Origin of the sequence: Robiginitalea aestuariiviva (assembly GCF_029537735.1) — a bacterium.
GTDB classification, from domain to species: Bacteria; Bacteroidota; Bacteroidia; order Flavobacteriales; family Flavobacteriaceae; genus Robiginitalea; species Robiginitalea aestuariiviva.
The window spans coordinates 658,046-715,716 of record NZ_JARPUQ010000002.1; the positions used below are offsets into that span (position 1 = coordinate 658,046).

Sequence of the window (57,671 nt, forward strand, 5' to 3'; positions counted from 1 at the left end):
GAAACCCTGATCGATACCGTGAACAATATCCTCTCCATGAAGGTGGACATGGTGGTGATGCGCCATCCCAACCCCGGGGCCGGAATCTTCTTGTCCAGGCATGTGCAGGCCGCCATCGTAAATGCCGGCGACGGGGCCCACGAACACCCCACGCAGGCCCTGTTGGACTCGTATTCCATCCGAGAACGCCTGGGCGGGGTAGGGGGCAAAAAGGTGGTTATTGTGGGCGATATCCTGCATTCGCGTGTAGCGCTCTCCAATATCTTCGCCCTGCAGATGCAGGGGGCTGAGGTCCGGGTTTGCGGGCCCAAGACCCTGATCCCGAAACATGTGGAAAGCCTGGGGGTAAAGGTGGAAAGCAACCTGCGCGATGCCCTGCAGTGGTGCGACGTGGCCAACATGCTGCGGGTGCAGAACGAGCGGATGGACATGAGTTATTTCCCATCCACCCGGGAGTACGCCCGGCAGTTCGGGCTGAACAAGGCCCTGCTGGACAGCCTGGACAAGGAAATCGTGATTATGCACCCGGGCCCGATTAACCGCGGGGTGGAGATCACCAGCGACGTGGCGGATTCGGACCATTCCATCATCCTCAACCAGGTGGAAAACGGGGTGGCCATTCGGATGGCAGTGATTTATTTGTTAGCTTCCAAGATAAAACAGTAAGCCATGATTTTCGATACGGAAGGCCATACCACGGTTGTCTTCCAGGAAAAGGTATCCCTGGCGGTATTCCTGAAAAACCTGGAGGAAGCGTATCCGCGGTTTAAACACAACAACCTGATCCTGAACCTGTTTTCCTTCGATGCGCTCCGCCCGGCGGACCTGCTGGAGTTCCTGGACATTTCCAACCGCCACAGGGGCGCGGGTAAGTCCCTGGTCCTGGTCTATGACGGGGTTTCCTATGAAGACGTGCCGGACGAGCTCTGCCTGGTACCCACCTTGCAGGAAGCCCGGGATGTGATCGAGATGGAGGATATCGAAAGGGACCTGGACCTTTGAGCGCTGCCCATCCGTCCATGCGGTTACAGATCATCGGCTGCCATGCTGCCACCCCCCGCCACCTGACTCATCCCAGCGCCCAGATCCTGGAAGCCGGCGGGCATATGGTGTTGATTGACTGTGGGGAAGGCACCCAGATGGAACTGCGCCGTTACCGCATCAAGTTTTCCCGCATCGGGCATATTTTTATATCCCACCTCCATGGGGACCACTTCTTTGGCCTGCCCGGGCTGATCTCCACCTTCCGGCTGCTGGGGCGGGAAAAACCCCTGCACATCTACGGCCCCAAGGGCATTAAGGAGGCGGTTACCCTCCTGTTAAAGCTCGGGGATTCCTGGACCCAGTACCCCCTGCATTTCCATGAACTGACCGCAACGGAACCGGAAGTAATCCTGGAAGATACCACCCTGCAGGTTTCTACCCTGCCGCTGGCCCACCGCGTCTATACCAACGGTTACCTGTTTCGTCAGCAGCCCGGGTTGCGCAAACTCGACCTGGAAAAGGCTACGGCCCTGGGGATTGACCGCGCCTATTTCCGGCGGATACAATTAGGGGAGGACGTACCCGGCCCGGACGGGAAACCGGTGCCTAACCGGGAGGTGTCCCTGCCGCCTCCGCCTCCCGCCAGCTATGCGTATTGCAGCGACACCGCCTACAAACCGGAACTCACTTCCTGGATAAACGGGGTTGACAGGCTCTACCACGAAGCGACCTTTCTGGAAACCGAAGCCCACCTGGCTTCCAAAACGGGGCATTCCACGGCCCGGCAGGCCGCCCGGATTGCCGCCGATGCCGGGGTGGGGCAGCTGATCCTGGGCCATTTCTCTACGCGGTACAAGGATTTATCCGCCTTCCGGACCGAAGCTGCCGCCATTTTCACCAACACGGAGCTGGCCGAGGACGGCAAGCAGTTCCAGTGGTAAGCAACCTCCCGCCTCCGGGCCTTTAACGATATTTTAAAGGCAATCCTATCCCCGGGTTTTAGGCAACTTTGATTATCTTGGGGCTCCAGTTTAAACGCATGCAGGAGGATTTAGGAGACTACCGGAAATCGTATCAGAAAGGGCAGTTGCTCGAGGGGGAAGTCCCCGCCAATCCCATGGAGCTGTTTCAGCAATGGTTCCGGATGGCCGAAGCGCACCCGGGCATGGATGAGCCCAATACCATGATGCTCACCACCATAGGGCAGGATGGCTTTCCCAAGGGACGGATTGTGCTGCTCAAGAGGTTTACCCACGAGGGGTTTATCTTCTACACCAATTACGAAAGTGAAAAGGGCCGGGCCATTGCGGCCAACAACCGGGTTTGCCTGTCGTTTTTCTGGCCGGTGCTGGAGCGGCAGGTGATTGTGAAGGGCCGGGCCGAAAAACTGGCGCCCAACCTTTCCGACGGGTATTTTGAGTCCCGGCCGGACGGGAGCAAGTTGGGGGCCATCGCTTCGCCCCAAAGCCAGGTAATCCCTTCCCGGGCCGTTTTGGAAGAAGCTGTCCGGGATCTGGAACAACGCTACCAGGGGCAGGAAATCCCCCGGCCCGATTTCTGGGGCGGCTTCCTGGTGCGGCCACAGAGCGTGGAATTCTGGCAGGGGAGGCCCAATCGCCTCCACGACCGGCTGCGCTACCTGCTGCAGGAAGACTGGGACTGGAAGCTGGAGCGCCTGGCGCCCTGAGGCTCCGAAAAAACAACCAATACCGACCTGTTAATAACATGAAAGAACTGATTCTGATCCGTCATGGCAAGTCTTCCTGGGAATACGACGTCTCGGATAAGGACCGCCCGTTAAGCGAACGGGGCGTGCAGGACGGCCACCTGGTGGCGGCTGCCCTCAAGCCGGAGTTGGCGGTCCCCGATGCCGTCTTTTCCAGCCCGGCCAACCGGGCTTTGCACACCTGTACCATCCTGATGCGCGAGCTGGGCATTCCCTACGATCGCCTGGAGCTTGCCGCAGCGCTCTATGATTTCAGCGGGGGTTCGGTCAAGGCATTTGTTCGCGGCCTGGACGATGCCCTGAAGCGGGTGCTGATCTTCGGCCACAACCACGCCTTTACCCTGGTGGCTAACGCCTGGGGCAGCCGGCACACGGACAACGTACCCACTACGGGATGCGTCCGCCTGCAATTTGATACGGCGCATTGGAAGGATATTACCCACGGCAGGACCCTTGGCATGGTCTTCCCGAAACACCTTAAATAATACATGGACAAAACCCAATACATCAACCGGGAAATCAGCTGGCTCCGCTTCAATGAACGCGTGTTGCAGGAGAGCCAGGACACCCGCGTACCCCTGATCGAACGCCTGCGTTTCCTGGGCATATTCTCGAACAACCTGGATGAATTCTTCAAGGTGCGCTATGCCACGGTCAAACGGATTGTGCAGGCCGGGAAATCCGGCAAGAGCGTATTGGGGGGCGAAAAGGCCAAGGACCTGCTGGAGGAGATCACGGCCATCGTGATCCGGCAGCAGGAAAAAAGCATTGAGATCCTCAGGGAGATCGAGGAAGAGCTGGAACGGGAGCATATCCACATCATCAACGAAACGGAAATACAGGAACACCAGGAGGAGTTTCTGCGCAATTACTTCATCCAGAAGGTCAATCCCATGCTGATGACCATCATTCTGGACGGGCTTACCGAATTCCCGGTCCTGAAGGACACCGCCGCCTACCTGGCCGTAAAGCTGGTGCTGCTGGATACGGAGGCCACAGACGGGGCCGAAAACGAGACCCGCTATGCCCTGATTGAGATCCCCAAGGACATCGACCGGTTTATCGTATTGCCCCCGGAAGGAGAGGACCACTATATCATTATCCTGGACGACCTGATCCGGTATTCCCTGAGGAGCATCTTCAACATGTTCAACCTCTCGGAGATCTCGGCCCATATGATCAAGATTACCCGCGATGCCGAGCTGGATATCGACAACGACCTGAGCAAAAGCTTTATCGAAAAAATCTCCACTTCGGTGGAGCACCGGAAAATCAGCGACCCGGTGCGTTTTGTCTACGACCGGGCCATTGAGGCGGACACCCTCAACTACCTGAAGGAAAAAATGAACATCCAGGATACGGACAGTGTCATTCCCGGGGGGCGTTACCACAACCGCCGGGATTATATGGGCTTTCCGAGCCTGGGCCGGGAAGACCTCATGTACGAAAAGATCCGGCCCCTCCCGGTGAAGGACCTCACCATGGAAGGGAGCATGCTGGTGGACATAGCCCGTCGGGATTACCTGATGTACGCCCCCTACCACACCTTTACCTATGTGATTAAATTCCTGAGGGAAGCGGCCCTGGACCCCAGGGTGCGGAGCATCAAGATTACCGTCTACCGCCTGGCGAACAATTCCCAGGTAGCGGCTGCCCTGATCAACGCGGTCAAGAACGGAAAGCAGGTTACGGTACAGATTGAGCTGCAGGCCCGCTTTGACGAGCGTGCCAATATTGAATACGCGGAACAACTGCAGGCGGAAGGGGTTAAGCTCATTTTCGGGGTCCCCGGCCTGAAGGTACACAGCAAGATCTGCGTCATAGAACGGGAGGAGGCCGAGGGCGTGAGGCGCTACGGCTTTATCAGCACGGGGAACTTCAACGAATCCACGGCCCGGGTCTATACGGATTATACCCTGTTTACCGCAGACGATTCCCTGCTGAAGGAATTGGCCAAGGTCTTCGATTTCTTTGAGACCACCTATAAAGTCAAGAAATACAAGCACCTGATTGTTTCCCCCCACTATACCCGGGAGCGCTTTGAGCGCCTGATCCGCAAGGAAATGGCCAATGCTGCAGCCGGTAAGGAGGCTTACATCAAGATCAAGATGAACAGCTTTACCTCCTACGATATGGTGGACCTGCTGTACGAGGCCAGCAATGCCGGAGTTAAGATCCAGCTCATCATCCGTGGGATTTGCTGCCTGGTGCCGGGCATCCCCGGGATGAGCGAAAACATCGAAGCCATAAGTATTGTGGACAAATTCCTGGAGCACCCCCGGGTCTTTATTTTTGCCAATAACGGCGACCCCAAGGTGTTCATCTCTTCGGCGGACTGGATGACCCGCAACCTGGATTACCGGGTGGAGGTGGGTTGCCCCATCTACCAGGAAGACATCAAACAGGAACTGATCGACACCTTCGAGATTTCATGGAGGGATAATGTGAAGGCAAGGGTCTTTGACGTAGAACAGCAGAACAACTACCGGGTTAATACCGAGGCGCCTTTCCGGTCGCAGTTCGAGATGTACGACTATTACCGTCGCAAGCTGGGGTTGAAGCCCTAGGCGGGGTTACCCGTGCACGGTTTCCTTTGTCCCGAGGCCTTTCATGATTTCTGCCTCGTACTCCAGCAGGGCCTGCCATTTGGCATCTACTTCGGCCTTATCCCCGAATTTGCGGGCGAATTTTAAAAACAGGGTGTAGTGCCCCGCTTCGCTCACCATGAGTTTGCGGTAAAACTCGGCCAGGTCGGCATCCCGGAGTTCCTCGGAGAGCAGGCGGAAGCGTTCGCAGCTGCGGGCTTCGATCAGGGCGGCGTAAAGCAGGCGATGCACCAGTTGCTCGCTTCTCGCCCCGCCTTTGGGGAAGAATTTCATCAGGGCAATCACGTATTCGTCCTTCCGGTAACGCCCCAGGGTTTTGCCGCGCGCGAGAATGCGCTCGTGCACCATCTTGAAGTGCCCCATCTCCTCCCGGGCCAGGGCCACCATTTCGTTAACCAGGTCCGGGTATTCCGGGAAGTTCACAATCAGGGAAATCGCCGTACTCGCCGCTTTCTGTTCGCAGAAGGCGTGGTCGGTCAGGATTTCGTCGATATTCTTTTCCACAATATTCACCCACCGGGGATCTGTAGGGAGCTTGAGTCCGAGCATGGCGTCCGTTTTTTGCGAAGGTAAAAAGTTTTGACGGGATCGCCCGATACGGTCTGGTTTCCCGTTTTTTCAGGCGGGAATCTGAATATTAATGGCTAGCTTTGTAAGGCTCCGGGGGTCCCGTTCCCCCGAACCTTCAACCCGGAAATCTATGCATTCTAACATCGCACCGGATGCCCTAGGGCAATGGCTGGTAGCGGAAGGAGGTGCCGAGGCTGCCGCCTGGCTGAAAAGTCAGCTTGCAGGCATTCTGGACCCGCCTTCGGGCCACAAGCTATTTATGGCCTACAGCCTGTGCGGGCGTAAGTTTCCGGATACTCCTATAGCGCCCCCACCCGCAGCGCTTATGGATCAGATGACGTATCTGCGGGAACATCAGATCCGAAGCCGGGAACTGGCCCGGGTATACCTGCTGGCCCGTGTGCTGGACGCCAACCCGGAATATTTTGTTCCCAAGGTTCGCCAACTGGCACAGGTGGCCGATACAGGGGAATTGGTGACCCTGCTCCGCTATCTTTCCACCTTGCCATCGGCCGCACAATTGTCAGACCTGGCGGTGGATGCCCTGCGCACGAACATTGCGGATGTCTTCGATGCCATCGCCCTCCGAAATCCCTATCCGGCCCGATATTTCAATACCGACCAGTGGAATCAGATGTATCTGAAGGCGGCCTTTATGCAGCGGGATCTGCTGGCCATCCCCGGGGTGGAAGCCCGGGCCAATGCCGATCTGGCCCGCATCATTTCGGATTATGCCCATGAACGCTGGGCAGCTTCCCGGGATATCGATCCTATTTTTTGGCGGCCGGTGGCAGCCTACCTGGATCAGGATGGTTTGCTGGCGGATATGCGCCGCCTGCTGAAAAGCCCTGACCCCAGGGAGCAAAAAGCGGGCTACCTGGTGTGCCGGGCTTCCGGGCTTGCCCGGGTTCAGGACCTGATTTGGGTCCACCCCCTGCATGCCGAATTCCAGAACCATCCCTTTCGCTGGGAAGACCTTAAAGCCAAATAGTTATGGAGAAACCCTTGCGTTTCATTGACCCCCATGTACACATGACCTCCCGTACCACGGACGATTACGAGGCCATGGCTGCCGCCGGCGTGGTGGCCCTTATCGAACCCGCCTTCTGGCTGGGCCAACCCAGGACCCAGGTGGGCTCCTTTCAGGATTACTACAGCAGCCTGGTGGGGTGGGAGCCTTTCCGGGCCAGCCAGTTTGGGATTAAGCACTACTGCACCATTGGCCTGAATTCCAAGGAGGCCAACAACGAACCTCTGGCCGAGGCCGTTATGGAACTGCTCCCCCTGTACCTCCATAAGGAGAATGTGGTAGGGGTAGGGGAAATCGGGTACGACGACCAAACTCCCACAGAGGATAAATTTTTCAGGGCGCAGTTGGAACTGGCCAGGGAAATGGGGATGAGCGTGCAGGTCCATACCCCTCACCGGGACAAAAAGGCCGGGACCATACGGAGTATGGAGGTATGCCTGGAGCACGGCCTGGCCCCGGCAGACGTGATTATAGATCACAACAATGAGGAGACCGTGCAGGAGGTGCTGGACCGTGGCTTCTGGGCGGCATTTACCATCTATCCCAAAACCAAAATGGGGAATGAGCGGATGGTGGAAGTCGTGCGCCGGTACGGCAGCGAACGTATCCTGGTGAACAGCTCTGCAGATTGGGGGGTGAGCGATCCGCTGGCCGTGCCTAAAACCGCTTCCCTTATGCTGCGCAGGGGGATTTCCCGGGAGGATGTGGAGCGTACCTGTTATCAGAATGCCCTGGATGCCTTTGGGCGGAACAGCGGCATGTCCGAACAGGACTGGCAGGAGGCCGGCGGCATTGACCAGCGCCAGCTCTTTAACGACAATAGCGTACTTCGCGGGCAGCAACCCCGGGTGGATTCCGACGAAATCCGATAAGGTGGTGGGGCAGACCGTATCGGGACTCATCCGGCTCACGCGCCCGGCCAACCTGCCGACGGCAGCCGCTGATATCCTTGCCGGGATGGCCATAGCCCTTGGGTTGGCGGGGATGTCTCCAGCTACCCTGGGTTCAGAACTCTTGCCTTCCGCCCTTTTGCTGGTAGCTGCTTCAAAAGCCCTGTATGCAGGCGGGGTGGTCCTTAACGATGTATTTGATGCAGGACTGGATGCCGTGGAACGGCCGGAACGGCCCATTCCCAGCGGCATGGTTCGCCGGGGTGCTGCAGGGGGCTTTGGGGCGCTGTTGCTCCTGGCCGGGATGGCCCTGGCCTATGCGCAAAGCCTGCAGAGTGCCGGGGTGGCCCTGATCCTGGCCATTAGTATACTCTGGTACGATGCCCTGGCCAAGAAGAACGGTTTTTTTGGGCCGCTGGCCATGGGGATATGCCGGGGCCTTAACCTGGCTCTGGGGATGAGCCTCCTCCCGCTTGGGGAAATATGGGTGTTTCTAGGGGTACCTCTGGTCTATATCTTTGCCATAACCACGGTTAGCCGCGGGGAGGTACACGGCTCGGGGAAAAAGCCCCTGATCCTGGCGGTGGTTTTCTACGCGATCGTTATTTTTACGCTGGGCTACCTGGTGTGGTACCATCAGGGAAACCTGCCTTATGCCGTGGCCTTCCTGGCGCTTTTTGCGATCCTGGTCTTCCGGCCCCTTTTGGCGGCGCTCAGAGAACCCCTTCCCTCCCGGATCCGGAAGGCCGTAAAATGGGGGGTGATCGGGATTATTGCCATGGACGCTGCCTGGGCGGCGGGTTTTGGCGATTGGTGGCTGGGCCTGATGGTGCTGCTGTTGTTACCCCTGGCCCGCTGGCTGGCTGGGCGTTTTGCTGTGACATAGACCTTATGAAACGTATAGAAAAGACATTTTCCGTCCCCTTCAGGCACCGCCTGCTGTTTACGCGGGGGCTTTTTGAACCTGATAATGCCCTGCTGGCCGAAGTGGTGCGGGGCTACCGTCCGGACTCGGCTGTCCGCCTCCTCTTTGTGGCAGACTCGGGGGTGCTGGATGCCCATCCGGGCCTGGAGCAGCGCATCCGGGCCTATTGCCGGAAATGGGAGGCCCACCTGGACTTTACAGCCCTGTTATCCGTGCCCGGGGGCGAAGCCGCCAAGAATTCCGAAACCTGGTCCCAGCAGGTGCTGCAGGCCATTGACCGGGAGCGGATTTGCCGCCACTCCATTGTAGTGGCCATTGGCGGGGGCGCGGTGATCGACATGGTCGGGTATGCCGCGGCCATTGCGCACCGGGGGGTACAGCTGCTCAGGATCCCAACTACGGTTTTGGCTCAGAACGATGCGGCCGTGGGGGTTAAGAATGGACTCAATGCCTTTGGCAAAAAGAATTTTGTGGGCACGTTTGCCGTGCCCCTGGCCATCCTGAACGACGCAGACTTCCTCCGCACCCTGGAAGACCGGGATTGGATTGCCGGGATGGCTGAGGCCGTGAAGGTGGCCCTGATTAAGGATGCCGGTTTTTTTGAGGCGCTGGAAGAACGGGCACGGGCCCTGCGCCAGCGCGATATGGAGGCCATGGACCACCTGATCTACCGCTGTGCGGAACTGCATATAGATCATATAGCCGGTGGAGGGGACCCTTTTGAAAGCGGGTCTTCCCGCCCCCTGGATTTCGGCCACTGGGCCGGCCACAAACTGGAGCACCTGACCCATTACGAAATGCGCCACGGCGAAGCTGTTGCCCTGGGGATGGCCATAGACGTGGTGTACAGCCACCTTACGGGTTGGCTGACCCGGGAAGACCGGGACCGGGTTCTTGCCCTGCTAGAGGCCCTGGGCTTTACCCTGGAATTGCCGGTGCTGGAAACGGATGGGGTAGAGGCCCTGCTGCAGGGGATTGAAGAATTCCGGGAGCACCTGGGCGGACGCCTGACCATTACGCTATTGGAAGGGCTTGGCCGCAAGCGGGATGTCCACCAGATCGATTTGCCAACCATGCGCCAGGCCATCGGCTCCTTTTTGCCGGGCCGGGGGATTGAAAAAGCCTCCTGATGCGCCTGGAAGGCCCGCTGCATATCAGTTATTGCACCAACATCCACCCCGGATCCGATTGGGCAACCACCTTTAAGGCCCTGGAGGCCTACCTGCCTGGGATCAAGGCGCAGGTAGCCCCAAACCAGCCCATGGGCCTGGGCCTCCGGTTATCGGATAAGGCCAGCCGCGAACTGGGTGAGGGTCCGGCCCTGGAGGCCTTTCGCACCTGGCTGGATGCCCGGCAGATCTATGTCTTTACCATGAACGGGTTTCCCTACGGGGATTTCCACGGCAGCCCGGTGAAGGACCAGGTGCACCACCCGGACTGGACACGGCCCGAACGCCTGGAGTACACCCTAAGGCTGTTCCGCCAGCTGGAACAGCTCATGCCGGCAGGGGAGGAGGCAGGGATATCTACCTCCCCCGTAAGCTACAAGTACTGGCACAAGGACAAGGCCGCCACAGCTTCGGCCCTGGGGGAAGGCGCCCGGCAGATGGCCCGGGTGGCCGCTTACCTGGCCGGTCGGGAAGCCGCCACCGGCAACTACCTCCACCTGGATGTAGAACCCGAACCCGATGGTCTTTTGGAAAATACGGCAGACGTCCTGAGGTTTTACCAGGATTACCTCCTGCCCCTGGGCGGCCCCATTTTGGAAGAAACCCTTGGCATAGGCCCGGAGGAAGCAAGGGAGGCCCTGTTGCGTCACATTACCCTCTGTTATGATATTTGCCACTTTGCACTGGCCTTTGAAGGGCCGGAAAAGGTGCTGCCTGCCCTGCAGGCCGCCGGGATTCGGGTAGGCAAGATCCAGGTAAGCGCCGCCCTGAAAATTCCGGCCGGGAAGGATCCCATGGCCGCCCTGCAAGCCCTACAGGCTTTTAACGAACCCATATACCTGCACCAGGTGACCCGGCAGACCCCTTCCGGGGTACAGACTTATCCGGATTTGCCCGAACTGTTTCGGGAGGCCCCCGAATTTCAGGAATTGCGGGCCCATTTCCACGTGCCGGTATTTACGCAGACCTTCGGCTTGCTGGAAGCCACCCAGCCGGAAATCCTGGAGGTCCTTCAGACGCTTAAGGCAAGTCCCTTTACGCGTCACCTGGAGGTGGAGACCTATACCTGGGAGGTACTGCCCCCGGGCCTGAAGGAGGACCTCGGGGCTTCTATTGCCCGGGAGTTACAATGGTTAAAAACGGCATTGGAATCGTGAAAAAGACGGTGGTCATTAACGTGGTGGGCCTGACCCGCAGGCTTCTGGGTCCTCACATGCCCCGGATCACCGCTTTTGCCGAAAGGGGCGGGATGCAGGACATCCACCCGGTGCTGCCGGCCGTGACCTGTACCGCCCAGTCTACCTATCTGACGGGTACCTGGCCCGAAGACCATGGCATTGTGGGTAATGGATGGTACTTTAACGAGGAGCTGGAGGTGAAGTTCTGGAGGCAATCCAACCGCCTGGTGCAGGGAGATAAAATCTGGGATGCCCTCCGTAGGGAAAACCCCGGTTTTACCTGTGCCAATATGTTCTGGTGGTACAATATGTATTCCAGCGTGGATTTTAGCGTGACCCCGCGACCCAATTACCTGGCAGACGGTCGTAAAATCCCGGATGTCTACAGCCACCCCGCCGGTCTCAGGGACCGCTTGCAGGAGGAGTTGGGAACCTTTCCCCTCTTCCATTTCTGGGGCCCTAAAACCAGTATCCGTTCCACAGAGTGGATTGCCAACGCCAGTATGCTGACGGACCGCTGGCATAACCCCACCCTGACCCTGATTTACCTGCCCCACCTGGATTACAACCTGCAGCGCCACGGTTTGGACATGGATCGCATTGCCACGGATTTGCAGGAGGTAGACCGGGTGACGGGCAACCTGATTGATTATTATTCCGGGCAGGGGGCCCGGGTAGTACTCCTTTCGGAATATGGCATCACGAACGTACACCGACCGGTTCACCTGAACCGTGTGCTGCGGGCCGCAGAACTGCTTGCCGTGCGGGTAGAGCGTGGGCTGGAACTCCTGGACGCCGGGGCCAGTGAGGCCTTTGCCGTAGCAGATCACCAGGTGGCCCATATCTATGTAAAGGATCCTGCTCGGATTCCCGAAGTGCAGGCGCTGCTGGCATCCCTTCCCGGGGTGGAACGCCTGCTGGTCGGGGAGGAGCGCAGCGCAGCTCACCTGGGGCATGCCCGTTGCGGGGACCTGGTAGCCGTAGCCGACGCAGATTCCTGGTTTACTTACTACTATTGGGAGGATGATGCCCGGGCTCCGGATTTTGCCCGGACGGTCGATATTCATCGCAAACCGGGGTACGACCCGGTGGAATTGTTTACGGACCCGGACGATGCCTGGGTGATGCCCCGGGTAGTCGGAAAACTGTTGCGGAAGAAATTGGGCTTCCGTACCTTAATGAACATCATTCCACTGAAACCGGAGCTGGTGAAGGGCTCCCATGGACGCATCCCGGACGATCCGCTGGATTATCCTATCTTTATTTCAGACAACCCCGTTTTTCAGAACCCCGACCCCATGCAGGCTACCGAGGTGTATTCCTGCCTTAAAAGGCTTCTGGAGGCGGAATAAGACCAACCGATGAAACCTTTTTTCAAAGCTTTTGCCGCGCTGATGGCCCTTTTGTTTGCCTGGGCTGCCTATGTTCAACTCAATGACCCGGATGCCGCCGTCTGGATTGGGATCTATTTGGTAGCCGCCCTGGGGTGCCTGGGGTTTGCCCTGGGAAAACTCCCCTATTGGCTGGCACTGGTGTTGGGCATAGCCTATCTGGCTGGCACCTTTCTTTTCTGGCCGGAAAGTTTTGAAGGGGTTCGCTTTGGGGAGCGCGGAATGGCCAATATGAATATTGAACGCGGGCGGGAATCCCTGGGGCTGGCTATAACTGCCCTGGTATTCCTGCTACTCAGCTGGCGCATCCGCAGGGACCGGTCATAATTCCAGGTCGAAGGTTTTTCGCAGCAGATCCAGGGCCGGGTTTTGTTCCCGTAACTTCTCGTATTTCTCCTGGGGGGTAAAGGCGTACTGGCGTTCGGTTTCCTCGTTCACCGTGATCTTGAGGTGCAGGTGGTGGTTGTTCAGCTCCTGTTTCAGGTAGCGCATCAGCTCGTACTGATCCCGTTCCACCTCCTTTTTCATGGTACTGTTGGGTAGTTCTATCCAGATGGTGTGCGGCCCCTGCAGTTTGGGCGTATCCGTGCTCAGGCTGGCAGCCAGGATTTTCTTGCCAGAGGCTTCCAGGGTGCCCACAAATGCCTTCCAGTGTGTTTGCATGGCCTCCTCCGAAACCGGATCGTCCGGCAATTCCTCCGGCACCTCTTCGGCTTCGCGTTTGCGCTGTTCATGGGCTTTTTTGGCCCGGATGCTGGAAAGGGACAGGCCGGAGACGCCCTGCCGCTGCTGGGGGGTGGGCAGTGCTGGTCTGGCGGGTTGCTCCTCCGGGATCCCGGATACATCCGTAGGGGTTTCGGGTGCCCTGGCGGCCGTAGCATTTCCAGAAATTTCCGGGTTTTTGGCGGGTTCCGAGGCCTGGACTTCAGGGGTCGGTGGTTCCGACTTCATTTCCGACTCCGGATGTTCTGTAATGGCTTGGGGTTGCACGGGCTCTTCTGCCGGGGTTTCGGGCACTACATGGGTGGGGGCGTCTTCCGGGTCTGGCACCTGGGTTTCAGGTGCAGCAGGTGTAGCCAGGGAGGGGGTAGTTTCGGGAACCACGGTAAACCGCGATGCCGGGATCAGGGGGGCGTCTCCCCTAGTCTTTTTTTTTTGGCCCTGTTCTACAGAGGCCAATTTCATCAGGCAGAGTTCTACCAGCAGGCGGTGGTTCTTGCTGCTTTTGTAATCCAGGTCGCATTGGTTGGCCAGGTCCAGGACTTCCAGCAGGAAGGGGCCGCTGCAGCGCTGGGATTGCTCCAGGTACCGCTGGCGCGTGGCTTCGCTGGTTTCCAGCAGGGCTACGGTATCCTGGTGGCGGCACACCATGAGATCCCGGAAGTGGGAGGCCAGCCCGCTGATGAAGTGGTGGCCGTCAAACCCCTGGGCCAGTACCTGATTGAAATAGAGTAACAGGGCGGGGATATCCCCTTCCAGAATCAGGTCTGTGCTGTGGAAGTACACGTCTACATCCAGCACGTTCAGGTTTTCGGCCACGGCCTTCCGGGTAAGCTGGTTCCCGGCAAAGCTCACCACCCGGTCAAAAATAGAGAGGGCGTCGCGCATGGCGCCGTCCGCCTTTTGGGCAATCATGTGCAGGGCTTCTTCCTCGGCTTCCACGCCTTGCTGCCCGGCGATGTACTTCAGGTAATCCACCCCGTCCTGTACCGTAATACGCCGAAAGTCAAAAATCTGGCAACGGGAGAGGATGGTGGGGATAATTTTGTGTTTTTCGGTGGTAGCCAGGATAAAAATGGCATGGGCCGGCGGCTCTTCCAGGGTTTTCAGAAAGGCGTTAAAGGCCGCCTGGGAAAGCATGTGCACCTCGTCGATGATGTACACCTTATATTTTCCTACCTGAGGGGGGATGCGCACCTGGTCAATCAGGTTGCGGATGTCGTCTACCGAATTGTTCGAAGCGGCATCGAGTTCAAAGATGTTGAATGCAAAGTCCTCCCCATCGCGCTGGTTGCCATCCTCATTGATCTTTTTCGCCAAAATCCGGGCGCAGGTGGTCTTTCCAACCCCCCGGGGTCCGCAAAACAAAAGGGCCTGGGCCAGGTGGTTGCTGGCAATCGCATTTTCGAGGGTGCGCGTAATGGCCTGCTGGCCAATGACGTCCTCGAATTGCTGGGGGCGGTATTTCCGTGCCGATACGATAAAGGGTTCCATCCGAAAGACCTTATGCAGCGCGCCAACGCTGGCGCCCCTGCAGTCTTACAAATATAACCATCGAAGTGGTTTTCCTGCACCTGCAGGCCCCTGCGCCCCCTTGAACTTATTAACAATAGCCGTATCTTTGCAAACAGAGCAGGCCGGCCTGTCGCTCCGGGGAAACCCCCGGTGAGGAAAGTCCGGACACCATAGTGCGGCATAGCGGGTAACGCCCGTCACCGTGTAGTAGAAGCAGGCTTCACTATACGGGAGGACCAGTGCAACAGAAAGCAAGTACAGTTCGGCTGTAGTGAAATCAGGTAAACTCTATGCGGTGAAACGCCACATAGGCCAGCGTTTAAGGGTGGCACGCCCAAGCTGGCGGGTAGGCGGATCGAACCCGTGGGTAACTGCGGGTCCAGATAAATGACAGGTACCCCGGATCCGTCCGGGTACAGAATCCGGCTTATGGCCTGCTTTTTTCTTTGAACCCGAATGCCGCACTCAGGCGCCGCTGCGCCCGGGTCTTTCATCCCCTTAGATTGGCTTTTTCTCGCGACGTAGCGCTGCTATGCCACTCCAAAAACCCTGCCTAAGGGAAATAAAATCCCTCGGGCTCGCCTGCCGCCTTCCTGCGTCCTTCGGGTTCTTCTTTTTCGGGATTAACCCTTTTTCCAGACCCAGAATTCATAGGCCTCGCCTGGCTCCTTCAAACCCAAACCGGGTTCTTTTCTTTTTCAGTTAAGAAACCAGAACTTCCACTGCGACCTGAGGGAAGCAAAACCTCTCGGGCTCGCCTGCCGCCTTCCTGCGTCCTTCGGGTTCTTCTTTTTCGGGATTACCCCTTTTTCCAGACCCAGAATTCATAGGCCTCGCCTGGCTCCTTCAAATTCAGGCGAGGTACTTTCCTTTTTCAGTCTGGTTGATTGATAACCCCACGCTCCGTGTTAGTGTACCGGCTTGCGGGTGTATTTCGAAAAAGGGTAAAGTTCCTTATTAAAGGGGTTGGCCTAAGGCTGGGCAACCCGCTCAAAAAAGCTAAAGGCCGAGCTGCCGTAGACACGCTGCTCGGTAAAGCCAGGCCAGTCGCTGGGGTCGGTTTGCCGGCCGTGTTCCAGGATAAAAATGCCGTCCTCGGCCAGGAGCTCCGGGGAAGTACAGCGGGCTGCCAGCTGTTTCATGGCAACAGGATCCAGGTCGTAGGGGGGGTCCGCAAAGATCAGGTCAAAGCTGCGACCCACGCGATCTACATATTTCAGGGCGTCCTGCCGCATCGGGTGCACCGGTAGTTCCAGGGCCTTGGCGGTTTTCCGGATAAAAGAAACACACCCGGGGTGGGCATCTACGGCGGTTACCGAAGCGCAGCCGCGGGAGGCGCATTCCAGGGCAATATTGCCCGTGCCTGAAAACAAATCCAAAACTTCCGTGTCCGGCCAGTATACCCGGTGGGCCAGGATATTGAACAGGCCTTCCTTGGCCCGGTCAGTGGTTGGGCGGACCGGGAGGTTTTTAGGGGCTTGAAGCCGCCTGCCTTTATGGGTACCGGAGATGATGCGCATTACAGAGCGCCAATCAGGGTGAAATCCGGGGAGGCTTCGGCATCCGTCACGGGATAGCCCGGGCCCCCGGGAATAAAGATGGCTACGTTTTCGAGGTACTCCGAGGCCTGTTCAAAGATGGGGTCGCCTTCGGTCACCTCGCCCAGTAACCGGAGTTTTACGCGCAAGGGGTCCAGGCCCAGCTGTTCCAGGGTAAAGAGGAGGTAATACAGGAAATCCAGGTCGCCATGGAGGGAAAAACTGTTGAAGAACCGTAATTTCTTATGGGCAAAAACGGCGATATCCAATTGGGATTCCCCCAGGTGGGCATAACAGACCGTCCCCTGCCCGCTGCTGGGCAATTTCACCAGGGTTTCCAGCAATACGGTACCCGAGTGTTTGAATTCGAAGGGGCCAAAAAGGTCGTACAGGTAATTGTTGATGTTGGTGAAGGGCACATAGACGTTCATCAGGTCCAGGCCGGCTACCGGGTCGTGGTCCAGGCGGTCCGTGGGCAGCATCTTGGCGTTGAATTTCAGGTAGTCTGCCAGGTCTTCCTCCCGGAAGAAGGCCTGGGGCACCAGGCTGAAAAGCGTATTGCGGTGGATGGCCACTACCTCGGTGAAAGCGTAGTCCCAGACCCCCTGTTCCCGCAGGTGCTCCTTGAGTTCATGTTGCAGTCGGTAGGGGGTCACCGGCGCCTCAAAGCGGTGTGCATACCGCAGGGATAGGTTCTTTTCAACCGTATCGAGCACACAAAAAGAAAGTCCATTCAGGCTTACCTGAATGGACAGTTTATGATAAGGAGTGTCGGAGGCGCTCAGCGCCTTATTGTTGTTCTCCTTTTTTGTCATAGATCGGGGGCCAGTTACCGCTGGTACTCACCTTGGTGAGGGAACCTACGGTGATTTCGGAACCGTTAACTTCTTCCACGCTAACCTGAGCGTTCTCACGGGCCACCAGGTCTTCCGGCTGATCGAAAAGGATAATTTTCTTGGCTACCTTGGCCTCAAAGACGGGGGCGCGGTATCCGCTTTGCTCAATAAAATCCGCTTTCATGGTGAAGGTCTCATTGCCCTGGGCATGCGGGACATTCATCATGGAGTTGTAACGGGTGTCCGCTTTAAAGAGGGAGTCTTTCACGGATACATATCCCAGGGTATCGATAATCTTCACTTCCTTAAGCATGTCGATGCCGTAGGTGGGGTCGAATTCCATATAGGAGGAATCCCGCTGCTGGGTGATAACGTACTGGCCGGTATCCACGAATTTGATCAGGCTCTGGAAATCCTTGGCGTAGTTCCCGTTTACCGTTTTATAGGCTTCCTGGGCGTTGCGGATATCTTTCAGGCGGTCGATTACATCGGCAAATCGTTCCTTTTTAATTTTGTCGAATTCTATGGGGCCGGTTACGGATTGGTATATCATGTACCCCAGAACGATACATACAATCCAGAGAACAATCTGCAGTACGGTTTTCATTTTATCTCGCGTTATTTTGGATTTATTGGTTATTCACAAATCTACGATTTTTTTTTAATCGCAAAAGGGCTGTCCCCAAAATCGTCCCTATCTTTACGGGCCTATGGATGCCCATTCGCCCGCCTCTTTTTACCGACTCCTTCGCGAAAAATTCCCCCACCAGCCCACCGCCCTGCAAGACATCGCCCTGCAAAAGCTGGCGGACTTCATCGTTGCGGGCCGTAAGGATGCGGTTTTCCTCCTGAAAGGGTATGCCGGTACGGGGAAGACCACCTTGCTGGGCACCCTGATTACCAACCTCTGGCATTGTAAGAAAAAGGCGGTGCTGATGGCGCCCACCGGGCGGGCGGCAAAGGTGATGTCTGCCTATACCGGCACACAGGCCTTCACCATTCATAAACAAATCTACTTCCCCAAGAAGGAACGCTCCGGGGGGGTGCGCTTTACCCTGGCCCCCAACCGCCACCGCAACACCCTTTTTATCGTGGACGAGGCCTCCATGATCCCGGATGCGCCCACAGAAACTTCCAAAGGCCCCCAGGCCTCCCTGCTGGATGATCTCATGACCTATGTCTATTCCGGCTTTAAATGCCAGTTGATGCTGGTAGGGGATACGGCCCAGCTACCCCCCGTTAAATTGTCCCTGAGCCCGGCCCTGCAGGCCGAGACCCTGGAACTGCAATATGGGAAATCCGTGGAACAGCTGGAACTGGATGAGGTAATGCGGCAGGCCGAGGATTCGGGTATCCTGATGAATGCCACCAGCCTCAGGGAGGCGCTGGTGACGGATCCGGTGCGGCCGTTCCGGTTCGAGACGGCAGACTTCCCGGACATTACGCGCCTCACGGATGGGTACGATATCCAGGATGCCATTAACCGGGCCTTCGACGAGGATGGCAAGGAGGAAATCGCCGTTATCGTGCGCTCCAACAAGCGGGCCAACCTCTACAATGAAAACATCCGCAGCCGGCTGCTGTTCCTGGAAAATGAACTGGCCGTGGGCGATTATATGATGGTGGTCAAGAACAACTACTTCTGGCTCAAGAGTACCTCCGAGGCCGGGTTTATCGCAAACGGAGACATTATCGAGGTTCTGGAGCTCTTTGCCATCAAGGAACTCTACGGCTTCCGCTTTGCCGAGGTGCGGGTGCGCATGGTGGATTACCCCAAGCAAAAACCTTTCGAAACCGTATTGTTGCTGGATACCATCAAGGCTGAAAGCCCGGCGCTTTCCTATGAGGAGGGCAATCGCCTGTACCAGGAGGTCATGGCAGATTATGCCCACGAGACTTCTTCCTACCGCAAATTCCTGAGCGTAAAGAACAATCCCTTTTTCAACGCCCTACAGGTGAAGTTTTCGTATGCCATTACCTGCCACAAATCCCAGGGGGGGCAATGGGAAACCGTGTTTGTAGAGCAACCATACCTGACCGGGGAACCGGACCGGGAGTACCTGCGGTGGCTCTATACGGCGGTTACCCGGGCCCGGAAACGCCTCTACCTGATCGGCTTCCGAGGCGATTTTTTTGTGAGTGACGAATAGCGTATTTTAGGGTCTAATCCTATAGTCATGGTAAACGCAGAAACGGTACTGAGCATTTTCCTGGGGGTTGGCCTGGCGGCTTCCGCAGGATTCCGGGTTTTTTTGCCCCTGTTCGCGCTCAGCCTGGCTGCATATAACGGCATATGGGACCTGAATGAGAGCTGGGCATGGATTGGGAGCCTCACGGCGGTGATCACCTTTGGGGTGGCCACCCTGGTAGAGTTGTTTGCCTATTTTATCCCCTGGGTGGATAACCTGCTGGATTCCATCTCCCTGCCTCTGGCGGCCATTGCGGGTACTGCTGTGATGGTATCTACCGTTACCGGCCTGGACCCGGTGGTAACCTGGTCCCTGGCCATTATAGCGGGAGGCGGTACTGCCACGGCCATCAAAGGCGCCGCTGCCGGCGGCCGTATGGCTTCGAGCCTGGGTACCGGGGGGCTGGCCAACCCAGCTATTGCGACGGTGGAGACGGGTACGGCTACCGTGATGAGCCTGGCTTCCGTCCTGGCACCGGTTTTTGCTGCCGTACTGGTGATTATCGTCCTGGCCCTGGTCTTCCGGGTATACCGGAAACTGCGCCCCAGGCGGGGCCCGGAATCCTGAATTAACCGTACCTTAGCCTATCCAAACCGACCCCCAAAGCCTATGAAAGCATTTGCGATGATTCCGGCCCGGTATGCGGCCTCGCGCTTCCCCGGGAAACTCATGCAGGACCTGGCCGGGAAACCGGTCATTGTCCGCACCTACCAGGCGGCCCTGGGCACAGGGTTGTTTGACCGGGTGATCGTGGTGACCGACAGCGAGGAGATTGCCTTGGCCATTAAAGGCTGTGGGGGCGAAGTGATCATGAGTCGGGAACCCCATGAAACGGGTTCCGACCGGCTGGCCGAAGCCGTGGAGGACCTGGAGGTGGACATAGTGGTCAATGTGCAGGGGGATGAACCCTTTACCGAACGGGAAAGCCTGGCCAAGTTGCTGCAGGTATTCCGCGAAGACCCGGAGGCCCGGGTAGACCTGGCCTCTTTGATGACGGAGCTCACGGATCCGGAAGACATTGCCAACCCCAATACGGTCAAGGTCATTACCGACCGGGAGGGTTTTGCCCTTTATTTTTCAAGGGCGGTCATTCCCTACCAGCGGGCCGAGGAGCCCCGGGCGGTTTATTACAAGCACAAAGGGGTGTATGCCTTCCGCAAACAGGCCCTGCTGGATTTCCGGCGCCTGCCCATGCAGCCCCTGGAAGCGGTGGAAAAGATCGAGGCCATCCGCTACCTGGAATATGGAAAGAAAATAAAAATGGTCCGCACCTCGGTGAGCGGGATTGAGATCGACACCCCGGAGGACCTGGAACGCGCCAAGGCAGCATGGATTTAGACTTCAGCAACATTACCGCCATCGGCTTCGATGCAGACGACACCCTCTGGGTGAACGAGACCTATTTCCGGCAGGCAGAAGATGAATTTGCGGGCCTGCTGGAAGATTTCGAAACCCGGAATAAGGTAGACCAGGAGCTTTTCAAAAAGGAGATGGATAACCTGGAGCTTTACGGATACGGCATCAAAGGGTTTATGCTCTCCATGATCGAGTCTGCCCTGGAACTGTCCGACCACCGCGTATCTACGCGGACCATTGGTCGTATCCTGGAGATCGGCAAGGAGATGATTAGCCACCGCCTGGAACTCCTGGACGGGGTAGAGGAGGTGCTGCGCGGCCTGAACGGGAAGTATCGTTTGCTGGTGCTTACCAAAGGCGACCTGCTGGACCAGGAGCGGAAACTGGAAAAATCCGGGCTTATGGACTACTTCCACCATGTGGAGGTGTTGTCCGATAAAAAGGAAATCAATTACAGCCGGTTGCTGGAACACCTGGAGATCCCCGTATCCGAATTCCTGATGGTGGGCAATTCCCTGAAATCGGATGTGCTGCCCCTCCTGAACATAGGAGCCCGGGCGGTGCACGTGCCCTTCCACACCACCTGGGCCCACGAGGAGGTAGACCCCGCCCAGCACAACAATAGCCACCTGACCCTGAACCGCCTGAGCGATTTATTGAATTATCTCCACTGATTTGAAGGCTTCCAGAGAACATCACCCCACATCCGCAAAACCTGAACAGCGAACCCAGTTCCGGAATTTTCCTATGGTACCGCGCGTGATCTATGGCACAGGAAGCTTTAGCCAGCTGGCTGATATCCTGATGCCCAGGAGGCGGCATGCGGATGCCCCGGTGATCTATCTGGTGGACGATGTGTTTGAGGGAAAACCCCTGATGGGTCGCATCCCGGCCATTTTTGAGGATCAGATTATTTTGGTTAGCGCTGCGGAGGAGCCCAAAACCACGCAGGTAGATGCCCTGGTTTCACGCATTCGGCAGACTTTCGGAACCAATCCTACCGGGATTGTCGGGATCGGCGGCGGGTCCGTGCTGGACCTGGCCAAGGCCCTGGCCGTTATGCTCAACAACGAGGGGGGCAGCGCGGATTACCAGGGGTGGGATCTGGTGCGCCACCCGGCCGTGTATCATGTGGGGGTACCCACCCTGAGTGGCACCGGGTCCGAAGTTTCCCGCACCGCGGTGCTTACGGGGCCCGAACGCAAACTGGGTATCAATTCCGATTATTCCGTCTTTGACCAGGTGGTCCTGGATCCCGACCTTACCAAAGGGGTACCCAGGGAGCAGTGGTTCTATACGGGCATGGATTGCTTTATCCATTGCGTGGAATCCCTGAATGGCACCTTCCTGAATGCTTTCAGCAAGAGTTATGGGGAAATGGCCCTGACCCTTTGTGAAGAAGTGTTTTTGGGGGAACTGCCACTGCAGGAACAACGGGAAAAACTTATGATGGCCTCCTGGCATGGCGGGATGAGTATTGCCTATTCCCAGGTAGGGGTGGCCCATGCGCTTAGTTACGGCCTTTCCTATGTACTGGGCACGCCCCATGGCCTGGGGAACTGCCTGGTGTTCCGCCACCTTTCGGAGTTTTATCCCGAGGGGGTGGAAACCTTCCTCAGCATGCAGGAAAAGCATGGCATTTCCCTGCCCGAGGGGGTTTGCGCCGGGCTGTCGGACGAACAGCTGGAAACTATGGTTTCCGTGGCTATGGGCATGGAACCCCTTTGGGAAAATGCCCTGGGCCCCGAATGGAAATCCACCATAACCCCGGAACGGCTGGCCGGGTATTACCAACGGATTTAACCTTAAACCCATGAAAGCACTCGCTTCCCTGATTTATTATAAACTGATGGGCTGGAAACTGGTGGGCCGGTTCCCGGACCTGGACCAGTGCGTGGTAGCCGTGGTACCCCATACCAGCTGGATGGATTTTGCCCTGGGGCTGATTGTGCGCAAACTGATCGGCAAGGACATCCATTACATCGGGAAGGCAGCCCTTTTTCGACCCCCTTATGGGTGGTTCTTCCGATGGACCGGGGGCGCCCCTGTAGACCGCAGCGGCGGCAAGGACAACGTGAAGGCGGCAGCGGCCGTGTTCCGTCAGCATAAGGTATTCCGCCTGGCCCTGGCCCCGGAAGGCACCCGCAAAAAGGTAGATCGCTGGCGCACCGGGTTTTATTACATCGCCCTGGAAGCGGGGGTGCCTATTGTGCTGGTGGCCTTCGATTTCGGGCGGAAGCAGGTAAAAATCTCTGAGCCGATGGTACCCACGGGCAACTTCGAGGCAGACTATGCCACCTACCTCGATTTTTTCAAGGGCGTTAAGGGATATATCCCGGAAAAGGGGTCTTACTAAAGGCGGTTACCCTATTCCTGCATATTGTGGTAAACGTTCTGTACGTCGTCGTCCTCCTCGATCATCTCCAGGAGTTTTTCCACGTCTTCAGCCTGTTCCGCGCTTAATTCCTTGTTCACCTGAGGGATGCGGTCAAAGCCCGAGGAGCGGATTTCGATCCCCCGGGATTCCAGTTCCTTCTGTATGCCGCCAAAGGCCTCAAAGGGGGCGTAGATGTGGATGCCGTCTTCGTCCATAAACACCTCTTCGGCCCCGAAATCGATCAGGTCCAGCTCCAGTTCTTCCGGGTCCTGCCCTTCGGGGTCAATACAGAAATTGCAGGTGTGGTCGAACATGAATTCCACAGAGCCCGAGGTGCCCAGGCTGCCATTGCATTTATTGAAGTAGGACCGGATGTTGGCAACCGTACGGGTGTTGTTGTCCGTGGCCGTTTCCACCAGGATGGCAATCCCGTGGGGTGCATACCCTTCGTAGAGGACCTCCTTGTAATCGCCCTGGCTTTTGTCCGAGGCCCGTTTGATGGCCCGCTCGATATTGTCCTTGGGCATGTTCACGGACTTGGCGTTCTGGATCACGGCACGCAGGCGGGCGTTGGCATCGGGGTCCGGGCCACCTTCCTTCACGGCCATTACAATATCTTTTCCAATACGCGTGAACGCCTTGGACATCGCTGCCCAGCGCTTCATTTTCCGGGCTTTGCGGAATTCAAAAGCTCTTCCCATCTCGGTCTTAGGTTTAACGGGTCACAAAGGTAAGAAATAGGGCATTGCTGTCAAGCAGTGGCCTGCCCTTATTCGCCGGGCAGGATCAGGGCCTCTATGGTGCGGGCCATCCGGAAATCTTTTTCGGTAACCCCGCCGGCGTCATGGGTGCTCAGGCGAATTTCCAGCTGGTTGTAAACATTGGTCCAGTCCGGGTGGTGGCCCTGGGCTTCGCATTCAAAAGCAATGCGCGACATGGCTGTGAAGGCCTCTTTGAAGTCCTGGAATTCGAAGGTGGTGGTAAGGGCCTCCCCGTTGTATTCCCAGCCTTCCAGGTTGGCCAGCCCTTCCGCTATTTGTTTTTCGTTTAAGGCGTCCATAGTGGTGTTTTACGGAAAGGTACGGCAAATGGCGGAGGCGGCCAATTATTGGCTGATGTGCATGTCGATGACTTCCTGGTAGGAATACTGCAGGTTTTTGGGCAGTTTGCTGTGTTTGGGCAGCACGGCCAGGTAGCGTTCGTCGTTGGTGGTGTATACCCGTTTGAAGATAGGCCGGTTTTCGCTCAGATGGGAGCAGATCTCCCCGATAAAGTCCTCGTGGTGCACCAGGTCCCGGGACCCCAGGTGGAAGATCCCGTGTTTGTCCCGGTTAATCATGTAGTGCAGCTGCTGGCAGAGCTTGTCGTCCGAAGTCACGTTCATGATCAGGTTGGGGAAGACCTCAATGGGGTTGACCTCCTTCAGGGCGGTGAGCAATTCCCGGGTACGGGGGGAGGCGTTGCCGAATACCATCGGCAGGCGGATGATCCCCATGCGCTCCTGCGGCAGGCGCAACAGCATATTTTCGATTCGGATTTTCAGCCGGCCGTACACGCTTTCGGACAGGGTTTTGTCGAGCTCGTAGGAAGGGTATTTGCTATAGGCGTCAAACACGTTGGCCGAGGAGAGGAAATACATCCGGGCCTGGTGTCCGGCCAGGTATTCTACAAGGTGGGCATGGGCCTGGATCTGGGCCCCGAAATCCCCGCGAACGGCAGAGATGATCACCTGTGGCTTCACCTCCTCCAGCAGGGGGAAGATGTCGTCTTCCTGCATGTCGTACCGCAGGAATTTGGCATTGTCTTCAAACCGCCGGCGGGCAGAACAATAAGTGGCATAGGTGTCAAAATAGGGGCAGAGTTCCTTGTACAGGGCATGACCCAAAAATCCGCTTCCCCCAAGTATGAGTATTCGTTTGCCTGTATCCGCCACGCCTTCTTCCTCCAGTTTTCCCGCTTACCCTTTGTAGAACGGGGGTTTTACGATCTGGGCCGGCACCCGGTTCTTGCGGATCTGTACGTAAACAGTCTGCCCCGGCTGGGCCCAGGCCAGGTCTGCGTACCCCAACCCGATGCCTTTCCCCAGGCTGGGGGACATGGTGCCCGAGGTCACTTTACCGATGAGGTTGCCTTCGGCATCCACCAGCTCGTAACCCTGACGGGGGATCCCGCGTTCGAGTAATTCAAATCCGATCAGTTTGCGCGTAACCCCGGTTTCCTTCTGGGCGGCCAGGCCGTCGCGGTTCACGAAGTCGGTCCCCAGTTTGGTAATCCATCCCAGGCCGGCTTCCAGGGGGGAGGTAGTGTCGTCAATATCGTTCCCGTACAGGCAGTATCCCATTTCCAGGCGCAGGGTGTCCCGGGCGGCCAGGCCAATGGGCTTGATGCCGTAGGGTTCCCCGGCAGCCATCACTTTTTCCCAGACCTGTTCCACTTCGCTGTTCTTGCAGTAGATTTCAAATCCCCCGGAGCCTGTGTATCCCGTGGCCGAGATAATCACGTGGGGGCAGCCGGCAAAATCCGCCACCTCAAAATGGTAAAACGGGATGGCTTCCAGGTCTACGGAGGTCAGGGACTGCATGGCCTCCGAGGCCTTGGGCCCCTGTATGGCCAGCAGGGAATAGGCGTCGGAAAGGTTCCGCATCTCCGCCCCGATGCCGGCGTTATGGGCGCTGATGTGTTCCCAGTCCTTTTCGATATTGGAGGCATTAACCACCAGCAGGTAGGTTTCCTCCTTCACCCGGTACACGATCAGGTCGTCCACGATCCCGCCTTCGGCATTGGGCAGGCAACTGTACTGGGCCCGCCCTACCTCCAGTTTGGAGGCGTCGTTGGAGGTTACCCACTGGACCAGTTCCAGGGCTTTGGGCCCCTCAATCAGGAACTCCCCCATATGGGATACGTCAAATACCCCTACGCCTTCGCGAACGGTTTGGTGTTCCGCATTAACGCCCTCGTAGGAGACGGGCATATCGTAACCGGCGAAAGGCACCATTTTGGCGCCCAGGGCCGTGTGCACGTGGTGCAGCGCAGTCTGTTTCATATCGGCTTTGTGAATTCCCGGCAAAGGTATTGAAATTCCTCCGTTCCTGCCCCTTCAAGCGGCCTGGTTTCTGGCCGGGGCAAGCCTAGATGGAATTCAGGAGGAAGTCCCTGACCTCCTGGTACTGGGAAACCGGGGTGGATACCTTTTCCCGGCCCATGACCCCTGCAATCTGGGGCGGGATATCCAGGTGCAGCCCCAGGCTGGCTTCCACTTCGGGCCTGAATTTGATGGGGTGCGCCGTTTCCAGGAAGATGCCCGGGTGGCCCGGGTCGGATTCCAGATAGGCTTTCAGCCCCAGGTAGCCAACGGCCCCATGGGGGTCGGCTACATAACCGTACTCCCGATACAGCTTTTTCATGGCTTCGCGGGTTTGTGAATCGGTGTAGGCATACGCGCTAAAATGGGATTTCAGGGCGGGGAGGGAATCCCCGAATAATTCCCGTATCCGCACAAAATTACTCGGGTCCGCCACATCCATGGCATTCGAGATGGTGGGAACGGCCGGTTCCGGTTGGTATGATCCGGATGCCAGGAAACGGGGTACCGTGTCGTTCCGGTTGGTGGCCGCGACAAAGCGGGCGCAGGGCATCCCCATGCGGTGGGCCAGCATCCCGGCGCAAATGTTGCCAAAATTCCCGCTGGGTACGGAAAACACCGGGGGCGGGGAGTCCGGTCCCAATTGTCTAATCGCGAGTACATAATAGAGCATCTGGGGCATCCACCGGGCCACATTGATGCTGTTGGCGGAGGTTAGGCGCATGGCCGAGGTAAGTGCGGAATCCAGGAAAGCCGTTTTAACCATGTCCTGGCAGTCGTCAAAACTGCCCTTTACGCGAAGGGCGCTGATGTTTTCCCCCAGGGTGGTGAGTTGGCGTTCCTGAATGTCGCTCACCTTACCCTCCGGGTACAGGATCACCACCTTCACCCCCTGCACCCCCAGGAAGCCCCGGGCCACTGCGCCCCCGGTATCCCCGCTGGTTGCCACCAGCACGGTTACTTCGGCATCGGAGGAATCGGAAAAATAGCCCAGGCAACGCGCCATAAAGCGCGCGCCCACGTCCTTAAAGGCCATGGTAGGGCCATGGTAGAGCTCCAGGGCCTGCACCCCGGGTTCCACATCCACCAGGGGGAAAGGGAAGCCCAGGGTTTCCTCCAGGATGTCCCGCAGGTCCGTATCGGGTATCTCGCTGCCCGCATAGGGCCGCATCAGTTCCAGGGCCAGATCCGGGATTTCCCGGGTCCCGAGGTCATTCCAGAAGGTATCGGGCAGCCTTGGGACTTCCTTTGGGAAATACAGGCCGCGGTCCGGGGCTATGCCGCGTACGACGGCTTCGCTAAAGGGGACTTCAGGGGCTTTTCCATTCAGGCTGTAGTAGTGCATGTCAGGTGTCGGATTGAGGTGAGGGATAGGTCTCCACCTGCCGGACCCCACGGGGGGATACCGGGCTCAGGTGCAGGTCGAAGGGGATGCCCATGGGGGTATAGGTGGCTTCCAGGGCTTTGCCCACTGCAGCTGCTTTATCCGTACCCCGGCAAAGGGCGTATACGGAGGGTCCGGAACCCGAAATGCCAAAGCCCAGGGCGCCCGCATCCAGGGCAGCCTGGCGCAGGGCGTCAAAACCGGGGATCAGCAGGGAGCGGACCGGTTCAATGATCACATCTTCCAGGGAACGACTGATCAGCCCGTAGTCTTCAGTAAAAAGGCCCGTGATCAGCCCCCCAACATTACCCCACTGCCGGATACCCTGAGACAGGGGGATATGCGTTTTCAATACCTTCCGGGCGTCGGAGGTCTTGAGTTCTACCTGGGGGTGGAGTACGCAGGCCTGCAATTCGGGCGGGCAATGCACCCGGGCAACATCCAAAGGGTTGGCGCTGCGCACCAGGGTAATCCCGCCCATCAGGGCCGGGGCTACATTGTCTGCATGGGCGGCCCCGCTGGCCAGTTGTTCCCCGGCCATGGCAAAGCCCACCAGTTCGGTTTCCGAGAAGGGTTCCCCAAGCAGGGCATTCAGGCCCCACACAGCACCGGCGGCACTGGCGGCACTGCTGCCGATCCCGCTGCCGGCCTTGATACCTTTGTGGAGTTCCAGGGTTACCCCTACCGGCCTGCCGTAGGCTTCCAGCAGGGCCAGGGCGGCTACCCCGGCCACATTCCGGCTGGCCTCCAAAGGCAGGTCCATGCCGGTAATCCGGCGAATAAGGACGCCCGGGGTATCATTGCGTTCCAGCTTCAGGTAGTCGCCCACCCCGTCCAGGGCCAGGCCCAGCACGTCAAACCCGCAGGAGAGGTTGGCTATGGTAGCCGGGGCAAATACAGTAATGGAATCTTTCATATGCGCCTTGCTAATAATTCCCGATCCGGATAATGTCTGCAAAAATCCCGGAGGCGGTCACCTCGGCCCCCGCGCCGGCCCCTTTAACGATCAGGGGTTGTTCCCGGTAACGATCCGTGTAAAAAAGCACAATGTTGTCGCTCCCGCTCAGGTGGTAAAAATCATGCCCCTGGGGGATGGCTTCCAGCCCTACAGAGGCTTTGCCCTGATCCAGTGTGGCTACGTACTTCAGGCGACATCCCTTTTCGCTTGCGTCCCGGTACAAAGCCTCAAAGTGCGCGGGGTTTGCTTCCAGGGCTGTGAAAAATGCCTCCACGCTGTCTGCTTCTGTGGCAGCCTGGGGCAGGAAGGACCGGTTTTCCAGGTCTTCCATCTCTAACTGCAACCCGCTTTCCCGGGCCAGGATCAGGATTTTACGCATCACGTCCACCCCGCTCAGGTCAATGCGGGGATCCGGCTCAGTATAGCCCTGGGCCCCGGCTTCCCGGACCACTTCGGCAAAGGATTGCTCCCCGTTATAGGTGTTGAAGATAAAGTTAAGGCTTCCGGATAGAACAGCCTGTATTTTCCGGATTCGGTCGCCTGAGATGACCAGGTTCTTCAGGGTGTCGATTACCGGTAATCCTGCGCCTACGTTGGTTTCGTACAGGAAGGAGGCGGAGTATTCCCGCGCCAGTTGCTTTAGCCCTGCATAGTGTTCATAGGCCGAAGAACAGGCAATCTTGTTGCAGGTCACCACGCTGATGCTGGACTTCAGGTACTTCCCGTAATAGCCGGATACCACCTCGCTGGCCGTATTGTCCACAAAGATGGAATTCCTCAGGTTCAGGCTGCGGACCCGCTCCAGGAAGCCCTCCAGGTGGGCGGGCTCGCCTTGTTCCAGGGCTACCGCCCAGTGGTCCAGGTCAATTTCGGTCCCCTCAACCACCATGTTGCGGGAATTGGACAGGCCCATAACGCGCAGGTTGATACGGTGTTCCCGTTTCAGGGTCTTCTGCTGGGCCCGGATTTGCTCCAGCAGGCGGGCGCCTACGTTGCCCACCCCGGTTATAAAGAGGTTTACCTGCCTTACCTGGGCTTCAAAGAAGGCCTCGTGCAGGGTGTTCAGGGCCTTTTTAACATCGGGGGTGCGGATTACTGCCGAAATGTTGCGTTCCGAAGCCCCCTGGGCAATGGCCCGGATATTCACGTTGTTTTTCCCCAGGGCGCTGAACATTTTTCCGCTTAGCCCCTGGTGCTGTTTCATCTGGTCGCCTACCAGGGCGATAATGGAGAGGTTGGCCTCGGTTTCCACCGGCTGGATCTGTTGCTTGGAAATCTCCAGTTCGAAGGCGGTGTTCACGGCCCGGGCCGCCTCCTGCAGGCGGTTGGCTGCGATCCCCACGCAAATGGAATGCTCTGAGGAGGCCTGGGTAATAAAGACGATGCTGATCTGCGCCTCGGACAGGGTTTCGAAAAAACGCTTGCTGATTCCGGGAATACCTACCATCCCCGGGCCTTCCAGCGAAAGCAGCCCGATATCCGGCACGTGGCTTATGCCCCGTACCGTGCGCCCTTCGGTATTGCCTTCGGCATGGATCAGGGTGCCTTCATGCCCGGGTTCAAAGGTGTTTTTGATGCGGATGGGGATGCCTGCTTCCAGGGCGGGCTGTATAGTTGGGGGGTAGAGTACCTTGGCCCCGAAGTGGGAAAGCTCCATGGCTTCCTGGTAGGAAATCACCGGGATGGGCCGGGCCTGTTTGACCAGGCGCGGATTAGCCGTGAACATCCCGCTTACGTCCGTCCAGATCTGTAATTCTTCTGCGCCAACCGCCGCGGCGTATAAAGCCGCGCTAAAATCGGAGCCGCCCCGCCCCAGGGTAGTGGTGTCGCCTTCGGCGTTGGCTGCAATAAACCCGGGCAGGACTTTGATCTCCGCCCCGCTGCTCAGCCGTGCTGCAGCCAGGGTTGCAGTAGTTTCCCGGTTTACCGTAGCCTGCCCGAAGCGGGAATCCGTACGGATCAATTCCCGGCTGTCCACAAATTCTGCCGGCAGGCCTTGCTGCCGGTAGAAGGAAGCGATAATAAATGATGAGAGTAATTCCCCGTAGCTCACGATTTTATCGAGCAGCTTGGGGGTGGTTTCCCCAATCAGGAAGGCGCCTTCCAAAAGGGTCTCCAGGGTGTTCAGGTCGGTTTTTACCCGTCCGATCACACTGCCCTGGGCTGCAGGGGGGAGGAGCTCCCGGATGGTTTGCAGGTGCCGGTCTTCAATGGCCTGCAGGCCCTGCCGGAACTGCTCGTCCTGGGCTGCGGCCTCCGAGGCGGTGCGCAGCAACAGGTCGGTGATGCCGCCCAGGGCGGAAACCACCACGGCCAGCGGGGGTTCGGTTTGGGATACGATACTATGGGTCTGGCGTATGGCCTGGGCGTCCGCAACGGAACTGCCCCCGAATTTCAGGATTTTCATGGGTGGATGGAGGTTTGGATGTTGTTAACGAGGATAGGGACTCGGGTCGGAGGGAATATCATGCACTTACCCCCAAGGGGTGAAGCCCCGGGTAGCGGGGGTGGTAATAATGGCTTTTCCGGCCTGGGCCGTGATCAGGTTTCGTGCAGGCAACATCCTGTTGATCCGTTGGTGTTGGGGCAAAAGTAGCATTTTTGAAATTTCAGCCAAGGATTGGGGGCATTTTTGAAAACTCTGCACCTTTTGCGGTTTTTTCTTCCATTTACCTGTTACTTTTGGGAGGATCTTCTCAATTATTCAAAATGCCCGGGCATTCCCCAATTCTTGGGGGCGGCTGCGGGCCCCCAAGAGCCGGATATCCATGAAAATCCTTACCCGAGAACAAGTGTATCAGGCCGACCGTGAAACCCAGGCGCGGCAGGGCATTTCCAGTACCGAACTCATGGAGCGGGCCGCCCGGGCGGCCTTTGAGTGGCTCCACCAGCGGCTTCAGGGCGCCCCGGTGCCCATCCAGCTGTTTTGCGGGATGGGCAACAACGGGGGCGATGGCCTGGCCCTGGCCCGCCACCTGGCGGAGCACGGCTACCATATACACGTCTACCAGGTGCACTACAGCGAAAAGCGCTCCCCGGATTTCCTGATTAACCTGGAGGCGCTGCGGGACCGAAAAATCTGGCCCCAATCCCTGGGCCCGGAAAGCGAACTGCCGCCCATCGGCCCACAGGATATTATTGTGGATGCCCTGTTCGGCATTGGCCTGACCCGACCCCCAACCCCCTGGGTGGCTGCCCTGATGGCGCACCTGAATGCCAGCGGGGCCACCCGCGTGGCCCTGGATATGCCTTCAGGTCTGTACATGGACCGGGTGCCGGAATCTCCTGAGGCAGTGGTCCGGGCAGATTACGTCCTAACCTTCGGGGCACCCAAACTACCGTTCTTCCTCCCCCAAACCGGAGTGTATGCCCGCTACTGGGAGGTGTTGGACATTGGCCTGGATCCCGCATTTATGGCCAGCCTGCAACCGGATTTCATCCGGATCGGGCGGGGGGAGGCGCGTGCCCTTTACCGCGGGCGGGAGCGCTTTACCCACAAAGGTACATACGGGCATGCCTTACTCGCAGGGGGGAGTTACGGCAAGGTGGGGGCGGTGGCCCTGGCAGCCCGGGCGGCCCTGAAAGCCGGGGCCGGTTTGGTAACCGCCTGGGTACCCCGGTGCGGGTATGTGCCCTTGCAGGCAGGCCTGCCCGAAGCCATGGTACAAACCCCGGAGTCCGATGCCCACCTGGATGCCTTTCCTGCGGATACCCATGGGTATGCCGTGGGGGTAGGGATGGGGATGGGGCAGGCCCCGGAAACGGCCAGGGCCTTCCTAAAGTGGCTGAAGGCGCAGCAACAACCCCTGCTCCTGGATGCGGACGCCCTGAATGTGCTGGCGTCCCACCCTGAAGCGGCGGCTTCCCTGCCTGCAGGCAGCATCCTGACGCCCCACCCCGGGGAGCTCCGGCGCCTGCTGGGCCCCTGGAAGGACGACTTTGAAAAAATCCGCCTGGCGCGGGCCTATGCCCTGAAATACAAATGCGTATTGCTGGTTAAAGGGGCCTATACCCTGATCTTTTTCGGGGAGCGTGCCTATGTGAACGACAGCGGTAACCCCGGGCTGGCTACCGGAGGAAGCGGGGATGTCCTCAGCGGGGTGATCACCGGCCTGATGGCCCAGGCATACGACCCCCTGGCTTCGGCCCTGTTGGGCGTGCACCTGCATGGCCTTGCGGCCGATATTCTGGCGGCAGGGGATGCCATGGAAGCCATCACGGCTTCGGAAGTGGCCGGCGCTCTGGGCGCTGCCTATCGGGAATTGCTGCGGGATCCCGCCGCGGAAGAAAATGACAATCAGGCAAACTGACGTACCCTGCGGCGTACCCAGGTAAGGGCATTCTGGTAGTCGATAAAGAACTTCATCGGCTTTTTGTAGAACAAGCGTTCAATATTGAAATTGTGCATGTCCACCTCCCTGGAGGAAACAATGGCAAAAGCCTTGAGGTTGTCCAGCTCCCGCAGGTAGGTGTAGACCGTAGGGTCTATGGCATAGGAATGGATGCGGTTGCTGATGTACCCGAAAGGTTTGTCCCTGAAGTGGATTTCAGAGATTCCGATAATCTGGTAGGCCCGTTCCAGGGTCAGGGTTGCCCCTTCGTCAAAAATGGATACCATGTAGTTGTCAAAAACCTGGATCTTGCCGACATCCAGGTGGTACTCCCTGACAATGACGGTCCGTTTGGCCGGTCCTATACTCATCCCAATTTCATTAGTGTGTCTCAAGACGAAAGTAACCGGTGAGCCTGCCTCGGGGAAAAAATTTAGACGATCGACACAAATATCGTGTAAGCGGTACACGGCGGTGGAAAATGCCCCGGTATTCTTACCGCCAGGGAAGCGCATAAAAAAAAGCGGGTCATCTTTGGATGACCCGCCATGCGTTTTATCCTACAAGCCGTCAGGCCTCCTTGGACGACTCGCTGCCTTTCTCGATAGAGATGGTGAGCCCGTCTTCTTCCTTGTTGAGGTCCATGGTGATGCTGTCGCCTTCGTTCAGTTTGGCATTCACGATTTCTTCGGCCAGGGCATCCTCGATATATTTCTGGATTGCCCGCTTCAGCGGCCGCGCCCCGTATTGTTTGTCGAAGCCCTTGTCTGCGATATAATCTTTGGCCTTGTCGGTCAGGACCAGGTCATAGCCGATGTCCGCAATGCGGGAATAGAGCTTGGCGAGTTCGATGTCGATGATCTCGTGGATGTGCTCCCGTTCCAGCGGGTTAAAGACAATCACGTCGTCGATCCGGTTCAGGAATTCAGGCGCAAAAGCTTTTTTCAGGGCGTTTTCGATCACGCTTTTCTGGTGGGTATCCGCCTGGGCTTTCTTGGCAGACGTCCCGAAACCAACTCCCTGTCCGAAGTCCTTCAGCTGACGGGCACCGATGTTGGAGGTCATGATGATGATGGTATTCCGGAAGTCGATTTTCCGGCCCAGGCTGTCGGTCAGGTAGCCGTCGTCCAGCACCTGCAGCAGCATGTTAAACACATCCGGGTGGGCTTTTTCCACCTCGTCCAGGAGGATAACGGAATAGGGCTTGCGGCGCACCTTCTCGGTGAGCTGCCCGCCTTCTTCATAACCCACATACCCGGGAGGTGCCCCAACCAGGCGTGAGATGGCGAATTTCTCCATGTATTCGCTCATGTCGATGCGTACCAGGGCATCTTCGGAATCGAAGAGTTCCTTGGCCAGCACCTTGGCGAGCTGGGTTTTCCCCACCCCGGTCTGCCCGAGGAAGATAAAGCTGCCAATGGGCTTGTTCGGGTCTTTCAGGCCGGCGCGGTTCCGCTGGATCGCCTTGGCCACCTTGGCCACGGCCTCGTCCTGCCCGATCACGCTGTTCTTGATCAGGTTCGGCAATTTGGCCAGCTTGTTGCTTTCGGTCTGGGCAATTTTATTCACGGGGATGCCGCTCATCATGGACACCACATCCGCCACGCTGTCTTCGGTTACGGTTTCCCGGTGCAACTTGCTATCTTCTTCCCATTTTTCCTGGGCAGCAGCCAGTTCTTTCTCCAGGCGTTTCTCGTCGTCACGGAGCTTGGCGGCTTCTTCGTACCGCTGCTTTTTGACCACGCTGTTTTTAAGTTCCCGCACCTCGTCCAGTTGCTTCTCGAGCTCCAGGATCTGTTTGGGGACATCCATATTCACGATGTGAACCCGGGATCCTGCCTCGTCCAGGGCGTCTATGGCCTTATCCGGGAGGAAGCGGTCGGTCATGTACCGGTTGGTGAGCTTCACGCAGGCCTCCAGGGCTTCGTCCGTGTAGTTCACGTTGTGGTGGTCTTCGTATTTGCCCCTTATGTTCCGGAGGATTTCGATGGTTTCCTCTACGGTGGTGGGTTCCACCATCACTTTCTGGAAGCGGCGCTCCAGGGCCCCGTCTTTTTCGATATACTGCCTGTATTCGTCCAGGGTGGTGGCCCCGATACACTGGATCTCACCCCGCGCCAGGGCGGGTTTGAACATGTTGGAGGCATCCAGGCTGCCCGTGGCGCCCCCGGCTCCCACAATGGTGTGGATCTCATCTATAAAGAGGATAACGTCGTCGTTCTTTTCCAGTTCGTTCATCACAGCCTTCATCCGCTCTTCGAACTGCCCCCGGTATTTGGTACCGGCCACCAGGGAGGCCAGGTCCAGGGTCACCACGCGTTTACCGTACAGGATGCGGGATACCTTTTTATTGATGATCCGCAGGGCAAGGCCTTCGGCAATGGCACTTTTCCCCACCCCGGGCTCCCCGATCAGCAGGGGGTTGTTTTTTTTGCGGCGGCTCAGGATCTGGGAAACCCGTTCTATTTCCTTTTCGCGGCCCACTACGGGATCCAGCTTGCCTTCCTCGGCCATTTGGGTCAGGTCCCGCCCAAAGTTATCCAGCACGGGCGTTTTGGATTTTTTGCTGCCTTTCTGGCTGCCGCTGCTGCCCCCGAAGGCGCCTTCCTTGCCTTCTGCGGCATCGTCGGAGTCGCTCGGGAAGGATTCGGAAGTCGGGCTTTCGGTATAGTCGTCTTCGCTGGTGATCATGCTCTTGAACTGCTCTTTTACCCCGTCGTAATCCACCTTCAGCTTATGGAGCAGTTTGGTGGTGGGGTCGTTTTCGTTCCGCAGGATACACAGCAGCAGGTGGGCCGTATTGATGGAAGAACTCTGGAAGAGCTTGGCTTCCAGGAAGGTGGTCTTCAGGGCCCGTTCGGCCTGGCGGGTCAGGTGCAGGTTTTTGCGGTCTTTCTGGTGGGTGCCGGCACTGGGGTTGGCCGGGCTCAGGATCTCTACCTTGCGGCGCAGGTGGTCCAGGTCCACCTCCATGGCATCGAGGATGCTGATCGCCTTCCCGTTGCCATCCCGCAACAGCCCGAGCATCAGGTGCTCGGTGCCGATAAAATCGTGGCCCAGGCGCAATGCCTCCTCCTTGCTGTACGCAATGACGTCTTTTACTCTTGGTGAAAAATTATCGTCCATAGAACCTGCAAATTCAAAGCTAAAATTACTAAAACTATCGGTAAGATCGTCAAATACCATACCTATATTCGACAAAGCCCTCCTAAAAGACGAAAAAAACGCCGGAACGCAAAAAGTTTAACAGGGATTTTATCAACCCCGAAACGGGGGTGGGATGTTAATAAATTCTTTAATAATTGAAATGGGCACTGGCATGAAAGGGGCTAATTTCCGTATATTGCCGTGATTTTTAAACCTCAAAAACTGACGTAATCTAGCACATGGCAGAAGGAGAGAAATTGATCCCGGTAAACATTGAGGATGAGATGAAATCCGCCTACATCGATTATTCGATGTCGGTCATTGTGTCACGTGCCCTGCCCGATGTCAGGGACGGCCTGAAACCGGTACACCGCAGGGTGTTGTACGGCATGCACGAACTCGGCGTTCGCTCCACGAGCGCCCATAAAAAATCCGCCCGGATCGTGGGGGAGGTGCTCGGTAAGTACCACCCGCACGGAGATTCCTCCGTATACGATACCATGGTGCGTATGGCCCAGGAATGGAGCCTGCGCTACATGCTCGTGGACGGGCAGGGGAACTTTGGCTCCATAGATGGCGACAGCCCGGCGGCCATGCGGTACACCGAGGCCCGGATGCGGAAGATCGCCGAGGAGATGCTGGCGGATATCGACAAGGAAACGGTAGACCACCAGCTCAACTTTGACGACTCCCTGGAAGAACCGGTGGTACTGCCCACCCGTATCCCGAACCTGCTGGTGAACGGCGCCTCCGGGATTGCTGTGGGGATGGCTACCAATATGCCCCCGCACAACCTCTCCGAGGTGGTGGACGGCACCATAGCCTATATTGACGACCGCAGCATTGACGTGGCGGGCCTGATGGAGTACATCAAGGCGCCGGATTTCCCCACCGGGGGGATCATCTACGGGTACGACGGCGTAAAGGAAGCCTTCGAGACCGGCCGCGGCCGCGTGGTGATGCGGGCCAAGGCGAGCTTCGAGGAAGTACAGGGACGCGAGTGCATCGTGGTTACCGAAATTCCTTATCAGGTCAACAAGGCGGACATGATCAAGAAGACCGTAGACCTGATCAACGAAAAGAAGGTCGAGGGGATTGCGAATATCCGGGACGAGTCCAACCGGAAAGGGATGCGGATAGTCTATGTCCTGAAACGGGACGCCATCCCGAATATCGTCCTGAATACCTTGTATAAGTATACAGCCCTGCAGTCTTCCTTCAGCGTGAACAACATCGCCCTGGTGGAAGGCCGGCCGCAGCTGCTGAACCTCAAGGACCTGATTGTCCATTTTGTGGACCACCGCCACAATGTGGTGGTGCGCCGTTCCGAATATGAACTGCGCAAGGCCGAGGAGCGCGCCCATATCCTGCAGGGGCTGATTATCGCTTCGGACAACATCGACGAGGTGATTCAGATCATCCGGGGCAGCGCCAACCCGGAAGAAGCCCGGAATAATCTGATCGAGCGCTTCGAACTCACCGAGATCCAGGCGCGGGCCATCGTGGAAATGCGACTGCGCCAGCTCACAGGGCTGGAACAGGACAAGCTGCGGGCCGAGTACGAGGAAGTACTGGCCACCATCGAAGACCTGAAGGATATCCTGGCCCGGGAAGAGCGCCGGATGGAAATCATAAAGGAAGAACTGGAGGAAGTCCGCAGCAAATACGGGGATGATCGCCGCAGCGAGATTAACTATGCCGGAGGCGACCTCAGTATTGAAGATATGATTCCGGACGAGCAGGTTGTCATTACCATCTCCCATGCCGGGTACATCAAGCGCACCCCCCTCTCCGAATACCGGACCCAGAACCGGGGCGGGGTAGGGCAGAAGGCTTCTGCCACCCGGAATGAGGATTTCCTGGAACACCTCTTTGTAGGCACCAACCACCAGTATATGCTCTTCTTTACCCAGCAGGGGCAGTGTTACTGGCTGCGCGTTTTTGAGATTCCGGAAGGCAGCCGCACCTCCAAGGGGCGTGCCATCCAGAACCTGATCAATATTGCCCAGGACGATAAGGTAAAGGCCTTTATCTGTACCCAGGACCTCAAAGACGAGGATTACGTGAACAGCCACTACGTGATCATGGCCACCAAAAAAGGGGTGGTGAAAAAGACGTCGCTGGAACAGTACTCCCGACCCCGCCAGAATGGAATTATCGCCATTGGCATACGGGAAGGGGACGAATTGCTGGAGGCCAAACTTACTACGGGAACCAGCCAGATCTTCCTGGGGCTCAAATCCGGAAAAGCCATCCGCTTTGAGGAGAGCAAGACGCGTCCCATGGGCCGTTCTGCCTCCGGGGTTCGGGGGATTACCCTGGCTGACGACGCCGACGAGGTGATCGGCATGGTATCCGTCCATAACTTTGATGAAGACATCCTTGTGGTTTCCGAGAATGGCTACGGCAAGCGCTCCAGCATCGAGGACTACCGGACCACCAACCGGGGCGGGAAAGGGGTGAAGACCATCTCGATTTCCGAAAAAACCGGCGGGCTGGTGGCTATCAAGAGCGTTTCGGATATGGACGACCTGATGATCATCAACAAATCCGGTATTGCCATCCGCATGAACATGGAAGATCTCCGTACCATGGGCCGGGCTACCCAGGGGGTTCGCCTGATAAACCTGAAGGGTGGGGATTCCATTGCCGCCGTAGCCAAGGTGATGAAGGAAGAGGACAACCTGGAAGATACCGACATCCACAATATGGACGTGGACACTGAGGATGGCACGGCTCTTGATAAAGAAGGGGAGAACCCCGAAAATAATTCGTAAACACTAGTAAGCATTTATACATGAAAACCAAATTGATTCTTTTGGCTGCTGCTTTTGTAACAGCGGCCGGATTCGCACAGAAATCTGAGATAAAGGATGCCGAGAAGGCCATGAAAAACGGGCAGTCTGCGGCAGCTAAAGCCAGCCTGGAAAGCGCGATGGGTGCCATCTCCGGTGCCGATGAGCGTACCCAGGCGCAGTTCTACAACCTCCTGGGGCAGGCCAATGCCGATTTGGCAGCCAAGGGAGACAACGCGGCCTTCGAACAGGCTGCTGACGCCTATATGAAGGTAATTGCAGTGGAAGAAGCCAGCGGGAAGGCCCGTTACACGGAAGAAGTAGAGCAACGCCTGCGCGCCCTGGCCGCAGACCTGGTGAACTCTGCCGTGGACGACAACAACGCCGAGAAATTTGACCAGGCCGCCGAGAAACTGGCCCTGGGGTACAAGGTAAGCCCGCAGGACACCGTTTACCTCTACTACGCTGCAAGCAGTGCCGTTAGCGGGGGTAATTACGAAAAAGCCCTGGGCTACTATGAGCAACTGAAAGAAATCGGTTACGACGGCAGCTCCATGGTCTACAAGGCTACCAATGTGGAAACCGGTGAGCAGGAGGAGATGGCTCAAAGCCAGCGCGATATCATGGTGAAATCCGGAACCTACACCAATCCGGTAGACGAGAAACGCCCCTCCAAAAAAGCGGAGATCGTAAAAAACATCGCCCTGATTTATTCCCAGCTCGGGCGGAATGAAGAGGCCCTGGCCGCTTATGCGGATGCCCGTGCCAACAACCCGGACGACGTGAACCTGGTGTTGAATGAGGCCAACCTCCACTACCAGATGGGGGACAAGGAGAAATTCAAGGCGTTAATGGCCGAAGCTGCTGAGATGGCCCCGGATAACGCAGACCTGCATTATAACATCGGTGTAATTAATATGGAGCAGGACAATATTGAGGAGGCTCGTGCATCCTACCGCCGGGCCATCGAGATCAACCCGGGCTATGTAAACGCCCAGTTGAACCTTTCCACCACCTACGTGAATGAAGGGAACGGCCTGATTGACGAGATGAACTCCCTGGGGACTTCCCGTGCGGATATCGCCAAGTACGACGAGCTGAAGCAGAAAAAGGACGACCTCTTTATGGAAGGGGCCACGATCCTGGAGGAAGCCCTTAAATCCAACCCGGACAACCAGGGCGTACTCACCCAGCTGAAGAACATCTACGGCGCCCTGGGCGATAACGAGAACTTCATGCGCATCAAAAAACTGCTGGAGGAATAAGTCCTTCCTTCAGCTATTCCACAAAAAGCCCTGCCGTGTGCGGGGCTTTTTTTATTACAGGATTTTCTTGATGACCCGTAGGGGATGGGTATAATTCCGCAGCTCGTTGTTGAAGATCCCGCTGTGGTCCAGGCGGTCGATGCGGACCTTGCCGAAGGCGTGGATGATGTAGTTGTCCCGCATGATGATGCCCACGTGGTTGATGGTCCCGTCCGGGCCGTCGAAAAACGCCAGGTCTCCGGGGTTGCTCTCCTCTATAAAGCTCAGGGCTTCCCCCTGGGTGGCCTGCTCGTGCGGGTAGCGGGAAAGGCGGGTGCCGCAGCATTTATAGACCATCTGGGCAAACCCCCCGGCATCGATCCCGAAAGGAGAGCGCCCGCCCCTCAGTTCGGGGCTGTTCAGGTAGAGCAGGGCTGTGGGGATCAGGTTTTCCTTGTCCTGGTAGTCTGCAAAGACCTCCCCTTCAAAGTGCTGCCCCAGCAGGGGTGCGCGGCCCACTTCAGAGCCCAGCAGAACCGGCAGCAGCAACCCTTCGCGGGTGGCGGCATGTCCGACCAGGTCGGAGCACCGCCCGGCTTTGGGGTGCCCGTCCGGGCTGGGATAGGCCTCTTCGGGGATCTCAAAATGCTGGTCCGGCCGGATCCAGCCTTCGCACCCGTCCCATTCCGTGCGGATCCGCAGGCCTTTTTTGCGGGTGTCGAGCACCTTGTAAGCTTCCCCATACAGCAACTGGGTAGTAAGCCCGGAGTCCGGTTCCGGACTTTCGTAAACGGCCACCAGGCTCAGGGGACAGATTCCGTAACGCATCGGAGAGAAAGGGGATTACAGCCTTTCGATGACCAGGGCCGAGGCACCGCCTCCGCCATTACAGATGGCGGCAGCGCCAAAGCGCGCCTCGCGCTGTTGCAGGATGTGCAACAGGGTTACCGTGATGCGTGCTCCGGAGCAGCCCAGCGGGTGCCCCAGGGACACGGCGCCCCCGTTTACATTAACATTGGCATCGGTGAGCCCCAGCAGTTTGATGTTGGCCAGGCCCACTACGCTAAAGGCTTCGTTGAATTCGAAGAAGTCGATATCGGATAGGGAGAGGCCAGCCTTATCCAGGGCCAGGGGCAGGGCTTTCGCCGGGGCCGTGGTAAACCATTTGGGCTCCTGGGCGGCGTCCGCATAACTGCGGATGCGTGCCAGGGGTTTCAGACCCTTTTCCGCAGCCTTTTCGGCGCTCATCAGGACCAGGGCGGCAGCCCCGTCGTTAATGGTGGAGGCATTGGCTGCGGTAACGGTCCCGTCTGCCGTAAAAGCCGGCCGCAACTTGGGGACCTTCTCCAGCATCACATTCTGGTATTCTTCATCCCGATCCACCACCTTGGGTTCGCCCCTGCGTTGGGGCACTTCCACGGGGACTACCTCGGTATCGAATTTTCCATTTTCCCATGCCTGGGCCGAACGCTGGTAGGATTGGATGGCATAGGCATCCTGGTCTTCCCGGCTAAACTGGTATTCGGAGGCGCAGGCATCGGCGCAAACACCCATGGCCTGCTGGTCGTAAGCGTCTACCAGGCCATCCTGCTGCATCCCGTCCAACAGTTTGGCGGGCCCGAATTTCTGGCCGTTGCGCATGTGGAGGTAATGAGGGATCAGGCTCATGTTTTCCATCCCCCCGGCCACAATTACGGAGGCGTCCCCCAGGGCAATGCTCTGGGCGGCCTGCATGATGGCTTTCATGCCGGAAGCGCACACCTTGTTTACGGTGGTGCAGGGTACCGTATCCGGAATGCCGGCGTAGATAGCGGCCTGCCTGGCAGGTGCCTGCCCGGCCCCGGCCTGTACCACGTGGCCCATCAGGACCTCCTGTACTTCCCCGGGCTCCAACCCGATTTTCTCCAGGGCGCCTTTAATGGCGGCAGCGCCCAGTCTGGGGGCAGGAACGGTGGATAAACTTCCCATAAAACTCCCGATGGGAGTGCGGACGGCGGATACGATAACAACCTCTTTCATGGTGTACTTTTAGGTATAGCGAAAATACGAATTTATACCCGGACCTCCCGGGCGGGTGGAAGAAAAGCCAGCGGGATGCCGGAGGTTTTTTCTATTTTTGGGGAACAAGCCATTTCCATGACCCACCTGCTGGATAAACTCTATCGTTCCCAGGCGCTGATCTACAAGTACATCCTCTACTTTGCGACCGTCGGGGCCATTGTCTTTTTCTTTCCCAGGGGCGGGCAATTCAAATACGAATACCAGAAAGGGAAACCCTGGCAATACGAAAACCTGTATGCGGAGTTCGATTTTTCCATCCGCAAGTCGGCCGAGGAACTGGATGCCGAGCGGCAACAGGTGAAGGATCAGCAGGTACCCTACTACAGATACAACACGGAAAAGGCTCAGGCCGTGTATGATGCCTATCAGGCAGCTTTTCCGGAGTATTTCCCCCGGGCCGTGATGACGGGGCGTGAATGGGAACGCCTGCGGCGTCAGGGCCGTGCCGTACTTGACAGCATGTACCGCACAGGGTTTATCGGCGGGGGTGCTGCTCCCCAGAAAGAGGAGGTCTATCTGGTTAGGGACAATGAAGCCCGGCGGATGCCCCTGAGCCGCATCCACCGCATTGGCCAGCTTAACGCCATTCTCCGGGGCCTGGCCCCGGAGGTCGGGATACAGGATGAACTGCCCCGCTTCCAGGACCTGTTTTTTAAAATTGTCCAGCCCAATGTAGCCCAGGATGCCGACCTTACCCAGCGGGAACTGGAAGAGCAGCTGGCCAGGATTTCCCTGACCCGGGGTACGGTAGACGAGGGCGCCCTCATCATTGCCAAGGGGGAGGTGGTGGAGGTCGACAACCTCAAGATGTTGGATTCCCTGCGGGAGGAATACCAAAGCACCCTCTGGACCGAGAGCAACGCCTATTTCGTATTGGCCGGGTATACCATCCTGGTGGCCCTGGTGCTGATCATGCTGCTGTTGTTCCTGAAGAAGTACCGCCCGCAGGTATACAACAACAATGTAAAGGTCACCTTCATCTTCTTCAATATCCTGATGATGGTTTTCCTGACCACCTTTGTGGTGAAGTACGACGAGCAACTAGTTTTCGTAGTGCCCCTCTGCGTGCTCCCCCTGATCCTGAAAACCTTTTTTGACGCCCGCCTGGGGCTGTTTGCCCATGTGCTGGCGGTGCTGATCCTGGGCTTTGTGGTGCCCAACAGCTATGAGTACATCTTCCTGCAGATCATTGCGGGGATCGTGACCATCCTGACGGTATCCGAACTCTACAAGCGGGCCAACCTCTTTATATCCGTGGGGCAGATCACCCTGATCTACATCCTGGGGTATTTTGCCTTCCACATCATCCACGAGGGCAACCTGGACAACGTGATCTGGGCCAACTTCGGGTTCTTCCTCCTGAACGGGATGATCACCCTCTTTGTACAGCCCCTGATCTATATCTATGAAAAGATGTTCGGGATGGTTTCGGATGTGTCCCTGCTGGAGCTGTCGGACACGAACTCCCGCCTGCTCAAGGAACTTTCCACCAAAGCCCCCGGGACCTTCAACCACTCCCTGCAGGTGGCCAACCTGGCCGAAGCGGCGGCCAACGAAGTGGGGGCCAATGCCATGCTGGTGCGGGTTGGGGCCCTGTACCACGACATCGGGAAGATGAACAACCCCACTTATTTTACCGAAAACCAGACCACCAACATCAACCCCCACGACGACCTGGCCCCGGCCGAGAGCGCCGGCATCATCATCCGCCATGTAATCGAGGGGATTGAACTGGCCCGCAAATACAACCTCCCGGACCGGGTAATCGACTTTATCCGCACCCACCACGGCACCACCCTGGTGTACTATTTCTATAAAAAGGCCAGGGAAAAGGCCGGGGGAGAGGTAGACCAGAAGCCGTTCCGCTACCCTGGGCCCATCCCGTTTTCGAAGGAAACGGCCATCCTCATGATGGCGGACTCCGTGGAAGCGGCCTCCAAGAGCCTGGTAAACCCCACCTTCAGCATCATTGATGAATTTGTGGACCGCATTGTGGGCGGGCAGATGCAGGCCGGGCAGTTCCTGAATTCCGACATCACCCTGAAGGAAATCGAAACCGTGAAAAAGGTCCTCAAACAGCGCCTGACCAATATTTACCACCTGCGGGTGGAGTACCCGGAATAGCTGCCCCGGGTACCGGGATATTTTGTATTTTAACAGGACTTCCCCCCATCCCGGAAATCGATTCGGGCCAAACCAACACGGCATTGTTTTTGTGGTATAATCCTACAAACCAACACCTGAAGCCCTATGCAGCACACACGTACCCTTCCGTTGTTCCTCCTTTCCTTTTTTCTTGCTTTCACCACCAATGCCCAGGACGCTGCCGGCCCGCGCCCGGGGTTGTACCGCTTTGTGCCAGACCCGGCCCAGGACCGCAGTCTTAGGGATTCCCTGCTTCGGTGGGAGGAGCGCATCTACCTGCATACGGACCGGGACCAGGCTGCCCCCGGGGAGGTGGTGTTCTTTAAAGCCTATGCCACTACAGGCCCCAACCACCTGCGCGTGAGCCCGAGCGGGGTGTTGAAGGTGGAGCTCCTCGATTCGGAAAAAGCCCTGGTGAGCACTCAGTTTTACCGGTTGCAGGCGGGTACGGCTCAGGGAACCCTGCAGTTACCCAAAAAGCTAGAACCCGATACCTACAGCATCCGGGCCTATACGCGATGGATGGAAAATTATGGCCCTGACCGTTATTTTGAACAGCCCCTGCACATTGGAACAGCGTCCGGGTCATTGCCTGAAAATCCGAGCCCCTTGCAGATGGCCAGCCTGGTGGAGGTATTTCCCGAAGGCGGGGGCCTGCTGGCCGGGAAGGAAAACAAATTGGTGGTAACCGCCAGGGATGCCCTGGGATGCCCGGTGTCATTTCAGGCACGGGTAGTGAGTCTGGACGGCCGGGAAGCGTATCCGGTGGAAACCTATGCCCAGGGGTACGGAATGGTGGTATTGACTCCCAGGGCCGGTGCAGGCTACCGTTTGGAAATGGAACAGGGGGGTACGCATCCGCTACCCCCGGTCACTGAAAGTGGGTATAGCCTGAGGCTGAATAACCTGGACCCTGAGGTTATCCGGGTCGAGGTTCAGGCTACCGAAGACCTGCGCAACCATCCCGTAAGGCTCTCGGGAATGCTGGGGGGGCAGGTATACCTGGAGCGGGAACTGGCATTCGATAATTCCCTGGAGGCCCGCCTGGAAATCTCCAAAAAAGGGATACCGCAGGGGCTTATGGAATTGCGGATTACCGATGAAGCCGGGACGGTCCGGGCAAGCCGGCCGCTGGCCTTGTCTGCAGAACCCCTGCGCATGGAAGTAGAACCCCTTCCCGGAAATGAATTCCGGGTGCGGGTTACGGATGCCAGTGGGCAGCCGGTGGCCACAGACCTCTCGGTTGCCGTTACCGGGCAGCGTGCAGCAAGCCGCCATCCGGGGCTGGTAGCATCCCTGCCACCGGGATTGGGCGCAGGGGGCCAAAAGGCCCCAAGACAAAGGGTTTTCCTGCAGGATTTACAGGCCCTGGCCTCCCGGCCCGGGACTGTAACCGATATGCCTGGTGAAGTGATTTTTCCCGTGCAGACCGGGCTGGAATTGCATGTGAAGGTGTATGACATGTCCGACCAGCTTCTACCAAATACCCATATACAAGTCCTTGGGAGTTCCGGGGAGAACCTGCTGATCCGCGAGGCCCGTACCGATGCCTCCGGAATCCTGCATTTAAAGGATCTCGATATTACAGGAGAAACCCAGCTTGTTTTCCGGACCCAGGGAGAAGAAACAGCAGAACGCCTGGTGAAGGTCAAGCCCGTGGAAGACCTTAAAACCGGGAATGAAAAACCCCGGAAAGTAAGCAACCTGTATGAGAGGGCGATGCGCAAAAACCCTGTGGTAACCCCTACGGCCTACGCCCCCTATGATACCACTGGACTGATCCGCCTGCGCCAGGCTACGGTAAAGGCGAATAACCGCAAAGAAGAAGCCCGTAAGATAGCTCCCAGCACCTATGGGGTTCAACCGCTTGAAAAGAACACCATCTACCAGGATCCCAAACGCCCTCAAACCATGTTAAACCTGGTGCGGCGCATTCCAGGAATGATTATACGCAACGAAGGGACAGGCAACCCCGTAGTATACAATGTCCGAAATCTTGGGTATTTACGCCCTGGCCTTCCCCTTTGGGTGCTGGATGGTCAAATCCTCCGTTCCGCGCCCGGAGCGGGATATGATGCAGCCTACAATACGCCCATCTTTGATGTGCCGGCCATCGATATCGAACGGATCGAATACATCATAGACCCGTCCCAAACAGGGATTTTCGGTATTCAGGGCAGCAACGGGGTAATTCTGGTATATACCCGCACCGGCGGGGAATTGCGGTATCTTTCCCGTAAGGAGGCTTCCCTCACCTTTAAAGGGTTTGAACCCCCTGAGCGCTTCGAGGATATTAAGGCGGCCCCTGCCAAAGAAGACCGGGCCCCGCTTACCTATTACTGGAATCCGGAATTGCGCACCAATGCCCGGGGCGAGGCCCGATTCCGACTGGATGAGGTACCTTCCGGCGCCGTACACATTGTGGTTCAGGGCTTAACCCCGGATGGCCGGCCAGGCACCTTTACGGCCACCCTGGAGCCCATGGAATAGCACTACCGTAACCCGCAAAAACAAAAAACCGCCCCCCGGAATCCCGGCAGGGCGGTTTTTCATAACCAACCTAACAACTTTCTTTTTCATAGATGCCGGAATGGCTGTTGGGTTGCGTGGCAAACCCTTGGTTCCGGTATCCTAAGCACAACAATAGTCGGGCATCAGGAGCGGACCTTACAGCACAGGGACAGGCTGTAAATGTTAAAAATATCCAAATTTCCGGGGCAAACCAAACCCCGGAAAAAAAGCTGCGTAGGTAGGGGTGTAATGTCTAATCATAAACCCTTTTACATGATACGCAATTCGAAATTTTTGGGAGGCATGCTCCTGTTCCTCGGTTTTTTTACCGCCTGCAGCGACAACGCCTCCGACATGGATGACATCCCCTATATGGGCGAAAGCAAATCCTTTGCCCTGATGTCGCGGGCGGACGCCTCCGTTTCCGGCATGGCCGTTTTTGAAGAAAATGCGGATGGGAGTACCACCGTAACCCTGGACCTGAACGGCACCACATCCGGGATGCTACCGGCTCACATCCACTTTAACAGTGCGGCCGAGGGCGGCGATATTGCCGTCTCCCTGAACCCGGTAGACGGGGCAACAGGGATGAGCGTTACCATGGTGAGCGCCCTGGACGACGGGATGCCGATCACCTATGCCCAACTGCTGGCCTTTGACGGCTACATTAATGTACACCAGAGTATGGATAACCTGGCCACCCTGATGGCCCAGGGAGACATCGGGATTAATGAACTCACTGAAACTTCCATTACGTACGACCTGGGTTCGCGGGACGTGGAGGGGATTTCCGGCAGCCTGGTGCTGACCCGCCGCGTTAGCGGGGCCACTTTGGCCGAAATCCGCCTGGAGGGCACCCCGGACGGGGGCATGCACCCCGGCCATATCCATATGAACAGTGCGGCCGAAGGGGGCGATATCGCCTTTACTTTTAATGCGGTGGACGGCACCTCCGGGATGAGCCAAACCCATATTGAAGCCCTCAATAGCGGCGCGCCTATTTCCTATGAAGAGCTGCTGGCCTTTGACGGGTATGTAAACATCCACCTGAGTGCGGACGACCTGGGGACCCTGGTGGCCCAGGGCGATATTGGCCGCAACGACCTGACCGGGGAGAGCAAGGCCTATGCCCTGGATACCCGCGACCGACCTGGGGTACAGGGAACCGCCACCTTCTTCGAGCGGGTAAGCGGCAACAGCCTGCTGGTGGTACAGTTGGAAGGTACCCCTGCGGACGGGATGCACCCTGGCCACGTTCACATGGACAATGCCGTAACCGGCGGGGGTATTGCCCTGACCCTGGAAACGGTTGTTGGGGCTACCGGCCGCAGCGAGACCGATGTGGAGACCCTGGACGACGGCACTCCTGTCTCCTATATGCAGTGGCTGGATTTTGACGGTTATATCAATATCCATGAAAGCGCAGACAACCTGGGGTCCCTGATTGCCCAGGGCGATATCGGCCAGAACGAACTCACCGGGCAGCGGATGATCTACCCCCTGGTATCGGTCTCCGACCCTACCATTTTTGGGACGGCCACCTTCCGGGAGCGGGTGAATGCGGAAACCCTGGTGGAGGTAGCCCTGCAGGGCACCCAGGACGGGGACTCCCACCCCTCCCATATCCATATGGGCTCCGTAGACCAGGCTCCCGGTACCATCCTGATCAGCCTGGGTGCGGTTTCAGGCGCCACCGGCATGTTGCAGACCAACGTGACCATGCTGGATGACCAGACCCCCATCTCCTACGAGCAGATGGTTGTCCTGGACGCGTACCTGAATGTACACCTGAGCGCCGAGGACCTCGCCACCCTGGTAGCCCAGGGCGATGTAGGGATCAATGCCCAGTAACCCGTAATTCCCCCAACGGAAAGACCCGGCTTCGGCCGGGTTTTTTTATGGGCCTTAGTTAAGGTATACTTGAACAGGCCCCAGAAAAAGGGGAAGGCATTCCGGTATGTGCCCTTCGGCAAAAACAATAAAACCCGGCAGTACGCCGGGTTTTGTCATGGGTTTAAGGGTGCTGCGTTTACGAGGGGACCGTTCCCAGGGTATACAACTGTTCCAGGGTAGGGGTCGCGCTTCCACCCGCCGGTTCCAGGGTAATACCGAAGGCTTCCGAGGCATTGGGGTTTTGCAGGGCAAAGATCTTGTCGGCATCCGCAGCAAAATCCTCCAGCAGCCCCAGGCTAACGGGAGTAAGCGGGTCCAGGGTAAGGGACCAGACCTGGTACACCATGCCGGGGGGCGGTTCCGGGAGGCCCCGGGCGTCGATGTAGAGGCGGGTGTCTTCCCGGTTCCAGTAGGCCCGCGCATAAGCTTCGGGGGCTACCGTCTGGCCTTGCAGGGGCACCACCTGTATGCTGCGCTCGCCCAGGGCTTCCAGCAGCCGGTTGGCTTCCTTCAGGGAATCTTCCGTATTGGCAATCTGCTCTTCAAGGGCTCCGCGCATGAGTTCCTGCCGCTGCAATTGGGATTGCAGGTCCCGGTTCTGTACGTAGAAGTATACGGAGGCGGCGCCTACCACCACGGCGGCAGCCCATCCACTGTATGCCGGCCACAGGGGCCTTACGCGGGAGGGCTTTGCCAATCGGGATTGCAGGGGGGCGAAATCCGGCTTCCGGCCGGCCGCATAAGCGGAACTGAGGCCGCGTACCGTTGCCTCTATAGCCTCGATTTCCTCCCGCACGCGTGGGTGCGCCTCCGCCAGGGCCGCGATTTCGCGGTTTTCCCGTTCGGAAAGCTGCCCGGCTACGTAGAGCTCCAGGATGCCCGATGCGATGTATTTATCCAGGTCCATTGGCGGTTTCCATATTTTTCCGAAGCCGGCCCAGGCAATCCCTGTTCCGGGTTTTTACCGTTCCCAGGGGGATGTCCAGTTCTTCCGCAATGGCCTTCTGGCTATATCCCCTGAAGTAGATTAATTGAATGATCTGCCGGCATTTTTCGGTGAGGCCCTGCAGGTATAACCCGAGTTTCTCCGCCAGGGGATGGGATTCCTCCGGCAGTTCCACAGCCTCATTTTCCGTATCTACGAAGTTTTCCGTGTGCAGGTTTTGTTTTTGCCTTTTATAATTCCGGGATCGCAGGTGGTCTATGGCCCGGTTGCGGGCGATATTCAGCAACCAGGTAAAAACCCGCCCTTTGGAGGCATTGTATTGCCCGGCCTTTTCCCATACCGTCACAAAGACATCCTGGCACAATTCCTCCGCCAGCATAGGGTCCCGCACCACGGCGTTGATGGCCCCGCAAATGTTTTCGGCAAAGCGGGTATGCAGTTCCCTGAAGGCCTCCATATCCTTATCCTGCACCCGCCCGACCAGGTCTGCTGCTTCCGTCTGTGGCATATCCGCAAAATACGCTCAAAAACCCCAGACCTCAAAATCTGTGGATGGCCCGGCAGCCCATCACCTATTTTGTCCTCTTGTGTAACATTTTTTGAAATTGTGTTACTTTTAAGAAAAACAATTCCGGCTCCCCACCGGCACAAGACCACAACCATCTCGTTGATTTCCTTGCGTAATTCCTTCGTTATTTGCCTGTTGCTGTTTACGGGATACTGGGCACAGGCGCAGCAGCCCGTCGTGAGCGGTTCCTATTCAGACCAACCCCTGGCCGAAGTCCTGGGGCAACTTGAAACTCAGAGCGGGTGGCCGTTTTACTACCTGCCCCAGTGGGTGGACGGGATTACGGTTACTGCCGACTTCCGGGATGTGCCCCTGGCCGGGGCCCTGGACCAGCTCCTGGCTACCACCCCATTAAATATGTATGTCGAAACGGAGGCGAAACGGGTTTTCCTGTTGCGCAATACGGTAGTCTACGATGCCCTGCCGGAAGGGTTTTTCCCCTCGGCCCGGGATACCTTAAAGGTTGCGGTCAGGACTGTACAGGGGCGAAATTTGCCGGAACCCGTATTCCTGGATGGCGACTTGCAGCGCCAGCAGCGAACGTATCCGCTGGTGCGGATCGGGAAGGCGGGGGAGGCCGCGCCCCGGGAGCAGTACCTCTTGCAGGGCCGGGCATTCCTGCGCGGGACCGGCGAAGCTGTGCCCGATGTGGCTATCCGCCTGGAGGGTACCGGCCGGGTGGCGGTAACCGATGCGGCCGGGAATTACCAAATGGAATTGCCTCCGGGCTACCACGTCCTGGGGGTATCTGCCATGGGGGTTGCCGAAATGCGGAGGGAAATCCTTCTGTATGGGGAGGGTACCCTGGACCTTGCACTGGAAGAGGGCGTGCAACAACTTTCCGAAGTGGTGGTGGCCGCAGATGCCGCCAGCAATGTGGAAGAGGCCACGACCGGGAGCGAGCAGATCCGTTCCGAGGCCTCAAAAAATATCCCCCTGGTTTTGGGGGAAAGGGATATCCTGCAGGTGGCCAAGGCGCTACCCGGGATCTCCGCCGCCGGGGAAGGGGCCTCCGGGCTGAACGTGCGCGGGGGCAAGACGGACCAGAACCTGATCCTGCTGGACGATGCGGTGATCTATAACCCCACCCACTTTTTTGGGATTTTTCAGGCCCTGAACCCCTTTACCACGGAAGGGGTGGATATTTATAAGGGCGCAGCCCCTATGGAGTACGGCGGGCGCCTGGCCTCGGTTTTCGATATCCGCAGCAAAGACGGCAATACCGAAAAGGTAGCGGGCGAGGGTTCCGTGGGCCCGGTAACGGCCAACCTGGCCCTGGAAGTACCGGTCACCCCGGGGAAATCTGCCCTGGTCCTGGGGGCGCGGGGGGCCTATGCGGATTGGATCCTGGGGACCCTGGACGAACCTTCCCTGCAGAACAGCCAGGCATCCTTCTTTGACGGGATCCTACGGTATACCGACCGGCTGGGGGAAAAGGACCGCCTGGAAACCACCGCCTATTACAGCCGCGACGCCTTTAGTATTACCTCGGATTCCCTGTACCGGTACAGCAATGCCCTGGCTTCCGTACGCTGGGAGCACCAGTTTGGCGAGCGACACAGCAGCGTCCTGTTCCTGGGGAATAGCGATTACCGGTTCGGGATTGATTACGATGGCCCTTCCAGCAATGATTTTGAGCTGGATTACGGCATTAATGAGACCCAGTTCAAATATCGCCTGCGCAGCCTGCTCGAAGGCGGGCATACGTTGGATTATGGCCTTACCGCCAAATACTATTCGGTAAATCCGGGTCGCAAAAGCGCTTCCGGATCCGGATCCGGCAGCCCGGAAATTGACATCCCGGGGGAACAGGCCCTGGAAGGCGCCCTGTTTTTTGGCGATGGTTTTGACCTTTCCGAAAAGCTCCGGCTGGAGGCGGGGCTGCGTTTTGCCTTTTATGCCGCCCTGGGCCCGGGTTCCCAGCGCACCTACCGGGAAGGAGAGCCCCGGAGCGAGGGCAGTGTGCAGGATACCATTGCCTACAGCGGCCTGGAGACCATCCGGACCTACGGCGGTCCCGAAGGGCGTTTGTCGCTGAGGTACCTCTTTTCTGAAAATACTTCGGTCAAGGCCAGTTTCAGTAACGCCTACCAGTTTGTGCATACCCTCTCCAACAATACCACCGTTTCCCCCATCGATACCTGGAAGCTCTCAGATTTAAACCTGCGCCCCCAGAAGGGGTACCAGGCCACCCTTGGGATTTTCAGGAATTTTGCGGAGAACCGCTATGAAGTCAGCCTGGAGGGCTATTACAAACGGATGACGGATGTGCTGGATTTCAAGACTGGTGCTAATCTGCTGCTAAACCCCCATGTGGAGACCCAGGTGCTGCAGGGAGACGGGAAAGCTTATGGGGTGGAGTTTCTCCTTAAAAAGGAACAGGGCAAACTCAATGGCTGGCTGGGGTATACCTATTCGCGCTCCTTTTACCGCTTTGACAGCCCGTACAGCGAGGAGCGGATCAATGACGGGGACTATTTCCCGTCCAACTTTGACAAACCTCACGACCTGAGCCTGGTCGCCAATTACCGCTTTACCCGCCGCTACAGCGTTTCCCTGAATTTCGCCTATCAGACCGGCCGGCCGGTAACCTATCCCATTGGCACCTACCGGTTCAACAATGCGGATTTGGTCTTCTACAGTGACCGGAACCGGTACCGCATCCCGGATTACTACCGTCTGGACCTTGGGGTAAACATCGAAGGCAGCCATAAAAAGGAAAAGCTGGCCCATAGTTTCTGGACCATTTCGGTCTATAACGTGTTGGGCCGCAATAACCCCTATTCGGTCTTCTTTGTGACCGACCAGGGGGAGGTAAAGGCGCTGCAGAGTTCTATTTTTGCCATCCCGGTACCCTCCATCACCTATAATTTTAAATTCTGAGGCCGTGAAGCGAACTTTTATTGCATATCGACTTTTCCTGCCGGCCCTGCTGGCGCTGATGGCCCTGGGATGCGTGGAGGAGCTGGAACTGGAAACCCTGCAGGATGCCCCGGAAGGCGGGCTGCTGGTGGTGGAAGCCGTACTGACCGATTCCGTACAGGTACAGCAGGTGTTGCTGAGCCGCAGCTCGCCCCGCCTTGACCTGGAAACCGATACGGTGTACAACCCTTTTATCCCTTTTGGCCTGGGAGCCCGGGATTCCGTCATTGATGAACGCGGAGCTCGGGTTCAGCTGTTGTCCGGAAGCGGGGGCACCTTTTCCTTTTTTGAAACCGAGGCCGGGGCGTACCGCTCCCTGGATGCCTTTGCCCTGGCCCCCGGGGAAACCTATACCCTGGAAATCCGGACCGCCTCCGGGGCGGAATACCGGTCCGACCCCTTGCAAATTAATGGGGAGGCTGCCCTGACCGGCCTCTACGCGGAACGGGAAACCAACGCTTTTGGCGTGGAGGGGATCCAGATTTATGCGGACGGCCGTGCCCTGCAGGGCGATGCCTCCCGCCTGCGGTACGCCTATGAGGAGACCTATAAGGTCATTGCCCCGTACTGGAACGAGAATGAATTCCGGCTGACCAACTACGACCCCTGCGCCCTGCCGGACCCCACCTACACCCTGGAAATTATCCCCCAGCAAACGGAGCGACAGGTATGCTACAACACCGTACCCTCCGCCACGGTAATACAGACCAGCCTGGCTACAGGCGGTGGCAGTACCATTAACCGGTTCCCGGTGCGGTTTATCCCCAGAGACGACTTTATCCTGACCCACCGCTACAGCATTGTGGTCCGGCAGTATGTACAGGATGCCGGGGCCTTCGGGTTCTTTGAGGCCCTGAAGCGTTTTTCGGAAACCGAGAGCCTCTTTTCCCAGGTGCAGCCCGGGGCCCTGACGGCTAACGTAACCCGTACCGACGGGACGCGGGAAAATGTTTTGGGATATGTAGAGGCCGCAAGCGTGAGCCAGCGGCGCATCTTTTTCAATTACGACGATTATTTTCCGGGGGAGGCCCTGCCGCCGTACCCCTTTGTTTGCCTGGAACATTCTTCCCCGGAGTCCCATGTATCCTACTGTTTCCAGGGGATGTCTTCGGACGATTGCCCCCAGTCCATCATTGAACGGATCAACCTGGGTCTGATCACCTACACGGGCGAAAATGTGGATAACATCGGCACCTGCCCGGGGCCCTATACCTATGTAAACAGCGTCTGTGGGGATTGCACCCTGCTGGGCCAAAACACCATCCCGGAATTCTGGGAGGAATAATAGACCATGAAGCTACGCCTGCTCCTTATATCGTCCCTTTGCAGCCTGGCCCTGAAGGCCCAGTACCGGATTTCGGATGGCAGTGAACTGCTGGACCTGCAGCAGCTGCCCATGGAAAAAATGTATGTTCACCTGAGCCAGAGCCTGCTTTTTACCGGGGAGTACCTGTATTACAAGGCCTATGTGCTCAATGCCCAGACCAACAAACTCAGCCGGATCAGCACCCTGGCCTATGTACGCCTGGTGGATGCGGCAGGGCAGACCGTTTTTGAGCATAAACTCCGTCTTGAAGGGGGAATGGGGCAGGGGGATTACTTTCTGAACACGGATATACCCTCGGGCGTTTACAAATTACTGGGGTATACCCAATGGATGGAGAACGCTGGCCTGGAACAGCTCTTCCAGGCCGATGTGGCCATAATCAACCCGTACAGGCCGTTACCGGATGCCGATGGGACGGGCACAGAAACCTATAGCGTTTCAGGGGAGGAATTGACATCCGGGGCTTCTCTGTTGCAGCTGGAGCTTGATACCACCCAATACGCCCGCCGTAGCCGGGTGAAGCTGCAGGTCCGGAACTATAAAGGCGCCCTGGGGTATGGACAATATTCCCTGAGCGTGACCAGACGGCCGGAACTGTCCTGGAATGCCCACCACAGTGCAGAAGCTTTCGGGCAGGCCTATTTCAATGCAGCCCGCACCCTGCCGCAGGGCATAGGCGATTCCGTATATCTTCCCGAACAACGGGGCGAGCTGCTTTTTGGAAGGGTTAGCGATGCTGCCACCGGGCAGCCCGCTCCCAACCAGGAGGTGGTATTGTCGGTGCCTGGGAAAGATTATATCCTGAAATCTGCTACCACCGATGCCCACGGGTATTTCTTCACCTACCTGCGCAAGGCCTACGCCTATCCCGGCATGATCTGCCAGGTGGCAGGCCCGGGGACCTATACCATTTCCCGGGGAGCACAGCGGCCGTTGCCCTGGGAGGCGCTTGAGGTACCGGTTTGGAAGCCCGCCCCGGATCAGGGGGAGGCCATCCGCCGGCGCAGCATCCACAACCAACTGGAAAATGCCTTCTTTGGGGTGAAGCCGGACTCCGTATTGCAGCCGGAGCCGCCCGATCCTTTTGATGGCGGCATCCCCCAGGTTAAACACCTGGATGAATACACCCGTTTTGAGACCCTGCAGGAAACCCTGGTGGAACTCTTCGGGAATGTGGGGTACCGCAAAGGCCCGGACGGCTCCGACTATATCCGGGTAGCCCAGGATTTTGAGGCCTTCAACGAACCCTACAACAACGACCCCGCCATTGTCCTGATCGATGGAGTATTTATCCCGGACCCCGGGCGCATCAAGGGTTTTAAGGCCCGACGGATCCAGACCATCCGGGTGCTGCAGGATCCTTTGGTACTTGGCCCAAAGACCTATCAGGGGATCCTTTCCATCGAGACCTTTACCGGGGATTACGCCCGGGAGTACCAGGCCCCGAATGCCACGGAATTCCGCCTGGATTTTCCCCAGGCGCAAAAGCGCTACTATAAACCGGACTATCGGGAAGGTTCAGACAAGATTTACCGGCGGGTGCCGGATTATCGCTACCTGCTGCATTGGGAGCCCCAAATTGACCTGGACAGCGAGGCCGCAGACCTGGAATTCTACACCTCCGACCTGGAAGGGACCTACGAAATCATTCTTGAGGGCTTTACCACCTATGGGAAACCCGTTTCCGTCAGGCGTTCCTTTCAGGTAGATCGCTAAAGGGTTTCCAGGTGGTTCAGCAGGCGCTTTGCCCGCTGCCGCGCTTCATCCGCCCAGCGTAAATGGTAATTCACTTCCAGGGCCAGGTAGCGCAGGTGGTGTTCTGCATCCTTTTGCCCGCGGATCCGGCCCAGCGGGTCTTCCAGGCCTGAAACGTCGAGGGTAAAGATGCCATAGGTATCCCGGAAGAAGCGCGTGACTTCATTTGCCCATTCTTCGTGTTCCTCAATGGCATAACCTTCCAGGCGCTGCCCCAGATAGCGGTAATAGTCTGCGATTTCGCGTTTAAGCCCTTCGTCCGGGATATTGGAAAAGCTGCCGGTAGCGTATAATTCGTTAATCACGCCCCGGTTAAAGGAAGCACCCCCAAAGCCGCGCCCCAGCCAGCAGAAGGCCTGTTGGGTAAAGACCGAGTCCGGAACAGTGGGGTAGGGGCCCTCCCAATACCCATGCAGGCCGTTGTTCACGGAGGCGTCCCACCAGGGCATTTCGGTAAAAGGGCCTGCATTCATCCCCCCATGTTCCAGCAGGTACTGAATGCCGTACAGGCGGAAGCCGTTCACCGCCAGGGCGTGGTCCAGGGTAGCCACATCGGCGGCCAGGTCCTGTTCCAGGCTAACCAGATAGTGGGCCAGCCGGTCCCGCGCCAGCCGCCTTTCATTCCAGTTGTTTAGCTGCAGGGCCATAAAAATCCCCAGCACCAGCAATACAATTTCCCCCAGGGCGTACCCCAGGTAATGACGGAAGGAATCGTTGTGCAAAAGTTGCATGCGTAGCCGGCGAAACACCTGTAGCATAAGGATATAGCTTTGGTCCGGCACCCAAGTTAGGCCATGCACCCCTTGCCTGCCATGATAACAGTCAGGTGCGAAAGGTGAAAAAAAATAAAATTTAGGGTAGGGTAGGAAAGGACTCAGTTGTTCTCTAATAAAAACACCCAAATTTTATTACCATGACAAATCAGCATTCAAAAAACAAAATTGGATTTTTCTCCCTCCTAACGGCCCTGTTGGTATTCCTTTCCGGATGTACTTCGGATAACAACGACGCTGCCAACGGGCGGTTGCTGCTCAGCGCCAAGAGCACCTTCAGCAGTCCTACCGGTAAAACTCCTACCGGAAAGAACATCAATAGCGATGTAGTGGTTACCGATTTCCGGATGAACCTGAAGGAATTCGAACTGGAATTCGATATGGAAGACCCGGGAGAAGATTACCACATGGACGAAAACGAAACCTGGGACGACGACGGGTACTACGATTTTGAGGACGAGATTGAACTGGCCGGGCCCTTTGAACTGGACCTGATGGCCGGGCAGATCAGCTTCCTGAACGTGACCATGCCCATGGGGAACTTCGAGGAACTGGAGTTCAAGTTCGACGCCGGAACCGATGCCACCAGCGACCTCTTTGGCAAGTCGGTCCTGATTCAGGGCACCATTCAGGGTACCCCCTTTATCTTCTGGCATGACTTTGAGGACGAGGTGGAAGTGGATTTCGAAGATCCTACCTTCGATATTGCTATCTCCGAAACCCCAGAAGGCATCGTGATTAACTTCGACCTGAGCCTGGTTTTCGACAGCACTGCCGGGGTAGACCTGACCCAGGCCATGGACGGCAACCAGGACGGCACCATCGAGAT

48 protein-coding genes and 1 other RNA gene (2 of these 49 running past the window's edge) are annotated in these 57,671 nt (G+C 57.5%); 30 read left to right on the forward strand and 19 right to left on the reverse strand.

Going from position 1 to position 57,671, the window contains the following annotated elements; genetic code table 11:
- From OZ410_RS09770 to ppk1, 6 genes are all read left to right on the forward strand, one after another.
- Window positions 1–666: the 3' portion of an aspartate carbamoyltransferase catalytic subunit gene (locus tag OZ410_RS09770; RefSeq protein WP_277707776.1), read on the forward strand. It extends 264 nt beyond the left edge of the window; only the last 666 of its 930 coding nucleotides appear in the window; its start codon lies off the left edge, out of view; it ends in the stop codon at window positions 664–666.
- Window positions 667–669: 3 nt separating this feature from the next.
- A complete protein-coding gene (locus OZ410_RS09775) occupies window positions 670–1,002 on the forward strand; it encodes a ribonuclease Z (RefSeq protein ID WP_277707777.1) in 333 nt (110 codons plus the stop codon).
- 17 nt (window positions 1,003–1,019) lie between these two features.
- Complete coding sequence (locus OZ410_RS09780) at window positions 1,020–1,925, forward strand: ribonuclease Z (RefSeq protein ID WP_277708364.1); 906 nt, start codon at window positions 1,020–1,022, stop codon at window positions 1,923–1,925.
- A gap of 98 nt (window positions 1,926–2,023) precedes the next feature.
- The gene (pdxH, locus tag OZ410_RS09785; RefSeq protein WP_277707778.1) at window positions 2,024–2,671 is read left to right on the forward strand and encodes a pyridoxamine 5'-phosphate oxidase; all 648 of its coding nucleotides are present in this window, start codon (window positions 2,024–2,026) and stop codon (window positions 2,669–2,671) included.
- A gap of 38 nt (window positions 2,672–2,709) precedes the next feature.
- Entirely contained in the window at window positions 2,710–3,195 is a 486-nt protein-coding gene (locus tag OZ410_RS09790) for a SixA phosphatase family protein (protein ID WP_277707779.1), read from the forward strand.
- 3 nt (window positions 3,196–3,198) lie between these two features.
- On the forward strand, window positions 3,199–5,277 hold the full coding sequence (ppk1, locus tag OZ410_RS09795; RefSeq protein ID WP_277707780.1) for a polyphosphate kinase 1: 2,079 nt from the start codon (window positions 3,199–3,201) through the stop codon (window positions 5,275–5,277).
- Window positions 5,278–5,283: 6 nt separating this feature from the next.
- On the opposite strand, the gene OZ410_RS09800 is transcribed toward ppk1, so the two are convergent.
- Complete coding sequence (locus tag OZ410_RS09800; RefSeq protein ID WP_277707781.1) at window positions 5,284–5,865, reverse strand: MiaE family protein; 582 nt, start codon at window positions 5,863–5,865, stop codon at window positions 5,284–5,286.
- A 151-nt stretch (window positions 5,866–6,016) separates the two neighbouring features.
- On the opposite strand from OZ410_RS09800, the gene OZ410_RS09805 reads away from it, so the two are divergent.
- The 7 genes from OZ410_RS09805 to OZ410_RS09835 are packed head-to-tail and all read left to right on the forward strand — an operon-like array spanning window position 6,017 to window position 12,796.
- Entirely contained in the window at window positions 6,017–6,877 is an 861-nt protein-coding gene (locus OZ410_RS09805; protein WP_277707782.1) for an EboA domain-containing protein, read from the forward strand.
- A gap of 2 nt (window positions 6,878–6,879) precedes the next feature.
- Window positions 6,880–7,788: a TatD family hydrolase gene (locus tag OZ410_RS09810; protein WP_277707783.1), complete on the forward strand. Its 909-nt coding sequence runs from the start codon at window positions 6,880–6,882 to the stop codon at window positions 7,786–7,788.
- A gap of 4 nt (window positions 7,789–7,792) precedes the next feature.
- Window positions 7,793–8,692 carry a UbiA-like protein EboC gene (gene eboC, locus OZ410_RS09815; protein WP_277707784.1) on the forward strand — a complete coding sequence of 300 codons (900 nt, stop codon included), beginning with the start codon at window positions 7,793–7,795 and terminating at the stop codon, window positions 8,690–8,692.
- Between the two features lie 5 nt (window positions 8,693–8,697).
- Window positions 8,698–9,861, forward strand: coding sequence for a 3-dehydroquinate synthase (locus OZ410_RS09820; protein ID WP_277707785.1), 1,164 nt, complete (start codon window positions 8,698–8,700; stop codon window positions 9,859–9,861).
- Window positions 9,861–11,057, forward strand: a complete 1,197-nt coding sequence (gene eboE / locus OZ410_RS09825; RefSeq protein ID WP_277707786.1) for a metabolite traffic protein EboE — start codon at window positions 9,861–9,863, stop codon at window positions 11,055–11,057. Before OZ410_RS09820 ends, eboE begins: the two co-directional genes overlap by 1 nt.
- On the forward strand, window positions 11,054–12,430 hold the full coding sequence (locus tag OZ410_RS09830; protein WP_277707787.1) for an alkaline phosphatase family protein: 1,377 nt from the start codon (window positions 11,054–11,056) through the stop codon (window positions 12,428–12,430). Before eboE ends, OZ410_RS09830 begins: the two co-directional genes overlap by 4 nt.
- Before the next feature lie 9 nt (window positions 12,431–12,439).
- Window positions 12,440–12,796, forward strand: a complete 357-nt coding sequence (locus OZ410_RS09835; protein WP_277707788.1) for a transmembrane 220 family protein — start codon at window positions 12,440–12,442, stop codon at window positions 12,794–12,796.
- Here the strand turns inward: OZ410_RS09835 and OZ410_RS09840 are convergent.
- Window positions 12,791–14,683: a DNA polymerase III subunit gamma/tau gene (locus OZ410_RS09840; RefSeq protein WP_277707790.1), complete on the reverse strand. Its 1,893-nt coding sequence runs from the start codon at window positions 14,681–14,683 to the stop codon at window positions 12,791–12,793. The two genes, OZ410_RS09835 and OZ410_RS09840, sit on opposite strands and share 6 nt — an antisense overlap.
- A gap of 135 nt (window positions 14,684–14,818) precedes the next feature.
- On the opposite strand from OZ410_RS09840, the gene rnpB reads away from it, so the two are divergent.
- Window positions 14,819–15,149: RNase P RNA component class A (gene rnpB, locus OZ410_RS09845), an RNA gene on the forward strand.
- Between the two features lie 526 nt (window positions 15,150–15,675).
- On the opposite strand, the gene OZ410_RS09850 is transcribed toward rnpB, so the two are convergent.
- The 3 genes from OZ410_RS09850 to OZ410_RS09860 are packed head-to-tail and all read right to left on the reverse strand — an operon-like array spanning window position 15,676 to window position 17,685.
- Window positions 15,676–16,224, reverse strand: a complete 549-nt coding sequence (locus OZ410_RS09850; protein WP_277707791.1) for an RsmD family RNA methyltransferase — start codon at window positions 16,222–16,224, stop codon at window positions 15,676–15,678.
- Window positions 16,224–17,057, reverse strand: coding sequence for a DUF3822 family protein (locus OZ410_RS09855; protein WP_277707792.1), 834 nt, complete (start codon window positions 17,055–17,057; stop codon window positions 16,224–16,226). The genes OZ410_RS09850 and OZ410_RS09855 overlap by 1 nt, the downstream gene beginning before the upstream one ends.
- Window positions 17,032–17,685: a hypothetical protein gene (locus tag OZ410_RS09860; RefSeq protein ID WP_277707793.1), complete on the reverse strand. Its 654-nt coding sequence runs from the start codon at window positions 17,683–17,685 to the stop codon at window positions 17,032–17,034. The genes OZ410_RS09855 and OZ410_RS09860 overlap by 26 nt, the downstream gene beginning before the upstream one ends.
- A 103-nt stretch (window positions 17,686–17,788) precedes the next feature.
- On the opposite strand from OZ410_RS09860, the gene OZ410_RS09865 reads away from it, so the two are divergent.
- The 6 genes from OZ410_RS09865 to OZ410_RS09890 all read left to right on the forward strand — a co-directional run bounded on the left by OZ410_RS09865 (window position 17,789) and on the right by OZ410_RS09890 (window position 22,979).
- Window positions 17,789–19,228 (forward strand): ATP-dependent DNA helicase, encoded by a 1,440-nt coding sequence (locus OZ410_RS09865; RefSeq protein WP_277707794.1) that lies wholly within the window; start codon window positions 17,789–17,791, stop codon window positions 19,226–19,228.
- A gap of 27 nt (window positions 19,229–19,255) precedes the next feature.
- A complete protein-coding gene (locus OZ410_RS09870) occupies window positions 19,256–19,834 on the forward strand; it encodes a DUF4126 domain-containing protein (RefSeq protein ID WP_277707795.1) in 579 nt (192 codons plus the stop codon).
- Window positions 19,835–19,876: 42 nt separating this feature from the next.
- Window positions 19,877–20,605 (forward strand): 3-deoxy-manno-octulosonate cytidylyltransferase, encoded by a 729-nt coding sequence (gene kdsB / locus OZ410_RS09875; RefSeq protein ID WP_277707796.1) that lies wholly within the window; start codon window positions 19,877–19,879, stop codon window positions 20,603–20,605.
- Window positions 20,596–21,297, forward strand: coding sequence for an HAD family hydrolase (locus tag OZ410_RS09880; protein ID WP_277707797.1), 702 nt, complete (start codon window positions 20,596–20,598; stop codon window positions 21,295–21,297). Before kdsB ends, OZ410_RS09880 begins: the two co-directional genes overlap by 10 nt.
- A 73-nt stretch (window positions 21,298–21,370) precedes the next feature.
- Entirely contained in the window at window positions 21,371–22,426 is a 1,056-nt protein-coding gene (locus OZ410_RS09885; RefSeq protein ID WP_277707798.1) for an iron-containing alcohol dehydrogenase family protein, read from the forward strand.
- A gap of 10 nt (window positions 22,427–22,436) precedes the next feature.
- Entirely contained in the window at window positions 22,437–22,979 is a 543-nt protein-coding gene (locus OZ410_RS09890) for a 1-acyl-sn-glycerol-3-phosphate acyltransferase (RefSeq protein WP_277707799.1), read from the forward strand.
- 11 nt (window positions 22,980–22,990) lie between these two features.
- Here the strand turns inward: OZ410_RS09890 and OZ410_RS09895 are convergent, their stop codons facing one another.
- The 7 genes from OZ410_RS09895 to thrA all read right to left on the reverse strand — a co-directional run bounded on the left by OZ410_RS09895 (window position 22,991) and on the right by thrA (window position 30,831).
- Window positions 22,991–23,701 carry a YebC/PmpR family DNA-binding transcriptional regulator gene (locus OZ410_RS09895; RefSeq protein WP_277707800.1) on the reverse strand — a complete coding sequence of 237 codons (711 nt, stop codon included), beginning with the start codon at window positions 23,699–23,701 and terminating at the stop codon, window positions 22,991–22,993.
- Between the two features lie 68 nt (window positions 23,702–23,769).
- Complete coding sequence (locus OZ410_RS09900) at window positions 23,770–24,060, reverse strand: 4a-hydroxytetrahydrobiopterin dehydratase (RefSeq protein ID WP_277707801.1); 291 nt, start codon at window positions 24,058–24,060, stop codon at window positions 23,770–23,772.
- A gap of 45 nt (window positions 24,061–24,105) precedes the next feature.
- A complete protein-coding gene (locus OZ410_RS09905) occupies window positions 24,106–24,933 on the reverse strand; it encodes a sugar nucleotide-binding protein (protein WP_277707802.1) in 828 nt (275 codons plus the stop codon).
- 24 nt (window positions 24,934–24,957) lie between these two features.
- Complete coding sequence (gene gcvT, locus OZ410_RS09910; RefSeq protein ID WP_277707803.1) at window positions 24,958–26,043, reverse strand: glycine cleavage system aminomethyltransferase GcvT; 1,086 nt, start codon at window positions 26,041–26,043, stop codon at window positions 24,958–24,960.
- Between the two features lie 85 nt (window positions 26,044–26,128).
- On the reverse strand, window positions 26,129–27,427 hold the full coding sequence (gene thrC / locus OZ410_RS09915) for a threonine synthase (RefSeq protein ID WP_277707804.1): 1,299 nt from the start codon (window positions 27,425–27,427) through the stop codon (window positions 26,129–26,131).
- A 1-nt stretch (window position 27,428) separates the two neighbouring features.
- Complete coding sequence (locus OZ410_RS09920) at window positions 27,429–28,382, reverse strand: homoserine kinase (protein ID WP_277707805.1); 954 nt, start codon at window positions 28,380–28,382, stop codon at window positions 27,429–27,431.
- Window positions 28,383–28,392: 10 nt separating this feature from the next.
- Complete coding sequence (thrA, locus tag OZ410_RS09925; protein WP_277707806.1) at window positions 28,393–30,831, reverse strand: bifunctional aspartate kinase/homoserine dehydrogenase I; 2,439 nt, start codon at window positions 30,829–30,831, stop codon at window positions 28,393–28,395.
- A 361-nt stretch (window positions 30,832–31,192) separates the two neighbouring features.
- Between thrA and OZ410_RS09930 the strand changes: the two genes are divergently transcribed.
- On the forward strand, window positions 31,193–32,734 hold the full coding sequence (locus OZ410_RS09930; protein WP_277707807.1) for an NAD(P)H-hydrate dehydratase: 1,542 nt from the start codon (window positions 31,193–31,195) through the stop codon (window positions 32,732–32,734).
- Here the strand turns inward: OZ410_RS09930 and OZ410_RS09935 are convergent.
- Window positions 32,722–33,126, reverse strand: a complete 405-nt coding sequence (locus OZ410_RS09935; protein ID WP_277707808.1) for an STAS/SEC14 domain-containing protein — start codon at window positions 33,124–33,126, stop codon at window positions 32,722–32,724. The genes OZ410_RS09930 and OZ410_RS09935 overlap by 13 nt on opposite strands.
- A 199-nt stretch (window positions 33,127–33,325) precedes the next feature.
- The gene (locus OZ410_RS09940) at window positions 33,326–35,881 is read right to left on the reverse strand and encodes an ATP-dependent Clp protease ATP-binding subunit (RefSeq protein ID WP_277707809.1); all 2,556 of its coding nucleotides are present in this window, start codon (window positions 35,879–35,881) and stop codon (window positions 33,326–33,328) included.
- A gap of 260 nt (window positions 35,882–36,141) precedes the next feature.
- On the opposite strand from OZ410_RS09940, the gene gyrA reads away from it, so the two are divergent.
- Both gyrA and OZ410_RS09950 read left to right on the forward strand, forming a co-directional pair.
- Window positions 36,142–38,679, forward strand: coding sequence for a DNA gyrase subunit A (gene gyrA / locus OZ410_RS09945; protein WP_277707810.1), 2,538 nt, complete (start codon window positions 36,142–36,144; stop codon window positions 38,677–38,679).
- 20 nt (window positions 38,680–38,699) lie between these two features.
- A complete protein-coding gene (locus OZ410_RS09950) occupies window positions 38,700–39,962 on the forward strand; it encodes a tetratricopeptide repeat protein (protein WP_277707811.1) in 1,263 nt (420 codons plus the stop codon).
- Window positions 39,963–40,016: 54 nt separating this feature from the next.
- Here OZ410_RS09950 and OZ410_RS09955 read toward each other — a convergent pair whose 3' ends face one another.
- Window positions 40,017–40,769: a C40 family peptidase gene (locus OZ410_RS09955; RefSeq protein ID WP_277707812.1), complete on the reverse strand. Its 753-nt coding sequence runs from the start codon at window positions 40,767–40,769 to the stop codon at window positions 40,017–40,019.
- Window positions 40,770–40,784: 15 nt separating this feature from the next.
- Window positions 40,785–41,960, reverse strand: a complete 1,176-nt coding sequence (locus tag OZ410_RS09960) for an acetyl-CoA C-acyltransferase (RefSeq protein WP_277707813.1) — start codon at window positions 41,958–41,960, stop codon at window positions 40,785–40,787.
- A gap of 117 nt (window positions 41,961–42,077) precedes the next feature.
- Between OZ410_RS09960 and OZ410_RS09965 the strand changes: the two genes are divergently transcribed.
- The 3 genes from OZ410_RS09965 to OZ410_RS09975 all read left to right on the forward strand — a co-directional run bounded on the left by OZ410_RS09965 (window position 42,078) and on the right by OZ410_RS09975 (window position 48,509).
- A complete protein-coding gene (locus OZ410_RS09965) occupies window positions 42,078–44,126 on the forward strand; it encodes an HD family phosphohydrolase (RefSeq protein WP_277708365.1) in 2,049 nt (682 codons plus the stop codon).
- A gap of 126 nt (window positions 44,127–44,252) precedes the next feature.
- Complete coding sequence (locus tag OZ410_RS09970) at window positions 44,253–46,637, forward strand: TonB-dependent receptor (protein ID WP_277707814.1); 2,385 nt, start codon at window positions 44,253–44,255, stop codon at window positions 46,635–46,637.
- 294 nt (window positions 46,638–46,931) lie between these two features.
- Window positions 46,932–48,509 carry a CHRD domain-containing protein gene (locus OZ410_RS09975; protein WP_277707815.1) on the forward strand — a complete coding sequence of 526 codons (1,578 nt, stop codon included), beginning with the start codon at window positions 46,932–46,934 and terminating at the stop codon, window positions 48,507–48,509.
- 178 nt (window positions 48,510–48,687) lie between these two features.
- Here the strand turns inward: OZ410_RS09975 and OZ410_RS09980 are convergent, their stop codons facing one another.
- Window positions 48,688–49,458, reverse strand: a complete 771-nt coding sequence (locus OZ410_RS09980) for an anti-sigma factor (protein WP_277707816.1) — start codon at window positions 49,456–49,458, stop codon at window positions 48,688–48,690.
- Window positions 49,445–50,005, reverse strand: a complete 561-nt coding sequence (locus OZ410_RS09985) for an RNA polymerase sigma factor (RefSeq protein WP_277707817.1) — start codon at window positions 50,003–50,005, stop codon at window positions 49,445–49,447. Before OZ410_RS09985 ends, OZ410_RS09980 begins: the two co-directional genes overlap by 14 nt.
- Before the next feature lie 168 nt (window positions 50,006–50,173).
- On the opposite strand from OZ410_RS09985, the gene OZ410_RS09990 reads away from it, so the two are divergent.
- The 3 genes from OZ410_RS09990 to OZ410_RS10000 are packed head-to-tail and all read left to right on the forward strand — an operon-like array spanning window position 50,174 to window position 56,030.
- A complete protein-coding gene (locus OZ410_RS09990; protein WP_277707818.1) occupies window positions 50,174–52,948 on the forward strand; it encodes a TonB-dependent receptor in 2,775 nt (924 codons plus the stop codon).
- 4 nt (window positions 52,949–52,952) lie between these two features.
- The gene (locus OZ410_RS09995) at window positions 52,953–54,272 is read left to right on the forward strand and encodes a DUF4249 domain-containing protein (RefSeq protein ID WP_277707819.1); all 1,320 of its coding nucleotides are present in this window, start codon (window positions 52,953–52,955) and stop codon (window positions 54,270–54,272) included.
- A 6-nt stretch (window positions 54,273–54,278) separates the two neighbouring features.
- Entirely contained in the window at window positions 54,279–56,030 is a 1,752-nt protein-coding gene (locus tag OZ410_RS10000; protein ID WP_277707820.1) for an Ig-like domain-containing protein, read from the forward strand.
- On the opposite strand, the gene OZ410_RS10005 is transcribed toward OZ410_RS10000, so the two are convergent.
- Window positions 56,027–56,827 carry a DUF6090 family protein gene (locus tag OZ410_RS10005; RefSeq protein WP_277707821.1) on the reverse strand — a complete coding sequence of 267 codons (801 nt, stop codon included), beginning with the start codon at window positions 56,825–56,827 and terminating at the stop codon, window positions 56,027–56,029. The two genes, OZ410_RS10000 and OZ410_RS10005, sit on opposite strands and share 4 nt — an antisense overlap.
- Before the next feature lie 155 nt (window positions 56,828–56,982).
- On the opposite strand from OZ410_RS10005, the gene OZ410_RS10010 reads away from it, so the two are divergent.
- Window positions 56,983–57,671: the 5' portion of a hypothetical protein gene (locus OZ410_RS10010; protein ID WP_277707822.1), read on the forward strand. 88 nt of this gene lie beyond the right edge of the window; 689 of the gene's 777 nt are visible here — the first part of the coding sequence; its start codon is at window positions 56,983–56,985; the stop codon falls past the right edge of the window.

Coding starts and splice junctions, on each gene's coding strand:
- OZ410_RS09955 (WP_277707812.1), bottom strand. CDS start 40,769: ATGCGTTACGGAATCTGTCCCCTGAGCCTGGTGGCCGTTTACGAAAGT.
- OZ410_RS10005 (WP_277707821.1), bottom strand. CDS start 56,827: ATGCTACAGGTGTTTCGCCGGCTACGCATGCAACTTTTGCACAACGAT.
- OZ410_RS09850 (WP_277707791.1), bottom strand. CDS start 16,224: ATGCGCATCATCTCCGGTACCCATAAAGGCAGGCGGCTTCAAGCCCCT.
- OZ410_RS09960 (WP_277707813.1), bottom strand. CDS start 41,960: ATGAAAGAGGTTGTTATCGTATCCGCCGTCCGCACTCCCATCGGGAGT.
- OZ410_RS09885 (WP_277707798.1), top strand. CDS start 21,371: ATGGTACCGCGCGTGATCTATGGCACAGGAAGCTTTAGCCAGCTGGCT.
- gyrA (WP_277707810.1), top strand. CDS start 36,142: ATGGCAGAAGGAGAGAAATTGATCCCGGTAAACATTGAGGATGAGATG.
- OZ410_RS09855 (WP_277707792.1), bottom strand. CDS start 17,057: ATGACAAAAAAGGAGAACAACAATAAGGCGCTGAGCGCCTCCGACACT.
- OZ410_RS09835 (WP_277707788.1), top strand. CDS start 12,440: ATGAAACCTTTTTTCAAAGCTTTTGCCGCGCTGATGGCCCTTTTGTTT.
- OZ410_RS09840 (WP_277707790.1), bottom strand. CDS start 14,683: ATGGAACCCTTTATCGTATCGGCACGGAAATACCGCCCCCAGCAATTC.
- OZ410_RS09790 (WP_277707779.1), top strand. CDS start 2,710: ATGAAAGAACTGATTCTGATCCGTCATGGCAAGTCTTCCTGGGAATAC.
- OZ410_RS09930 (WP_277707807.1), top strand. CDS start 31,193: ATGAAAATCCTTACCCGAGAACAAGTGTATCAGGCCGACCGTGAAACC.
- OZ410_RS10000 (WP_277707820.1), top strand. CDS start 54,279: ATGAAGCTACGCCTGCTCCTTATATCGTCCCTTTGCAGCCTGGCCCTG.
- OZ410_RS09890 (WP_277707799.1), top strand. CDS start 22,437: ATGAAAGCACTCGCTTCCCTGATTTATTATAAACTGATGGGCTGGAAA.
- OZ410_RS09780 (WP_277708364.1), top strand. CDS start 1,020: ATGCGGTTACAGATCATCGGCTGCCATGCTGCCACCCCCCGCCACCTG.
- OZ410_RS09860 (WP_277707793.1), bottom strand. CDS start 17,685: ATGAAAACCGTACTGCAGATTGTTCTCTGGATTGTATGTATCGTTCTG.
- OZ410_RS09935 (WP_277707808.1), bottom strand. CDS start 33,126: ATGAGTATAGGACCGGCCAAACGGACCGTCATTGTCAGGGAGTACCAC.
- eboE (WP_277707786.1), top strand. CDS start 9,861: ATGCGCCTGGAAGGCCCGCTGCATATCAGTTATTGCACCAACATCCAC.
- OZ410_RS09805 (WP_277707782.1), top strand. CDS start 6,017: ATGCATTCTAACATCGCACCGGATGCCCTAGGGCAATGGCTGGTAGCG.
- thrC (WP_277707804.1), bottom strand. CDS start 27,427: ATGCACTACTACAGCCTGAATGGAAAAGCCCCTGAAGTCCCCTTTAGC.
- OZ410_RS09895 (WP_277707800.1), bottom strand. CDS start 23,701: ATGGGAAGAGCTTTTGAATTCCGCAAAGCCCGGAAAATGAAGCGCTGG.
- OZ410_RS09975 (WP_277707815.1), top strand. CDS start 46,932: ATGATACGCAATTCGAAATTTTTGGGAGGCATGCTCCTGTTCCTCGGT.
- OZ410_RS09820 (WP_277707785.1), top strand. CDS start 8,698: ATGAAACGTATAGAAAAGACATTTTCCGTCCCCTTCAGGCACCGCCTG.
- OZ410_RS09985 (WP_277707817.1), bottom strand. CDS start 50,005: ATGCCACAGACGGAAGCAGCAGACCTGGTCGGGCGGGTGCAGGATAAG.
- OZ410_RS09950 (WP_277707811.1), top strand. CDS start 38,700: ATGAAAACCAAATTGATTCTTTTGGCTGCTGCTTTTGTAACAGCGGCC.
- OZ410_RS09810 (WP_277707783.1), top strand. CDS start 6,880: ATGGAGAAACCCTTGCGTTTCATTGACCCCCATGTACACATGACCTCC.
- ppk1 (WP_277707780.1), top strand. CDS start 3,199: ATGGACAAAACCCAATACATCAACCGGGAAATCAGCTGGCTCCGCTTC.
- OZ410_RS09865 (WP_277707794.1), top strand. CDS start 17,789: ATGGATGCCCATTCGCCCGCCTCTTTTTACCGACTCCTTCGCGAAAAA.
- OZ410_RS09880 (WP_277707797.1), top strand. CDS start 20,596: ATGGATTTAGACTTCAGCAACATTACCGCCATCGGCTTCGATGCAGAC.
- OZ410_RS09800 (WP_277707781.1), bottom strand. CDS start 5,865: ATGCTCGGACTCAAGCTCCCTACAGATCCCCGGTGGGTGAATATTGTG.
- pdxH (WP_277707778.1), top strand. CDS start 2,024: ATGCAGGAGGATTTAGGAGACTACCGGAAATCGTATCAGAAAGGGCAG.
- gcvT (WP_277707803.1), bottom strand. CDS start 26,043: ATGAAACAGACTGCGCTGCACCACGTGCACACGGCCCTGGGCGCCAAA.
- OZ410_RS09870 (WP_277707795.1), top strand. CDS start 19,256: ATGGTAAACGCAGAAACGGTACTGAGCATTTTCCTGGGGGTTGGCCTG.
- kdsB (WP_277707796.1), top strand. CDS start 19,877: ATGAAAGCATTTGCGATGATTCCGGCCCGGTATGCGGCCTCGCGCTTC.
- OZ410_RS09900 (WP_277707801.1), bottom strand. CDS start 24,060: ATGGACGCCTTAAACGAAAAACAAATAGCGGAAGGGCTGGCCAACCTG.
- OZ410_RS09965 (WP_277708365.1), top strand. CDS start 42,078: ATGACCCACCTGCTGGATAAACTCTATCGTTCCCAGGCGCTGATCTAC.
- thrA (WP_277707806.1), bottom strand. CDS start 30,831: ATGAAAATCCTGAAATTCGGGGGCAGTTCCGTTGCGGACGCCCAGGCC.
- OZ410_RS09920 (WP_277707805.1), bottom strand. CDS start 28,382: ATGAAAGATTCCATTACTGTATTTGCCCCGGCTACCATAGCCAACCTC.
- OZ410_RS09940 (WP_277707809.1), bottom strand. CDS start 35,881: ATGGACGATAATTTTTCACCAAGAGTAAAAGACGTCATTGCGTACAGC.
- OZ410_RS09775 (WP_277707777.1), top strand. CDS start 670: ATGATTTTCGATACGGAAGGCCATACCACGGTTGTCTTCCAGGAAAAG.
- OZ410_RS09980 (WP_277707816.1), bottom strand. CDS start 49,458: ATGGACCTGGATAAATACATCGCATCGGGCATCCTGGAGCTCTACGTA.
- OZ410_RS09970 (WP_277707814.1), top strand. CDS start 44,253: ATGCAGCACACACGTACCCTTCCGTTGTTCCTCCTTTCCTTTTTTCTT.